Origin of the sequence: Wenzhouxiangella sp. 15190 (genome assembly GCF_003417465.1) — a bacterium.
GTDB lineage: Bacteria > Pseudomonadota > Gammaproteobacteria > Xanthomonadales > Wenzhouxiangellaceae > Wenzhouxiangella.
In genome coordinates this window covers 12,501-69,306 of the sequence record NZ_QVMV01000012.1, presented here as the reverse complement: position 1 = coordinate 69,306, position 56,806 = coordinate 12,501, and the positions used below count along the sequence as shown (strand labels likewise).

Annotated in this window: 52 protein-coding genes, 1 tRNA gene and 2 rRNA genes (2 of these 55 only partly in view); 25 read left to right on the top strand and 30 right to left on the bottom strand. The window is 62.9% G+C overall.

From position 1 onward, the window contains the following. Positions 1 to 235, top strand: the 3' end of a protein-coding gene (locus DZK26_RS03775; protein WP_147306685.1) for a hypothetical protein. 1,079 nt of this gene lie to the left of the window's left edge; only the last 235 of its 1,314 coding nucleotides appear in the window; its start codon lies off the left edge, out of view; it ends in the stop codon at positions 233 to 235. Positions 236 to 285: 50 nt separating this feature from the next. On the opposite strand, the gene DZK26_RS03770 is transcribed toward DZK26_RS03775, so the two are convergent. The 3 genes from DZK26_RS03770 to DZK26_RS03760 are packed head-to-tail and all read right to left on the bottom strand — an operon-like array spanning position 286 to position 4,756. Next, entirely contained in the window at positions 286 to 1,947 is a 1,662-nt protein-coding gene (locus DZK26_RS03770; RefSeq protein WP_116898673.1) for an acetolactate synthase large subunit, read from the bottom strand. A gap of 16 nt (positions 1,948 to 1,963) precedes the next feature. Further along, positions 1,964 to 3,127: an L-lactate dehydrogenase gene (locus DZK26_RS03765; RefSeq protein ID WP_116898672.1), complete on the bottom strand. Its 1,164-nt coding sequence runs from the start codon at positions 3,125 to 3,127 to the stop codon at positions 1,964 to 1,966. A gap of 15 nt (positions 3,128 to 3,142) precedes the next feature. After that, complete coding sequence (locus DZK26_RS03760; RefSeq protein ID WP_116898671.1) at positions 3,143 to 4,756, bottom strand: FAD-dependent oxidoreductase; 1,614 nt, start codon at positions 4,754 to 4,756, stop codon at positions 3,143 to 3,145. Between the two features lie 188 nt (positions 4,757 to 4,944). Between DZK26_RS03760 and DZK26_RS03755 the strand changes: the two genes are divergently transcribed. The 3 genes from DZK26_RS03755 (at position 4,945) to DZK26_RS03745 (ending at position 8,310) form a co-directional block, all read left to right on the top strand. Further along, entirely contained in the window at positions 4,945 to 6,828 is a 1,884-nt protein-coding gene (locus tag DZK26_RS03755) for a S9 family peptidase (RefSeq protein WP_181918429.1), read from the top strand. Between the two features lie 107 nt (positions 6,829 to 6,935). Further along, complete coding sequence (locus tag DZK26_RS03750) at positions 6,936 to 7,418, top strand: two-component regulator propeller domain-containing protein (protein WP_116898669.1); 483 nt, start codon at positions 6,936 to 6,938, stop codon at positions 7,416 to 7,418. 103 nt (positions 7,419 to 7,521) lie between these two features. Further along, positions 7,522 to 8,310, top strand: a complete 789-nt coding sequence (locus DZK26_RS03745; RefSeq protein WP_116898668.1) for a triple tyrosine motif-containing protein — start codon at positions 7,522 to 7,524, stop codon at positions 8,308 to 8,310. A gap of 54 nt (positions 8,311 to 8,364) precedes the next feature. On the opposite strand, the gene DZK26_RS03740 is transcribed toward DZK26_RS03745, so the two are convergent. After that, positions 8,365 to 8,616 (bottom strand): GlsB/YeaQ/YmgE family stress response membrane protein, encoded by a 252-nt coding sequence (locus DZK26_RS03740; RefSeq protein ID WP_116898667.1) that lies wholly within the window; start codon positions 8,614 to 8,616, stop codon positions 8,365 to 8,367. Between the two features lie 186 nt (positions 8,617 to 8,802). Here DZK26_RS03740 and DZK26_RS03735 point away from each other — a divergent pair, with 186 nt between their 5' ends. Next, positions 8,803 to 9,672, top strand: coding sequence for a PA4780 family RIO1-like protein kinase (locus DZK26_RS03735; protein ID WP_116898666.1), 870 nt, complete (start codon positions 8,803 to 8,805; stop codon positions 9,670 to 9,672). Positions 9,673 to 9,771: 99 nt separating this feature from the next. Further along, a complete protein-coding gene (locus DZK26_RS03730; protein WP_116898665.1) occupies positions 9,772 to 10,764 on the top strand; it encodes an aldo/keto reductase in 993 nt (330 codons plus the stop codon). Between the two features lie 25 nt (positions 10,765 to 10,789). On the opposite strand, the gene DZK26_RS03725 is transcribed toward DZK26_RS03730, so the two are convergent. Next, positions 10,790 to 11,608, bottom strand: coding sequence for an EcsC family protein (locus DZK26_RS03725; protein WP_116898664.1), 819 nt, complete (start codon positions 11,606 to 11,608; stop codon positions 10,790 to 10,792). A 74-nt stretch (positions 11,609 to 11,682) separates the two neighbouring features. Between DZK26_RS03725 and DZK26_RS03720 the strand changes: the two genes are divergently transcribed. The 4 genes from DZK26_RS03720 (at position 11,683) to DZK26_RS03705 (ending at position 17,727) form a co-directional block, all read left to right on the top strand. Continuing rightward, complete coding sequence (locus DZK26_RS03720) at positions 11,683 to 12,558, top strand: alpha/beta fold hydrolase (protein WP_116898663.1); 876 nt, start codon at positions 11,683 to 11,685, stop codon at positions 12,556 to 12,558. Between the two features lie 121 nt (positions 12,559 to 12,679). Next, positions 12,680 to 14,755: a bifunctional UDP-sugar hydrolase/5'-nucleotidase gene (locus DZK26_RS03715; RefSeq protein WP_116898662.1), complete on the top strand. Its 2,076-nt coding sequence runs from the start codon at positions 12,680 to 12,682 to the stop codon at positions 14,753 to 14,755. A gap of 205 nt (positions 14,756 to 14,960) precedes the next feature. Beyond that, positions 14,961 to 16,817 (top strand): copper resistance system multicopper oxidase, encoded by a 1,857-nt coding sequence (locus DZK26_RS03710; protein WP_116898661.1) that lies wholly within the window; start codon positions 14,961 to 14,963, stop codon positions 16,815 to 16,817. Further along, complete coding sequence (locus tag DZK26_RS03705; protein WP_181918428.1) at positions 16,804 to 17,727, top strand: copper resistance protein B; 924 nt, start codon at positions 16,804 to 16,806, stop codon at positions 17,725 to 17,727. The genes DZK26_RS03710 and DZK26_RS03705 overlap by 14 nt, the downstream gene beginning before the upstream one ends. Here the strand turns inward: DZK26_RS03705 and DZK26_RS03700 are convergent. The 4 genes from DZK26_RS03700 to DZK26_RS03685 form a co-directional block, all read right to left on the bottom strand. Continuing rightward, a complete protein-coding gene (locus tag DZK26_RS03700; RefSeq protein ID WP_117238628.1) occupies positions 17,724 to 19,298 on the bottom strand; it encodes a hypothetical protein in 1,575 nt (524 codons plus the stop codon). The genes DZK26_RS03705 and DZK26_RS03700 overlap by 4 nt on opposite strands. A gap of 269 nt (positions 19,299 to 19,567) precedes the next feature. Then, complete coding sequence (locus tag DZK26_RS03695) at positions 19,568 to 19,954, bottom strand: DUF302 domain-containing protein (protein WP_116898658.1); 387 nt, start codon at positions 19,952 to 19,954, stop codon at positions 19,568 to 19,570. 139 nt (positions 19,955 to 20,093) lie between these two features. Further along, entirely contained in the window at positions 20,094 to 20,843 is a 750-nt protein-coding gene (locus tag DZK26_RS03690) for a glycerophosphodiester phosphodiesterase family protein (RefSeq protein ID WP_116898657.1), read from the bottom strand. Continuing rightward, complete coding sequence (locus DZK26_RS03685) at positions 20,840 to 21,796, bottom strand: hypothetical protein (protein WP_181918427.1); 957 nt, start codon at positions 21,794 to 21,796, stop codon at positions 20,840 to 20,842. Before DZK26_RS03685 ends, DZK26_RS03690 begins: the two co-directional genes overlap by 4 nt. 214 nt (positions 21,797 to 22,010) lie before the next feature. Here DZK26_RS03685 and DZK26_RS03680 point away from each other — a divergent pair, with 214 nt between their 5' ends. Beyond that, the gene (locus tag DZK26_RS03680; RefSeq protein ID WP_116898655.1) at positions 22,011 to 22,481 is read left to right on the top strand and encodes a cytochrome c; all 471 of its coding nucleotides are present in this window, start codon (positions 22,011 to 22,013) and stop codon (positions 22,479 to 22,481) included. 66 nt (positions 22,482 to 22,547) lie between these two features. After that, positions 22,548 to 23,099 carry a menaquinone-dependent protoporphyrinogen IX dehydrogenase gene (gene hemG, locus DZK26_RS03675; protein ID WP_116898654.1) on the top strand — a complete coding sequence of 184 codons (552 nt, stop codon included), beginning with the start codon at positions 22,548 to 22,550 and terminating at the stop codon, positions 23,097 to 23,099. A 79-nt stretch (positions 23,100 to 23,178) separates the two neighbouring features. Here hemG and DZK26_RS03670 read toward each other — a convergent pair whose 3' ends face one another. Beyond that, positions 23,179 to 23,715 carry a hypothetical protein gene (locus DZK26_RS03670; RefSeq protein WP_116898653.1) on the bottom strand — a complete coding sequence of 179 codons (537 nt, stop codon included), beginning with the start codon at positions 23,713 to 23,715 and terminating at the stop codon, positions 23,179 to 23,181. A gap of 110 nt (positions 23,716 to 23,825) precedes the next feature. On the opposite strand from DZK26_RS03670, the gene DZK26_RS03665 reads away from it, so the two are divergent. Next, complete coding sequence (locus DZK26_RS03665) at positions 23,826 to 24,458, top strand: DNA-3-methyladenine glycosylase (protein WP_220337209.1); 633 nt, start codon at positions 23,826 to 23,828, stop codon at positions 24,456 to 24,458. A 102-nt stretch (positions 24,459 to 24,560) separates the two neighbouring features. Here DZK26_RS03665 and DZK26_RS03660 read toward each other — a convergent pair whose 3' ends face one another. The 5 genes from DZK26_RS03660 to tkt all read right to left on the bottom strand — a co-directional run bounded on the left by DZK26_RS03660 (position 24,561) and on the right by tkt (position 30,693). Continuing rightward, the gene (locus tag DZK26_RS03660) at positions 24,561 to 25,436 is read right to left on the bottom strand and encodes a DUF5694 domain-containing protein (protein WP_116898652.1); all 876 of its coding nucleotides are present in this window, start codon (positions 25,434 to 25,436) and stop codon (positions 24,561 to 24,563) included. Positions 25,437 to 25,737: 301 nt separating this feature from the next. Continuing rightward, positions 25,738 to 25,959, bottom strand: a complete 222-nt coding sequence (locus tag DZK26_RS03655) for a hypothetical protein (RefSeq protein ID WP_147306683.1) — start codon at positions 25,957 to 25,959, stop codon at positions 25,738 to 25,740. Positions 25,960 to 26,134: 175 nt separating this feature from the next. Beyond that, positions 26,135 to 27,295, bottom strand: coding sequence for a phosphoglycerate kinase (locus tag DZK26_RS03650; RefSeq protein ID WP_116898650.1), 1,161 nt, complete (start codon positions 27,293 to 27,295; stop codon positions 26,135 to 26,137). Between the two features lie 159 nt (positions 27,296 to 27,454). After that, a complete protein-coding gene (gene gap, locus DZK26_RS03645) occupies positions 27,455 to 28,459 on the bottom strand; it encodes a type I glyceraldehyde-3-phosphate dehydrogenase (RefSeq protein ID WP_116898649.1) in 1,005 nt (334 codons plus the stop codon). A 224-nt stretch (positions 28,460 to 28,683) separates the two neighbouring features. Continuing rightward, a complete protein-coding gene (tkt, locus tag DZK26_RS03640; RefSeq protein WP_116898648.1) occupies positions 28,684 to 30,693 on the bottom strand; it encodes a transketolase in 2,010 nt (669 codons plus the stop codon). A 276-nt stretch (positions 30,694 to 30,969) separates the two neighbouring features. Between tkt and DZK26_RS03635 the strand changes: the two genes are divergently transcribed. Beyond that, entirely contained in the window at positions 30,970 to 32,004 is a 1,035-nt protein-coding gene (locus DZK26_RS03635) for a hypothetical protein (RefSeq protein WP_116898647.1), read from the top strand. Positions 32,005 to 32,215: 211 nt separating this feature from the next. Further along, entirely contained in the window at positions 32,216 to 32,740 is a 525-nt protein-coding gene (locus DZK26_RS03630) for a hypothetical protein (RefSeq protein ID WP_116898646.1), read from the top strand. A gap of 25 nt (positions 32,741 to 32,765) precedes the next feature. Here DZK26_RS03630 and DZK26_RS03625 read toward each other — a convergent pair whose 3' ends face one another. The 5 genes from DZK26_RS03625 to DZK26_RS03605 all read right to left on the bottom strand — a co-directional run bounded on the left by DZK26_RS03625 (position 32,766) and on the right by DZK26_RS03605 (position 37,553). Then, positions 32,766 to 33,095 (bottom strand): zinc ribbon domain-containing protein, encoded by a 330-nt coding sequence (locus tag DZK26_RS03625; protein ID WP_116898645.1) that lies wholly within the window; start codon positions 33,093 to 33,095, stop codon positions 32,766 to 32,768. Positions 33,096 to 33,188: 93 nt separating this feature from the next. Continuing rightward, positions 33,189 to 34,472, bottom strand: coding sequence for a HAMP domain-containing sensor histidine kinase (locus DZK26_RS03620; RefSeq protein ID WP_116898644.1), 1,284 nt, complete (start codon positions 34,470 to 34,472; stop codon positions 33,189 to 33,191). Next, entirely contained in the window at positions 34,450 to 35,142 is a 693-nt protein-coding gene (locus DZK26_RS03615; RefSeq protein WP_116898721.1) for a response regulator transcription factor, read from the bottom strand. The genes DZK26_RS03620 and DZK26_RS03615 overlap by 23 nt, the downstream gene beginning before the upstream one ends. 214 nt (positions 35,143 to 35,356) lie before the next feature. Further along, positions 35,357 to 36,484 carry a PilT/PilU family type 4a pilus ATPase gene (locus DZK26_RS03610; protein ID WP_116898643.1) on the bottom strand — a complete coding sequence of 376 codons (1,128 nt, stop codon included), beginning with the start codon at positions 36,482 to 36,484 and terminating at the stop codon, positions 35,357 to 35,359. Positions 36,485 to 36,515: 31 nt separating this feature from the next. After that, positions 36,516 to 37,553 (bottom strand): type IV pilus twitching motility protein PilT, encoded by a 1,038-nt coding sequence (locus tag DZK26_RS03605; protein WP_116898720.1) that lies wholly within the window; start codon positions 37,551 to 37,553, stop codon positions 36,516 to 36,518. A gap of 96 nt (positions 37,554 to 37,649) precedes the next feature. Here DZK26_RS03605 and DZK26_RS03600 point away from each other — a divergent pair, with 96 nt between their 5' ends. The 4 genes from DZK26_RS03600 to DZK26_RS03585 all read left to right on the top strand — a co-directional run bounded on the left by DZK26_RS03600 (position 37,650) and on the right by DZK26_RS03585 (position 40,643). After that, a complete protein-coding gene (locus tag DZK26_RS03600) occupies positions 37,650 to 38,348 on the top strand; it encodes a YggS family pyridoxal phosphate-dependent enzyme (protein WP_116898642.1) in 699 nt (232 codons plus the stop codon). 178 nt (positions 38,349 to 38,526) lie between these two features. Then, complete coding sequence (gene proC / locus DZK26_RS03595) at positions 38,527 to 39,339, top strand: pyrroline-5-carboxylate reductase (protein WP_116898641.1); 813 nt, start codon at positions 38,527 to 38,529, stop codon at positions 39,337 to 39,339. Continuing rightward, the gene (locus tag DZK26_RS03590; RefSeq protein WP_116898640.1) at positions 39,339 to 39,878 is read left to right on the top strand and encodes a YggT family protein; all 540 of its coding nucleotides are present in this window, start codon (positions 39,339 to 39,341) and stop codon (positions 39,876 to 39,878) included. The genes proC and DZK26_RS03590 overlap by 1 nt, the downstream gene beginning before the upstream one ends. 306 nt (positions 39,879 to 40,184) lie before the next feature. Continuing rightward, complete coding sequence (locus DZK26_RS03585; RefSeq protein ID WP_181918426.1) at positions 40,185 to 40,643, top strand: DUF4426 domain-containing protein; 459 nt, start codon at positions 40,185 to 40,187, stop codon at positions 40,641 to 40,643. On the opposite strand, the gene DZK26_RS03580 is transcribed toward DZK26_RS03585, so the two are convergent. After that, the gene (locus tag DZK26_RS03580) at positions 40,633 to 41,094 is read right to left on the bottom strand and encodes a TerB family tellurite resistance protein (protein ID WP_181918425.1); all 462 of its coding nucleotides are present in this window, start codon (positions 41,092 to 41,094) and stop codon (positions 40,633 to 40,635) included. The two genes, DZK26_RS03585 and DZK26_RS03580, sit on opposite strands and share 11 nt — an antisense overlap. A gap of 29 nt (positions 41,095 to 41,123) precedes the next feature. Here DZK26_RS03580 and trmH point away from each other — a divergent pair, with 29 nt between their 5' ends. After that, the gene (gene trmH, locus DZK26_RS03575) at positions 41,124 to 41,765 is read left to right on the top strand and encodes a tRNA (guanosine(18)-2'-O)-methyltransferase TrmH (RefSeq protein ID WP_116898637.1); all 642 of its coding nucleotides are present in this window, start codon (positions 41,124 to 41,126) and stop codon (positions 41,763 to 41,765) included. 149 nt (positions 41,766 to 41,914) lie between these two features. On the opposite strand, the gene pdxH is transcribed toward trmH, so the two are convergent. The 3 genes from pdxH to xrtH are packed head-to-tail and all read right to left on the bottom strand — an operon-like array spanning position 41,915 to position 43,841. Further along, positions 41,915 to 42,511, bottom strand: coding sequence for a pyridoxamine 5'-phosphate oxidase (pdxH, locus tag DZK26_RS03570; RefSeq protein WP_258870881.1), 597 nt, complete (start codon positions 42,509 to 42,511; stop codon positions 41,915 to 41,917). After that, a complete protein-coding gene (locus DZK26_RS03565) occupies positions 42,508 to 43,314 on the bottom strand; it encodes an SDR family oxidoreductase (protein ID WP_116898636.1) in 807 nt (268 codons plus the stop codon). Before DZK26_RS03565 ends, pdxH begins: the two co-directional genes overlap by 4 nt. Continuing rightward, complete coding sequence (gene xrtH, locus DZK26_RS03560) at positions 43,311 to 43,841, bottom strand: exosortase H (protein ID WP_116898635.1); 531 nt, start codon at positions 43,839 to 43,841, stop codon at positions 43,311 to 43,313. Before xrtH ends, DZK26_RS03565 begins: the two co-directional genes overlap by 4 nt. Positions 43,842 to 44,039: 198 nt before the next feature. Between xrtH and aroK the strand changes: the two genes are divergently transcribed. The 4 genes from aroK to DZK26_RS03540 are packed head-to-tail and all read left to right on the top strand — an operon-like array spanning position 44,040 to position 47,393. Beyond that, complete coding sequence (gene aroK, locus DZK26_RS03555) at positions 44,040 to 44,597, top strand: shikimate kinase AroK (RefSeq protein ID WP_116898634.1); 558 nt, start codon at positions 44,040 to 44,042, stop codon at positions 44,595 to 44,597. Beyond that, positions 44,594 to 45,664, top strand: a complete 1,071-nt coding sequence (gene aroB, locus DZK26_RS03550) for a 3-dehydroquinate synthase (RefSeq protein WP_116898633.1) — start codon at positions 44,594 to 44,596, stop codon at positions 45,662 to 45,664. The genes aroK and aroB overlap by 4 nt, the downstream gene beginning before the upstream one ends. Beyond that, positions 45,661 to 46,713, top strand: coding sequence for a uroporphyrinogen decarboxylase (gene hemE / locus DZK26_RS03545; protein ID WP_116898632.1), 1,053 nt, complete (start codon positions 45,661 to 45,663; stop codon positions 46,711 to 46,713). The genes aroB and hemE overlap by 4 nt, the downstream gene beginning before the upstream one ends. After that, on the top strand, positions 46,713 to 47,393 hold the full coding sequence (locus tag DZK26_RS03540) for a hypothetical protein (protein WP_147306682.1): 681 nt from the start codon (positions 46,713 to 46,715) through the stop codon (positions 47,391 to 47,393). Before hemE ends, DZK26_RS03540 begins: the two co-directional genes overlap by 1 nt. A 219-nt stretch (positions 47,394 to 47,612) precedes the next feature. On the opposite strand, the gene DZK26_RS03535 is transcribed toward DZK26_RS03540, so the two are convergent. Next, on the bottom strand, positions 47,613 to 49,313 hold the full coding sequence (locus DZK26_RS03535) for a glutamine--tRNA ligase/YqeY domain fusion protein (RefSeq protein ID WP_116898630.1): 1,701 nt from the start codon (positions 49,311 to 49,313) through the stop codon (positions 47,613 to 47,615). Positions 49,314 to 49,612: 299 nt separating this feature from the next. Here DZK26_RS03535 and DZK26_RS03530 point away from each other — a divergent pair, with 299 nt between their 5' ends. Then, complete coding sequence (locus DZK26_RS03530) at positions 49,613 to 50,920, top strand: dicarboxylate/amino acid:cation symporter (RefSeq protein ID WP_116898629.1); 1,308 nt, start codon at positions 49,613 to 49,615, stop codon at positions 50,918 to 50,920. A 70-nt stretch (positions 50,921 to 50,990) separates the two neighbouring features. Here DZK26_RS03530 and DZK26_RS03525 read toward each other — a convergent pair whose 3' ends face one another. From DZK26_RS03525 to DZK26_RS03505, 5 genes are all read right to left on the bottom strand, one after another. After that, complete coding sequence (locus DZK26_RS03525) at positions 50,991 to 51,515, bottom strand: TlpA disulfide reductase family protein (RefSeq protein ID WP_116898628.1); 525 nt, start codon at positions 51,513 to 51,515, stop codon at positions 50,991 to 50,993. A gap of 118 nt (positions 51,516 to 51,633) precedes the next feature. Continuing rightward, a complete protein-coding gene (locus DZK26_RS03520; RefSeq protein ID WP_116898627.1) occupies positions 51,634 to 52,854 on the bottom strand; it encodes a multidrug effflux MFS transporter in 1,221 nt (406 codons plus the stop codon). Between the two features lie 539 nt (positions 52,855 to 53,393). After that, positions 53,394 to 53,508 (bottom strand): 5S ribosomal RNA (rrf, locus tag DZK26_RS03515). Between the two features lie 196 nt (positions 53,509 to 53,704). Further along, a 23S ribosomal RNA gene (locus DZK26_RS03510) occupies positions 53,705 to 56,598 on the bottom strand. A gap of 171 nt (positions 56,599 to 56,769) precedes the next feature. Further along, positions 56,770 to 56,806 (bottom strand) — tRNA-Ala (locus DZK26_RS03505) (it continues 39 nt past the right edge of the window).

The following is a 56,806-nucleotide window of genomic DNA, read 5'->3' as shown; positions in this document are numbered from 1 at the left end:
GGACCATGGCGCCAAACTGCGCGTACTCGGCAGCCTGGCCTGGATGCGTCGCCACGCCGACGACGGACGTTCGCCTTCCGAACTGCTTGCTGCCCGGCCCGACGACCTCAAGAGCCCGGCGCGCGATATCGGCTTTGGTCCGGAAGGACGGACGCTCCGTGTACCGCTGTACGACACGACGCGCGGCGAGTACTGGTCGATCCCGCTGCCGCCCGCGCTTCACGCTGAATCATGACACCCGTCGGAATCGTGGGGCCCGGTTCCTGAACTGACACTCCCCCCGCGCTACGGCGCCAGTTTACGCTTGAGTGCCCGGGCCATCGATTTCGGCATGTGCGGCAGAGAGCGCAACAGCCAGGGCAGGACACGGCGCTTGGTCCGGTTGAGCGACTCGGGAATCACCGCCTCGATCAGGTGCGGGCCCGGTTGCCCGAAGGCGTATTCCATCGCCTGACAGAAATCCTCGGCCGTGTCGGCACGCACCGCGTGCACGCCCATGCCTTGGGCCATGCGCGCGAAGTCGAGCTTCGGGCCGGTCAGGTCGAGCTGGGCACGCGCCTTCTCGCCGCCACGGTCGCGGGCGCCGACTCGCTCGAGTTCGACGTTGAGAATCGAATAGGCGGCGTTGGCCAAAACCACTACCGTGATATCGAGGTTCTCGCGGGCCATGGTCCACAGGGCCTGGTTGGTGTACATGGCCGAGCCGTCCCCGACCAGCGCCAGTACCGGCCGGTCCGGGCAGGCGATGGCCGCGCCGATCGCGTTGGGCAGGCTCTGGCCGATGGCCCCGCCGGTCAGCGTGAGCAAATCGTGGGCGGGGGCACCGGCGGTCATCACCGGCAGCATCAGCCCCGAGGTGTTGGCCTCGTCGACGATGATGGCACGCTCCGGCAACAGATGACCCACCGCCTTGCATACTTTCTCGGCACTCAGGCGCCCACGCGGGCGATCGGGCCGGCCGGCCTGTTGAAGCTCGGGTTCGGCCTGGTCGGCGCCGAGCGCGGTGGCCAGTCTTTCCAGGCTGGCCTTGCTGTCCTGCGCCGGGTCGCAGAGGGTATGAACCTTGCAGCTGTCCGGCACCAGTTCGCTGGGCTTGCCGGGATAGGCGAAGAAGGACACCGGTTCCTTGGCGTCGACGAGCACCAGGTGGTCGTACGCCGACAACTGCAGGGTGGCCAGTTCGGCCAGGTAGGCGATACGCTCGACCGGCGGGCGACCGGCGCCCCGCTCCAGCCGGGTCGGAAAGACCTCGGAGAAGATCTTCACGCCGCTGTGGGCGGCGATTCGGGCGGCTTCCCGCAGGGCGCCTTCCCGCAGGGCACGGCCACCGAGCAGCAACGCCGTTTTGCCGCCGCTTCGGATCGCCTCGGCAACGGCGTTGACCGCCTTCTCGTCGGCCGATTCGGGATCAGGCGCAGTCGGCGGCGATGCAGGCTGCCCGCCCTCGCCCCAGGACACATCGGCCGGCAGGATCAGGGTCGCGACCTGCCCCGGTGGGCCGACAGCCGCGGCGATGGCGTCGACCGCGTCTCGGCAAAGGTCTTCGGTCCGTCGCGAGCTGCGTACGAAGTTGGGTGAAACATTGCGCGCGACGGTCTCGATGTCGGACTGCAACTGGGCGTCCAGCGGCTGATGGTAGGTGGCGTGGTCGCCGACGATATTGACCACCGGAACCTTGCCCTTGCGCGCGTTGTGCAGGTTGGCCAGGCCGTTGCCCAACCCGCAGCCCAAGTGCAGCAGTGAGGCGGCCGGCTTGTCGGCCATGCGCGCGTAGCCGTCGGCGGCGCCCGTGGCAACGCCCTCGAACAGCGCCAGCACCGCGCGCATGCGCGGCTCGTCGTCGAGGGCGGCGACGAAATGCATCTCGCTGGTGCCGGGATTGGTGAAGCACACCTCGATGCCGGCATCGGCCAGGGTCTGCATCAGGGCTTGGGCGCCGTTGGGCATAGTCGATCTCCTTGTTTCAGGTTTCCGGCGGGCCCGGGTCGAGACAGTGCGGGCCGATCTCCTCGAGCCGGGTCACGCCAGTCAGTGCCATGGCCAGGCGCAGTTCCTCTTGGATACCGGCCAGCAGCTGCTGCAATCCGGGCTGGCCGGCCGCGGCCAGGGCCCACACCCATGCGCGGCCGATCAATACACCGTCGGCCCCCAGGGCGAGGGCGCGGTAGACGTCGATCCCGCCGCAGATGCCGCCGTCGACCAGCACCTCGATCCGGTCATCCACGACGCGAACGATTTCCGGCAACTTGGTAGCGGTCGAGGCAACGCCATCGAGCTGGCGACCGCCGTGGTTTGAGACGACGATGCCGTCGGCGCCGATCGCCATCGCGCGTTCGGCGTCGGCCGCGTCGAGAATGCCCTTGAGGATCAGGCGGCCCTTCCATTTCTGGCGCAGCCACTCGATATCGGCCCAAATGACGCTGCGGTCGAACTGGGTGTCGATCCATTTCCGGAACGAGTCGGGGTCGCTGGCGGCATGAACATACGGGCTCATGCTCCCCAGGCTCATCGGCCGGCCGCGCAGGGCCACGTTCCAGATCCAGCCGGGACGCGCGAGCACCTGCCCGATCTTCAACAGCTTGGGGCGCAGGCCCGGAACGGCCATGCCGTTGCGGGTATCGCGATGGCGCGGACCGGGCATGGGCAGATCCACGGTAAAGACCAGGGTCCGGCAGCCAGCCGCCCAGGCCCGGTCGATGACCGCCTCGACGATCCCCCGGTCGCGGATCATGTAAAGCTGGAACCAGAACGGCCGGCTCGCGGCCCCGGTAAGCTCGTCGATGCCGCAAATACCCACCGTCGAGAGGGTGAACGGCACCCGGTTGGCCTCGGCCACTCGAAGCGCCTGCACCTCGCCGCGGCGCGCCGCCATGCCACCCAGGCCGATCGGCGCTAAAACCAGGGGCATGGCGCAGTCCTCGCCGGCCAGCGTCGTGCCGGTATCGATCTGTTCGACGTCGACGAGCACGCGTTGTCTGAGCTTCACCGAGTCCCAGTCGTGGGCATTGGCCGCCAGGGTTCGTTCCCGGCCGGCGCCGCCGGCGTAGTAGTCGTAGAGGAAGCGCGGCAGTCGCCGTCGTGCCAGTCTGCGGAAGTCCTCGATCGTGGCCGGAAGCTGTCGAATCATGGCGTCGCCTCCAGTTCAGCCGCCGGAACGGATCGAACGCGCCGCGGCCTGCGCGGTGAGAATGCATCCGGGCAGAAAGGTGCCTTCGAGCGAGCGCTTGCCGTTGGCTCCGCCGCCGCCGAAACCGGCCGCCTCGCCCACGCAGTAAAGCCCCGGAATCGCCTCGCCCGAAGCGTCGAGCACCCTGCTTTCCAGGTCGGTGCGAAGCCCACCCAGGCTCTTGCGGGTGACCAGCTGCATGCGCACCGCGATGAACGGGCCCGCCCCTTTCTTTTTCAGCGGCGCGGGCCGGCAGGTGCGGAGCCGGTCCGGGCCCCACTGACGGGCGTGCAGGATGCGGCGGATCTGATCGTCGTTTTGCAGGGCATCGCGATGGGCGAAGTTGGCGTCGAAGTCGTCGACCGTCGCTTCCAGCAATGCCGGGTCGATATCGTGCGATCGCGTGAGCTGGTTCATCTTCCCGGCGAGCCCGCCCAGCGTGTCATCGACCAGGAACTCATCGCATTCACGCTGCATCTGCTCGTACAGGCGCTTGTTGCCGAGCAGCAGTTCTGCGAGGAACGCGGGAAAACGCTTTTCGCGGATGGAGTGATTGTGCTCTGCCCCGGAAATGGCGAACTCCTTCAGGGCGATCCGCCGATTGAGCAGGTGCCAGGTCCAGGGTTTTTCCTGCTCGGCCACGCGGCGGCACAGCCAGTGCGTGTCGAAGCCGGTCACCAGCGGCTCGGGGCCGATGCGGCGGCCGCGGTGGTCCAGCCACAGCGCCGACTTGCAGGGAACGGCCGACAGGCCGTGGCCTTCGAAATGCGGAAAGGGATGCGAAAAACCAGCGGCGTAGTTCCACATCTCCCCGGCATTGACGATGCGACCGTCGAGCTCGTTGGCCACGAAGCGCTGCAGGCGGCCATCGGCAAAGGGATGGGCGCCGTTGAGCATGGTCTTCGGCCGCGGGCGATGTCGGGGCCAGTTGGCGCGCGCCTGGTCGTGGCTGCCGTTGAGGCCGCCGGTGGCCAGTACCACGTTCGCCGCCTCGAGGTGCGTTTCGCGACTGTCGCGCTCATTGACGGCCAGCGCGCCGGAAACCCGGCCGGCGCTGTGCAGCAGTGCCGTGACGCGATGCTCGTGCAGCAGGGTCAGGCGGCCACCGGAATCGGATTCGTGCAAAAGCTGGATCATGCGCCGGGCGAGTTCGCGCGCGGTGCCCCACACGATGTGGTAGCGCGGCACGGAATTGCCCTCGCCGAAGCGGCCACGTTCGACCCAGTTGACTGCCGGCAGGAACTTCAACCCTTCATCCAGCAGCCAATCGTGGACATCGGCCCGCGACCGCTCCACGTAATGACGGGCCCAGGCCAGCGACCAGTGGTCACGCGGATCGAGCTCGCCGAAACGCAACCAGTCGCGGTACGCGATCTCGGGGTTATCGGGAATCTTCTTTCTGGCCTGCAGCGGCGTACCGACCAGAGCCATCCCGCCGAAGGCCCACAGCGCCAGACCGCCGAAACGCTCGGGCCGATCGCGATCGACCAGCGTGACCGACTGCCCGTTGCGCAAGCACTCCAGCGCGGTGACGATCCCGGCTAGCCCGCCGCCAATGACCAGCACATCCGATGTGGCCGGAGCACTCATACCCGAGTACCCGAATCAGCTGCCAAGGGCAATAAACCGCAGGGACTGGAACGCAACATGCAACCAAGTGTACAACGGGACGCGGTGCAGCTTGTTTGAAGATACCGCCGCCGATCGCGGTGTTTCCTGTCCCGAGTGGTACCCTGCAAACTCGACTTTTTTATATGTCGTATTTGGAGCCCATCGAAATGTCCCTGATTCTTGTCCGCCCGCACATCCTTCCATTGCTGTGCCTTGTGGCTGTTTTCATCCCGACGACGGGGAGTACCGGAGAGGAAGCGCTTTCCTGGGAAAACATCTGCCGCACTGATGTCTGTCGTGCCACCGGGCATGACGGTGTGATGGAGGCGCGCATATCGCCGGATGGAGCTCATGTCGCCGCAGTGCTGGAGACCCCGGACAAGCAGGGCATCTATCTGCTGTCGCACGATACGGAAAACCTCTCGAAATGGGTGACGGGCACATCGCCGAGGTGGTTCGCGGACGGTGAACGAATCGTCTATGTCGGTGACAGCGATCTGTGGGTTGTCGATGTTGATTCACAAAACCCCGTGCGTCTTACGAATGATGGTAATGACGTACGAGCCCCAAAACCTTCTCCGGATGGCCATAGGATCGCTTTCTACAGCACGCGGTCCGGGCATCAGGATATTTGGCTGGTCAACACCAACGATTCGGGTAAGCCAAAGCAACTGACCCGAGAGTCCATGACGGTGGAAGAAGCCCGTTTGGGACACGCCTGGTCTCCGGACGGAAAGAAAATCGCCTATTTCTCCAACAAGGCCGATTACTGGGATGACGACCTCTGGCTGGTGGATGTCGAGTCCGGGAATGAACGCAAGCTGTCCGGTACCGTGATGGGACGTGCGGCGCCGGCCTGGTCGCCCGACGGCAGAAGGATCGCCGTTTTCGCAACCGCCAAGGACGAATTCTGGTACGGGGATTTGTCGGACCTGTACGTGATCGATGCTGCCTCCGGTGACGAACGCCGAATCGAGATGCAGGTCCACGCGATGGCCATGAATCAGCCGCAGTGGTCCCGGGACGGATCGGAGTTGTTTTTTCCGAATCATTTACGCGGCGAGCTGGACCTGTGGCGCGTGCCGGCCTCCGGCGGCGTCGCCACACAAGTAAGCAACATGGGGGGACTGATCCACGGATTTGATGCGACCGAAGGCGCCGGAGAATTCATCTTCATCCGTTCCACGCCGACGCGCGGCCGCGAGGTCGACCGGCTACCGAAAGCAGGCGGCCGCACCGATCAACTGACGGCGGTATCAACCGACTGGCAGGGAGTGAAAGCACCCGACGTGATTAGCTATCGCAGCCTGGGCGGTCACTACATCCAGGCTTTCCTGTTTACGCCGCCGGATTTTTCGCCCGCCACAAAGTATCCGGCACTGGTGCAGGTCCACGGCGGAGGCACCAACTCCTACTACAATGGACTGAATCTCGTGGAACAGCGTCTGGCGCATCAAGGATATGTCGTCCTGGCCATTAACTACCGAGGGGGCTCCGGTTTCGGCCAAGCCTTCCAGGACATGGCTGTCCACCACTGGGCCGACGATCAGGCACACGATGCTGCGGCAGCTGCCAACTTCATCCGTGAGCAGCCCTGGTCCAGTGGCAAGGTTGGCATCTACGGCTACAGCTATGGCGGCATCATGAGCCTGGCTGCGGTCACCCGGGCCCCTGAGGCCTTCGATGCCGCCGTGCCGATGGCCGGGATTTACGACTGGGCAGATGCTTACAAGTCGGCGGACCGTCTGGGTCGGCTGTTCACCTCCGAGGGGCACGGCGGGCCGCCGGAGGACCGCCCCGAAGTCTATGCACGCAGCAATTCCGTTACGCGGATTGCCCAGGTGGAAACTCCGATTTTGCTCATGCATGGCGAGGCGGACGCCCGCGCGCCCTTCAACCAGTTCGAAATGGCGGTCGACGCCCTGCAACGTCAAGACAAGGTGTTCGAAAGCCACAGTTACCCAGGAGAGCCACATCGGTTCCGCAGTCCGCAAAACCGTGTCGATCTTTACTCTCGACTCGAGGACTGGATGGATCGCTGGTTGAAATAACATGAAATAGTGGGTGGTGAGATGACTGCGTAAGTTTGTGATTGGCTCTTGAGCGCCATTAGACGGTAAACTTTACGGAATGCACCCCCCGCCGCCCCGAATTTGGCTTGCATTTTCAAATAGATAGCAGACGACCCATACGTTTTGCCTGCTTAGTCGCTCTTGGTCCTCGTCTCCTGCTGACTGCGGCCCTGCTCGCGCTGACCGGCATCATTGTTGCAGCCGATGACGCCACCGAACTTCCGCCGGAGCGAACCCTGGCAGTCGAGTCCTACGGGCTGGATGAGGGGCTGGCGCAGTCGAGCGTGATCAGTCTGGCTGAGGATTCCAACGGGTTGTTGTGGTTCGGCACCCAGGAAGGACTGCACCGTTTCGATGGACACTACTTCGACGTGCTGCGACGGGAACCGGGAGATCCCGAAAGCCTTGTCAGTTCCACGATGGACGTGCTGACTGTCGACCAGCATAAGCGGCTCTGGATGGGTAGCAATGATGCCGGCGTCGAGGTGATCGATCTGGCCGACCGGAGCGTCAGCAACCTGATTTCCCGGGATGGCCTGATCGGGCTGGTCAGATTCGACGGCCGTTAATGGGTAGTGGCGGACCGGCGTTGCCGGGGTCGATTCGGTCAAGAGCTCGGCCTTCTCATTCGACAGCCCGGCGGCGCAGCCGGTCGTCGATGGACTCACCGTCATGCACCGCGAGATCGGCTTGCTGGAACCGTTCGCCGGCCTGGATGCATCCCTGCCATATGCCCGTGAACTCCGCCTGGACCATCGTCAGCGCATCTTCGCGCTGCGCATGGTGGCGCTGGATTTCAATGCACCCAGCGCCGCCCGGCTGCGTTACCGGGTGGAGGGATTGCATGACGACTGGGTTCAAGTCAACGGCGCTCAGGCGGAATTCTCGGTCAACTACCTGGCGCCGGGCAGCTACCGGCTTCGCATCGAAGCAGCCGGCCGGGATGGCCGTTTCGGCAACCAGAGCGAGTTAACCATGGTGTTGACGCCGCCGCTGTGGCTTCATCCGGTGGCCTACGCGCTTTACGGGGTGCTCCTGGTGATGCTGCTCGCCTTGATCGTCTGGCGGGTGCGCCGGAACATGCATTACAAGCGCCGCCAGGTCGAGATTCTGCATCGGCAGGTCGCCAAGCGCACGGCGGAACTCGAAATTCTCAACGAAAAGCTGCATCACAGCAACCGAAGACTGGACCGGTTCTGCAGGCAGCAGGACATCCTGGTTCGCTGGGGCGGGGAAGAGTTCCTGCTGGTAGCCAACGGTGTCGAGCCCGCGATGGGTGCCGGTCTGGCCGACCGCGCCCTGTATGCCGCCAAGGCCGCGGGCAAGAACGGCTGGTATGGCCTGCTCCCCGGCCCGCGTGCCCGTAGCGACAGTCTCGATCAGCTTTCTCCGGGCAAGCCACTCTCCGACCTGATCAAGCGTGACATCCTGGAGGCCGTGTCGTCCTCGACTATGCCCTGATCAACGTCCACGCGACCGGGATCGTGGTTGTCCCGGTTTCCCGGCTCGGGAATCTCAGGTTTTGCCGCGGATCACCCCGACGATCAGCAGCAGGATCACCGCGCCGACGACGGCCGTGACGATGGCGTTGAGTATGCCCGTTCCGACAGCGATGCCGAGCTCGCCGAACAGCCAGCCGCCAAGGATCGCGCCGATGATGCCGACCACGATATTGATCAGGATGCCCTGACCACCACCCTTGACGATGAGGCCTGCCAGCCAGCCGGCGATGCCGCCGACGATGAGCCAAATCAGAATGCCTTCCATACCAACCTCCCGCGTTGCGAATGAATATGCAGGTCAAGCACCTGCAACCCCTTCGTGTACCGTACTCCGATGGCCGCGGCGGCGCAAACCGGCGGCACGATAGTGAAAATCCCGGGTATCCGCATTGCGGCCGCACCAGGGTCCGACGCCGGTGACAGGCAACAATGGGTGTCATAATTGTTCCCGATGAAAATTCCCGCCCGCTTGAAACCCCTGGCCGAAGACGGCTTGATCGACGAAGTGCTGCGCCCGCTCAAGAGCGGCAAGGAAGCCGATGTCTTCGTCGTGCGCTGCGGTGACGAAAAACGCTGTGCCAAGGTGTTCAAGGAGGCCAATGTGCGCAGCTTCAAGCAGGCCGCGCAGTACCAGGAAGGCCGCAACGTGCGCAACAGCCGGCGCGCCCGTGCGATGAACAAGCGCACCCGCTACGGCCAGAAGGAGCAGGAAAAGGAGTGGCTGAACGCCGAGGTGGATGCACTCTATCGCCTGTCGGCCGCCGGTGTGCGCGTGCCCCGTCCGCATGGCTTCGTCGACGGCGTGCTGCTGATGGAGTTGATCATCGATTCCGGGGGCAACGTGGCGCCGCGGCTCGACGCCATGAAGCTGAGTGCCGAACAGGCACGTGAATACCACAGTCGCATCATTGCCGAAATCGTGCGTATGCTGGCCGCCGGTCTGATCCACGGCGACCTTTCGGAATTCAACGTGCTGGTTGACAATGCCGGCCCGGTTATCATCGACCTGCCGCAGGCGGTCAATGCCGCGGCCAACAACAGCGCGGCGATGATGCTCGTGCGCGATGTCGATCGAATGAAGCATTACTTCGGCCGGTTCGCGCCGGAACTGCTGAAGACCGAATACGGCAAGGAAATGTGGTCGCGCTACGCTTCGGGTAATCTCGATACCGAGCGTCCGTTGACCGGCGCCTACCAACCCTCATCACAGGATGTGAACCTCGACGAATTGATGGGCATCATCGATGCCGCCCGGGAAGAAGAGAAGGAACGACTGGAGCGAATTAGCGAAGAGGCCTCGGGTGAGCCGGGTGACTACTGAGGAGAGAAGCATCTGTACACCCACAGCGTAGAACGATCGACACAACCGCGGATGGTAGGCTGAAACCAGCCAAAAGCAATTCAAAAGGGAGCGATTACGATGCAGACGATCCGAATTCCCGGAACCGATCTCGAAGTCTCGAGGATTGCGCTGGGCACCTGGGCCATTGGCGGCTGGATGTGGGGTGGTACCGAGGAGCGGCGTTCCATCGACACCATTCACGCGGCAATCGACAAGGGCGTCACGCTGATCGATACCGCACCGGTCTACGGTTTCGGTACGTCGGAAAAGATCGTCGGCAAGGCGCTGGCCGAGCATGATGACGGTGATGAAGTTCATGTATCGACCAAGGTCGGCCTTGAATGGGATGACGATGGCGGTGTGTTTCGAAACGGCTCGTCCGGCCGCATCGAGCGCGAGATCGACGATTCGCTCGAGCGCCTGGGCCGGGACCACATCGATATCTACCATGTCCACTGGCCGGATCCGACACGGCCCGTGGAGGAAACGGCCCGCGCGATGCGCCGCCTGCTCGATCAGGGACTGGTCGGCAACGTCGGTGTGAGCAACTTCACCTGCGACCAGATGGAGCGGTTCCGGGCAGAGTGCCCGATCCACGTCTGCCAACCGCCGTATAACATCTTCGAGCGCGGCATCGAGTCTTCGATCAAGCCTTACTGCGAGCGAAAGCCGATCGTGCTGATGACCTACGGCGCGCTGTGCCGCGGCCTGCTGACCGGCAAGATGACTGTCGACGCCTCCTTCGAGGGTGACGACCTGCGCAACAACGACCCCAAGTTCGCCCAACCCCGCTATGGCCAGTATCTTCGCGCCGTCGAACGGCTACAGCAGTACGCCGAGGAACAGTTCGGCCGCTCTCTGCTCGACTTCAGTATTCGCTGGGTGCTCGAAATGGGTGTGCCGATCGCGATCTGGGGCGGCCGCCGGCCCGAGCAGATGGATCCGCTGGATCGGCTCTTCGACTGGTCGCTGGACGGTGCCGCCCTGGCTGCAGTCGATTCCATCCTGGCCGAGGCCGTCCGGGATCCGGTCGGACCGGAGTTCATGGCGCCACCGACAGGGCTCGTTTGACTGCCGGAGGCAGTACCGACATGGCTCAGGGCAACAGCTCGGGTTCGGATTCGTCTCCCGAGAGTTCAGCGTACATCCGGCGCACTTTTTCGGTGCCATGGCTGCGCTCCAGCCTGCGGACAATGAAATGTCCACGCGCCATGTCCTGGAAGTGATCGATGAAGATCGTGTTGATTGCCGCACCACCGAATGCGCCGATCAGGGGCACCGCCTGCGCCGCGGCCTTCTCGGAAACGACGATGGAAAAGCGCGATGCGACCTGCGAGATCAAACGCGCGATGGCCGGCGCGGACTGCTCGGCCAGACCCTTGCGCGCAATGTGCGAAGCCGCCTCGGAAACCGCACGACTCATGGCTGCACGAGCGGCGAAATAACCGATTTCGGCCGCATCATCCTTGCGCGAGGGTCCACCGAGCGCCAGCACCTGCAGGCACTGCATGCGCACCTCGGGGTCATCAAGAGCCTCTCCTTCGCTTCGGGCAATATCGGCAATCGACCGCAACATGATTGCGGTCGATATAGGCAATTCTATGGCCAACGCGGCCAGGCCGAACGCGCCGCCGGTCGCGCCCGTCGCTGTCGCCGCCGCCTTGTGCCACCAGTTCGAGGGGGTGCCCCGGTGGCTGCCATCCATGGTGCCGACCGCGATATGCAGCGTGGATTCGATCGCCTTCCTGGTGGCCGCATTGACCACCTCGCTCCAGCGCTCGGGCAACAGTTCGAAACCCTGTTCTACAGGCGTGCCCACCATGTGGCTGATCCGGGCGGCCAGGCTCGGATTCTCGAGCAGGTCGCAGGCCAGTCGCAGTCGCTCGATTTCAGATTCGCTCAGTGCCGTGCTCATGACGGATCCCGGCTGAAAACATAACCATACCTCGCAACGATCCGGTCAAACGCACGACCGATAGAATACTTCCCATGAAACGAATTCAAGGCGAACAGGGGCTGAGCTGGCATCGCGCCGGCGAGGCCGCTTCGGACCGGGCCCTGGTGCTGTTTCACGGCCTGGCCAGCAATGGCACGCGCTGGAAAGAGTTCGCGCGCGGAGTCAGCCAGCGGCAGGAATTGGCGGACTGGAAGTTCATCGCCCCCGATCTGCGCGGTCACGGCGGTTCGCCGCGGCGCGGCCGGATCGACAGTGAAACATGGATTGCAGACTTCCATACCATGATGCATCAAGAGCGGGTCACGACCTGCATCGTCGGCGGCCACTGCATGGGCGCCAATCTGGCGCTGAGAATCGCCGCGGCCGCACCGGAAAGTCTTGCCGGCCTGGTTCTGATCGAACCCATGGTGCCCGAGGCCCGGGCCGGACTCGCAGCGCGCCTCGCACCCTTGCGCTTCCTTCTGCCGCCGCTGGCCATGCTGGCGCGCATGCTCAATCGGCTTGGAATCGGCCGCAAGCGCTTTCCCGAACTGGATCTTGAAAAAAGCGACATCGAGGCTCGACGCGACCAAATGGCCGCCGACGGACAGTTCAATGCCGACTACGCCACGCCCGGGCGCGACCTGCGTTACCTGCCCACTGCCAGCTACCTGTCCGCGCTCTACGAGACGTTGCGGCCGCTGCCCGAACCGGAAACGATCACCTGTCCCACGCTGGCCCTGCTGTCGTCCGGGGGGCTGTTTGGTGATCCGGCCAGAACCCGCGCGTGGCTCGAAAGAATCGACCGGATCGAGATCGCCGAACTTGATGCCGAACACTGGATCCCGACCGAACAGCCCGACGAGATGCGCGAGCAAATCCTCCGATTCGCAACCGGAATCGACGCCGATTCGAGCGCCCGGGATTGACTCGACACCCGGTCCTGGACCGACCCAGGGACCATCCGCCCTCGCAGGCGCCTGATTGCTTCTTGCAATCCGGGGTTCGTTACCAAAAAATGGCACGCTGAATTGCTTGCCCGAGGTTTATATGCTGCCTGCCCTGCGTGATTCTTGTCGCGCCCTGATCGCGGTTGTACTTGCTGCCGGGCTGCTCGCCTGCAGCCAGCCGGAACCCAGGCCTGAACCGGTTGCCGGTGATGAGCGGGTCGAGGGGCTGGAACTGCAACTGCTACATTTTGCCGATATTGACGGCGGCGGCACGGGGGCACTGGAGCATGTGGCGGAATTCTCCGCCCTCGTGGCTTCCTTTCGGGCCAAGATGCCGGAGCGCACGCTTTTGATCAGCTCCGGTGACAACTATGTCCCCGGCCCGGTCTACCAGGCCAGTAACGACCCGGCCATGGCCGAAGTCACCGGCGCACCGGGCGTGGGCCGCGGTGAAATCGCATTCCTCAACGCCATGGACGTCGATGTCAGCGCCGTCGGCAACCACGACCTCGACGGCGGCCCCGAGGAATTCGCCGCCATCATCCAGCCCAACGATGGCTGGCCGGGCTCGCGCTTCCCCTGGTTGTCGACCAACCTGGATTTTGCCGGCGATCCGCAGCTGGCCGATCTGGTCAGCGCGGACGGATTGCACGCCGAAGAGATCGACGGTCGTCTGGCCGGCTCGGCGGTGCTGGAAGTCGACGGCCGTCGCATCGGCGTGGTCGGGGCGTCAACGCCCACCCTGGATCAGATCACTTCCACCGGCGATATCGGCGTCCGCCCGGCCGACGCCGACGACATCGAAGCGCTGGCCGGCATCATCCAGGACGCCGTGGATGAACTGGCGGCCGACGGGGTGGACATCATCATCCTGGCCGCGCACATGCAGCAGCTGCATGTCGAGCGGGCACTGGCCGAGCGACTCGAGCACGTGGATGTGGTCATCGGCGGCGGCTCCAATACCATCCTGGCGGATTCCGATAGCCGGCTGCATCCCGGTGACGCGGCCGTGGACGACTATCCGGTGGTCTATCGATCACCACTGGAAGAACCCGTGCTGCTGGTCAACACCGACGGCGACTATCGCTACCTGGGGCGCTTGTTGCTGCCCTTCGACGCCGAGGGCGTCATCGAGCTCGAACGCCTCGATGCCGGCCGCGCGGGTGTCTGGCCGAGCAACGCCTCGATGGTCGAAGAACGCGACGCCGAACCCATTCCCGAAGTGGTGGCCATCCGCGACGCGTTCTGGCGCACGCTGGAGGCCAAGGAAGGTCACGTACTCGGCTACACCGATCGGTTCCTGGACGGGCGCCGGACCATGGTGCGAACGCGCGAGACCAACCTGGGCCGCCTGTGGGCCAAGGCCACCCTCTGGCTGGGCCGCAAGCAAGAACCCGAGGCGGTGGTCGCCTTCCGAAACGGCGGCGGCATTCGGGGCCCGATCGGCGAGATGCGCGTACCGCCGGGCAGCCGGGACGCCAGCACGGTCCGGCTGGGGCCGCCGGCCGGCAATCGCTTCCGCCCCGAAGGCAGCATCTCGCGCCTGGACCTGGAAACCGCCCTGGCCTTCAACGGCGAACTGGTGGCCCTGACGGTGACGGCCGGCGAACTCTACGACATCATGGAATATGCCGTTTCCGGCATCGCGCCCGGCGCCACGCCGGGCTGGTTCCCGCAATTTGCCGGCCTGCGGCTGAGCTACGACGCCTCGCGCCCGGCCCGGCGGCCGCTGGAGACAGGCCAGGGTGATATCAACCAGGGGGCCAACAGTAACGGTGAGCGGGTACGCGAACTGGCCGTGGTCGCGCCCGACGGAACGACCACGCAACTGATCAGCGAAGGCAAATGGATGGGCGATCCCGAGCAGCGCTTTCGCGTGATTTCGCTGGCCTTCCTCGCCCAGTGCGTACCGCTGCCGAACGGTCAGGATCAAGAACTTTCACCCTGCGGCGACGGCTATCCTCTGCGCGGGCTCAGCGACCCCCAGCGCCGCAACCTCGTCGGACTCGACTATCCCGAAGTGGCCATCGATTTTGTCACCCCCGGCACGGAACAATATGCCCTGACGGCCTATCTGGCCGCATTTCACGGCACGCCGGAGCGGGCCATACAGCTGCCTCCGCAACCGAAGGGCAAGCAGGCCTGGTTGACTGAGCTATCCGGTCGGCACGACTAGCCGTTGGCAGAATCAGGACACGCTCGGGCCAGATCGGATCTTTTTTCAGCACTCGGATTTGTGGTTGTCCCGGTGCTTGCATGCCCGTGCATTGGCAACCGGAAGAGTGCCGGGAGTGATACAGTGGCATAGCTGCCCCTTGAAGTCAGCGCCGATCGCACGATTTGATCAAGGCGTCATGCGATCTCACCCGAAAGGTGACTCGATGAAAGACGACAGGAAGGGTTTCTCGAAAAAGTCCTTGTCACGTCGGGACTTCCTCTACACCACGTGTCTGGTCTCCACGGGCGCTTTCCTGCCGTCGTTTACTCCTTTATGGGCAGGCCGGCAAGCCACGGAAAACGCTGGAGAATTTGGCGAACTCAACGCGACCGATGCGGGCGGCATCGACCTGTACCTGGAACGTAAGAATTTGCTGATTGGCGGCAGGCCAGGGCGAGCGATTGCGATCAATGGCTCCATTCCCGGACCGGTCATCCGGATGCAGGAAGGCAAGGAGGCGTTGATCCGCGTCCACAACCGGCTGGAAGAATCAACCTCGATTCATTGGCACGGCATATTGCTGCCTTTCGACATGGACGGTGTCCCGGGCATCAGCTTCCCGGGCATTCCAGCCGGCGAGACCTTCACCTACCGCTACCCCATCCGGCAGAACGGCACGTATTGGTATCACAGCCACACCGGCCTGCAAGAGCAGCTCGGGCATTACGGCCAGCTCATCGTCGAACCGGCCGAACCGGACCCGGTGGACTACGACGTGGAGCATTCGATCGTCCTGTCCGACTGGACGTTCGAGGAGCCGCATCGGGTACTGAGAAAGCTCAAGACCCTGGAGGGCTACTACAACTTCCAGCGCCCGACGCTGGCCAATATCGACGATCAGATGAAGGCGACAGGCATGTCGCTGAGCGAGGTGCTGGAAAAACGACTGGCGTGGGACCGGATGCGGATGGACCCGACCGACATCGCCGACATTACCGGCGCGACCTATACCTTCCTGATGAACGGGAAGGCGGCCCACGAGAACCCGACGTTCATTGCCAGGCCCGGCCAGCGGGTGCGCCTGCGCCTCGTCAACGCCTCGACCATGACTTTCTACGATATCCGCATCCCGGGCCTGCCGATGACCGTCGTGCAGGCCGATGGCCAGAACATCAGGCCGGTTGAAACCGACGAGCTTCGCATCGCGGTGGCCGAAACCTATGACGTGATCGTGACGCTGCCGGACGAGCGGGCCTATACCCTGTTCGCGGAGACCATGGACCGCAGCGGGTATGCGCGCGGCACGCTGGCCCCGAGACAGGGCATGTCGGCAGCCGTGCCCGAACAGCGTCGCCGGCCCATGCTCACCATGGCCGATATGGGCATGATGATGCATGGCGACATGGACGGCATGAACGGCATGAAGGATGAGAGCCATGAGGCCATGGGACACGACATGCCGAATCATGCATCCGGCAACGGCCATGGAAAGGAATTGCCGACGACCAACCTGATCCAGAGTATCGAACACGGCCCCGACAAGCACGGCCCGGCCAGCATCACCATGGGTCAAATGGCGTATCGCCGGCTCGACTATCCCGGGGCAGGACTCGGCGACGACGACTGGCGCGTACTGACCTACAGCCAGCTGCGCGCGCTGGAAAAACCTTATGATCGGCGGCCGCCCACGCGTCAATTCGACCTGCATCTGACCGGCAACATGCACAAGTACGTCTGGGGTTTCGACGGCAAGAAGTGGTCCGAGTCGGACATGATCCGCTTTCAGTACGGCGAGCGGCTTCGGATCAACATGATCAACGACACCATGATGAGCCATCCCATCCACCTGCACGGCATGTGGATGGATCTCTATGCCGGGGCCGAGAACTACGGCGACAACCCCCGCAAGCACACGGTGATTGTCCAGCCGTCGGAGTTGCTCACGGTGGACATCAGCGTCGATGCGCCGGGGCAATGGGCATTCCATTGCCACCTGCTTTATCACATGGAGGCCGGCATGTTCCGCACGGTCGCCGTGGTGCGCTCGCTGGATGGAGGCCCGATCGATGTCAAGGCCTAATCACCGCCCTCCGGTCGCGGTCGTGTTCGCGGGGCTGTTGGCGTTTTCCGCCGCGGCATGGGCCCAGGAAGAGTCCAGCAAACCCAATACGGCGGATCGCCAGTCTCATGGCGAATCGGCCGAGCAGCATGACGAATCCGCGCCCGAGGCTCCGGAGTTCGAACCGGCGGTCCCGGCGGGGATGACGCTGGAGGATGTCTTCGAGTATTCCGAGTCACCGCCACCGGACGAATTCCCTGAACCAGTGCCCGATGACCGGATCTACGCGTTCACGATGTTTGAGCAGTTCGAGTATCGCGTCGGGACCAACGACGACACCGCTGATCATCTCGGCTGGGAGGCTCAGGGCTGGATCGGCGGCGACATCAACAAATTCTGGTGGAAGAACGAGGGCGAGGCGGTCTTCGACGGTCCAGACGAGAGAGAAACGGAAACCGACCTGCTCTACTCGCGCCTGATCACACCGTTCTGGGATTTCCAGGTCGGTGTTCAATACGCCAACGAGTGGCACGACGGCAACTACGAAGATCGCTGGTCGGGTGTGATCGCGCTACAGGGCCTGGCCCCCTACAAGTTCGAACTCGATAACTCTCTATACATTTCCGAGCATGGTGATGCAACGCTGGCAGTCGAAGCCGAGTACGACCTCCGAATCACCCAGCGCCTCGTGCTTCAGCCACGAGCCGGGGTCGGATTTGCGTTTCAGGACGTTGAGGAGCGCAGCCTTGGCGCGGGCATGACCGACGCAACGCTTGACCTGCGCCTTCGTTATGAGATCAAGCGCGAGTTCGCGCCCTATTTCGGCATTCGCTCCACGTTCCTTGTAGGAGAAACCGAAAACATCGCAGAAGCCCGTGGCGAGGATTCCGACAAGTTCTTTTTCATGGCAGGCCTTCGTTTTGCCTTTTAATTCGGAAAATCGCCGGTGAAGATCACTTCTCCGTCCCGGCGGATTTCGATGCGCTCGCCACGCGGGTCGAAGTCCAGTGTCTGTTCGTTGAACGCAGGCGGCTCACCGAACCTGATCACGCCATGCGAGCCCCTTGGCGCAGACGCGACCTCAATCACACCTTGCTCAGTCCCACCCACGAAGAGCTCGTATGTGCCGTCCGGGACGTTTGCAACCCGGACGCGGAAAATCTCGCGCATCGGGTGCTGTTCGTAGTACGCCTCGGCCGTTCCCGCGGGATGAACGCCGGCATTGTCGAGTTCGATGCCGATTTCGGCGAACGTCACTCCGGAGTCCATTCCGTGACCCATTCCCGGGCCCATTCCGGAACCCATGCCCATACCGAACCCGCCATCCGTTCCGGAATCGGGAAACTCGGCCGAGAATAGCCGGGTCGCACCTTCCATGATCTCGATTATCGAGCCTCTCGGGTCAAAGTCGAAGTGCATCATTCCGGCAGCGTCCGGGAACCGGAATTCGAGCTCGCCGCGCGTCTGTCCGGCACCGATTTCGTTCACTTCAACCTGCCCGCGTTCGACGCCCATGACAAGCACCGGATAGCTGCCGGACGGTATGTTCCGGACCTCGATATCGAACTCCATCGCCGGTTGGCCCCGGGTCGAATGACCGAGCATCTCCAGCCGGGCCGTTGCCGAACCGTCCGGATACACGCCGTCGCTGGCCAGTTGTATTTCGGTCTCGAACCGGCCGTCATCGGGCCCCTGAAACGGCGCCGGACCGCGGCCCATGAAATTACCCTGCTCTGGTGCTAGCGCGGCCAGCACCAGCTCGCCGTTGGCGACAACTTCGATCATCCGGTCGCGGGGGTCGAAATCCAGCAGCCCGGTGCCCGGCACGGCCGGCGAACGGAAGCCGATACGACCGGCGGTGCCGTCGTCACTGGCGAAGACCTCGATTGCACCGCGCGGCTCGCCGCCGATGCGCAATTCATACTCCCCTTCGGGAAGATGACCAACCTGAACGCCGAACTCGGCGCGACCGGGCCGCATCTTGAATTCGATCTCGCCGCGGGCATCTGGAAACGCATCGGTCGGCTCGAGTGCGGCGACGAACTCGCGCGGCATGTGATCAGGGCGGAAATCGTCCGAAATACCGCCACTGCAAGCCACCCCCGGCTGATCGGTCAGCCGACCTATCGGAAATTCACCGGCCCCGACCGTATCGGTGTCAAACATGACCCGACCGTTGAGGCAATCGGTGAACTGAACATCCATCGTCCCGACCACCTCGCCAAAATCGCCCGCCGGGCTGTGTTGCTGCATGAAGGAAATGCCGTCAAACTCGTAGACTTGCGCTCTGATTCGATCGCCTTCGATCTCACCCTGGCCGACCATCCAGGTGGGTTCGCCGCCATCATCAAAATGGGCCCAGTAGACTGCGGCGATTTTCTTGCCCGAAGGCAGCCGCGAAATCGTGATGATTGCACCGTGGTTCTGCTGCTCCGGCTGGTCCCACCAACCGCTGAAACTACCGGTGACCTCCAGTGCGCTTGCCGGCAGGGATAGCGCCAATGCCAAACAGGCTCCCGCAGCGTGGAAGAGATGCTTCGTGGGAATCCTTGTGCGATTGATTGACATGACCTGCCTCCATGAGTGCTTGCGAGAACTTTCCGTCGCCCGTCACCAGATTCGGGCGATCTCGTCAACGTACGCTAATGGGTAAGCGGATCGGTTGATCCAGCGCAAGTTCCACCGGGGATTGCCATGGAGTTCCGCTTGACGCGCTCTGGCCGGTTGTACGGCGCCAGTGCGATGGCGCCAGCAACCGACCCGATAACGACTCAGAGCGCGTCGATGACTCGCTGCAGCCCAGCTCTGACTTCGCCGGCAATTTCGGCGAGGTCCGGGTTTTCCACCGCCTGCATGGAAGCTTGCGGATCCACCGCGGACACTTCAACTTTGCCGTCTTCGAGTTCGCGCACGATGACGTTGCACGGCAGCATCGTTCCGATCTTCGGTTCCCGATCCAGCGCTTCCCAGGCCATCTCGGGATTGCACGCGCCCAGAATCGTGTAGTAGCGCATGTCGCGATCGAGCTTCTTCTTCATGGTCGCCTGAACGTCGATCTCGGTCAGCACACCGAAGCCCTCGGCGGACAGGGCTTCCATGGCACGTTCACGCGCCTGGGTCGGCGTCGTTTCCAGCGTCTTGTTGATTTCGTAGCTCATTGGTGCACCTCATATATATTAGATTGCTCTAAAGTGTAACGCAGACCGTGTGAAAGCGTGGCGTTACCCGTGAATTCTGCCCCCGCGTCGGTCAGCAGGGACAACGGAGCAAGGGTCATGGCCCTGCGCGCTTGCCGGCTTACGACGCGCTCAACGCCTCGAGCATCGGCGGAAACCGGTCGGTCTCGATCAAGTCGGCGCCGCGACGGCGAAGCATGCGGGCCGAATCGGGGTCGTCCACGACGTACACCGCCCATTGCCACTCGCCCGGCCACAGCGACCGGCTTCCTTTCGGAACGCGCCCGGCCTGGATGAACAGGTAGTCGGGCGCCAGGCGCTCGGCCGCGCGCCTGGATTCGTCGTTCCAGGGCTTGATGACCAGGCCGATGGCTTCGGCGCCGTATTCGCGCGCCCTGGCCAGCGCGGCGGCATCGAAGGAGATCGGCACACAACGGCTGGAAGCCTGCCGCAGCACGCGGCATACCGCCTCGACCACCGGGGCCCGGCCGAACCGCTTCAGGCTCTGCCGCTTGATCTCGACGAAGGCGGTCACGGCCGGATAGCGATCCACCAGGGCGAGCATGTCCGCCAGACGCGGAACATGTTGCTGCGCGAATTCGGAGTCGAACCGGCCGGCTTCGCCAATGCTGCGCTGCGACGCCGTTTCCCAGTCCAGCGTGGCGATCTCTTCGTCGCTGTCGCCGACGCGGCTCAGCGACTCGTCGTGGATCACCACCGGCACGCCGTCGCGGGTCAACTGAATGTCGAATTCCACCAAGCGCGCGCCGGCGGCCAGTGCGGCTTCGACGCCGGCGAGCGAATTTTCGGGGTACGCGTGCGGATAGCCGCGATGGGCGATCAGCCAGCCGGCCGCCCCGGGCCGGTTCATGACGCCGTCATGCCCGCGAAGCGACGCCGAATCCAGCCGTCGAGGCGTCGTTCGGCATCGGTCGGTGTCTCCAGCAGCTCCGCCACGAATTGCAGCAGGGGATAGTCGGCAATCTCGACCAGGCCGTGGCGGCGGATCTGTGTAATGGCATGAACGCCTTCACTGCGCACGTTACCGTCGGTGTCGACCTCGGATTCGAGTTCGTCACGAGCAATCGCCTGCCCGATACCCCGATGATGCGAGTCCGCGCTGGTCGCGGTGGTCACCAGGTCCCCCAGCCCGGCCAGGCCGTAGGCGGTGCCCGGATGGCCGCCCAGGTGCTCGACGATGGCCGCCAGTTCGCCCAGCGCCTCGGCGATCAGGAAGCCACGCATGTTGTCTCCCAGATCCAGTTCATCGGCCATGCCGACCAGCGGCACATAGATATTCTTCAGGATCGCCGCCCAGGCCGCGCCGTGCGGGTCGTCGTGCGGCCTGAGGTAAAGCGGACCGCCGCCGACCAAGTCCCTTGCGCGCTCTGCAATCGCCGCCCGGTTGGCCGCAACCAGCGCGAAACCGGCTCGCCCGCGGTCGAGATCGTCGGCAATCATCGGCCCGTAGATCACCGCCCAGGCGGGCCCGGGGTCCGGCGTGTCGCCGAAATGGCGGGCGAAGATATCGGCCGGGGTGCGGCCATCCTCATCCAGCCCCTTGGCGATGGTCAGGCACAACGTCTCGGCGCCCACGCAAGCGGTCAGTCGCCCGGCCAGTTCGTCGTGGGGCGTGGCGGGCACCGCCAGGATCACCGCATCACTGTCGGCCGCCAACGTTTCCAGCGGGCCGGTTTCGCGGCCGGTCTCCAGGTCTCGATCCCAGGTGGTCACGTGGGCAGTCTTCTGCAGCAGGGCCTCGAACATGCTGCCCATGGCCCCTCGCCCGAGAATCAGAACTTGCGGGCGGGCATCGTTCGACATCTGGGTCTCCTTGGCTATTCCTGGATTCAGGGTCGAGTTCACTCGGCGACAGCGCATACAGGGAGAACGGCACCGAGCACTCGAAGTATAGGCGCCCTTTTCCCCGACTTCCAAGACCAGCTTCTTCAGCGCAAGATGGTGAGAACACTTGTCCCTGACGTGAAGTCGCGGCAATGCTAATATGCAAACATGCACATGAAATGAGGCAATTAGAATGAAAGCGATCACCGGAAAATTTCTGGGAGCCTTGTTACTAAGCCTGGCGGTGTCAACCGGTTCGATGGCGGGAGAACCCGTCACCCCGAAGCTCACGGATAAACTGCGCCAACTGCTTCAGGAGGAGATGAGGGCTGTGCAGGGCGCCATGACATCCATTCATTCCGCCATGGTCATGGGGCAACATGCGGCTGTTGCCGAAAACGCCCAGCAAATTCATGACAGCTTCATATTGCAACAATCGCTGACCAAACAGGATCGCGAAGACCTAATGTCGGCGGTGCCAGAAGGCTTTATCAAGCTGGATAAAGAGTTCCACCAGCTTGCTGCATCGCTCGCAGAGGCCGGTCGAAATAAAGACACGCAGGAACAGCAAGATCTCTTCAGCACCATGACGCGCAATTGTGTCGAATGTCACAGTAAATACGTTTCCAACCGCTTTCCCGATGTAAACGCCGGCAATAACTGATCGGGTTTGGGGGACAATCAGGGCGTCCACGATCTTTCTGAGTTTCAAGAGCCCAAGGAATGAGCGATGAGCACGATCCTGATTGTCTACGCCACCACCGATGGCCACACCCGCCTCATCTGCGAGCGCATGAGCGAGCGCATACGTGCGGCCGGTCACGGGGTGACCCTCCAAGCCGTGAGCGACGCCGGGTCGTTCGACCCGTCCACCCACGATGCCGTTATCGCCGGCGCCAGCATTCGCTATGGCAAGCACGATCCGTCGATGCGCGAGTTCCTCAATGGCAATGCCGATCGATTCGGAGATTGTCCGGTCGCCTTCTTTTCGGTCAACCTGGTGGCTCGAAAACCCGAAAAACGCACGGTGGAAGGCAACCAATACGTGCGCAAGTTTCTCGAATCCCTGACCTTTGAGCCCGCCCCGATCGAGATCTTCGCCGGCAAGCTCGATTACCCCCGCTATAAATTCTTCGACCGATTCATGATCCGCCTGATCATGAAAATGACCGGCGGACCGACCGATCCGTCGACCGTGGTCGACTACACCGACTGGGAGCGCGTCGACCGCTTCGCCGACACGGTAATGGAACGGCTCGCGAACGGCGGGACTGTCCGCTGACTGCTCAGCGAACGCCTACACGTCATCATTTGCGGCGGCCAGCATCCAGGCTGCCCTGGTTCTCCCCCCTTTTTCTGGACTATTGCCAACGCCAGCGGTGACGCTGCCACCAATCAAGGGCAATGGCGCGGTTCTCGTCGTTGTAGCGCGGATCGAGCACGGTGCCCAGCTTGACGTAATCGCCGCCGGTGGCGTCCATCAGCGCCGGGTCCTGCGAGGCCAGCATAAGTGCATAGAGCACCAGCATCAGTTCGTATTCATCCGAGGTGTCGAGCCGTGAGGCCAGCGCGGGAATGGCCGGCTCACCGATCTGCCCCAACCGTTCCGCCGCGATGTACCAGGGCCGCGGATGCTCCTCCCCGCCGTAGGTGTCGACGAAATCGCGATCCGACAATCGGCTGATGTAATAGTCGACTTTGTCCGCCACGCTGTCGAACTGCGGTGGTTCTCCCTCGCGGTCCTGCCCGGAGGTGGTGGTCGACACCGGCTCCGCAGGCTCGTCTTCCGGTAGCTCCGGAACGGTTTCCCGGGGCTGTTCAGGTGCGCCACCGGCGCAGCCTGAAAGCAAGGCGGCGACCAGCGCAATCCGCAACAATGATGAAGCCCACGGCGACATTCCCGAATCTCCTGCTGCTGGTTCAGCTTTCAGCATAGCGCGCCCCAGACCTCCGCTGTCGCCCTCGAGGATAGAATCATGGGTGTGGCACCTAATAATGAGTGCTTGAATTGGAATTTCAGTTAACCGCTAGCCATCTCGAAAGCGCGCTGGACGAAATCGCCCGGCGAGACAAGCATATTGCCGCGGCGCTGGAGAAAGTGGGTTATCCCGCCGAGCGCCGCATGGGCGAGCCCAGCTTCGAGCACTTTTTGAGAATCATCGTCGGCCAGCAGCTGTCGACAAAAGCGGCCACCACCATCTTTGGTCGGGTCGAAGCCGCACTGGAAGGCGACTTCCGGCCGGAGCGGGTGCTGGCCATGAGCGACGACGACCTGCGCGCGCTCGGCCTGTCGCGGCAGAAAATCGGCTATGCAAAGGGTTTGTCGCAGGCCGTCCAGGAGGGCTCGCTGGTGCCGGCGGCCCTCGCGCAGCTTCCGGACGACGCCGTGATGGAGCAGATCACCCGACTGAAGGGCTTCGGGCGCTGGAGCGCGGAAATGTTCCTGCTGTTCTCACTGGGCCGGCCCGACGTCTGGCCCGCCGACGACCTCGCCATTCAGGCCGGTTTGCACCGGATCAAGAACATGCGCAAGCGGCCGGACCGCAAGAGAACCGACGCCGTCGCCAAACCCTGGCGACCCTACCGCGGCGCGGTGGCGATCTTCGTCTGGCACTACTACTCGAACGCACCGATGGCCTGACGACGGGCTGGGCGCACCCAGACAAAGACAAATCGTGGTTCCCCAATTTCGCGCGGCCCGGACAGAGGTCGAATACACCGAGTGGGTGTGGCACGTCCTCGATTATAGGTTACCGAACGGCACACGCTCGAACTCCGGCGAGCTGTCGACGAGCCGCTTGAGGATTTGAACATGACCGGATCCAAACAGCGTGAGGATGCGTTCATACCCCTGTTTGTCGAGTTGCTGGATGTTGCGGAAGATGCGCAGATTGCGGTTGTACCAGTGGAGTGCCAGCGCATCGGCGCCGCCATGGTCACCCAGCTTGAAGTCGCCCACCAGGTAGGCACCGTAACCCCTGTCGAGGACATCTTCCCGGTTCGTGTAAAGCAACCCTTCCAGTAGCGTAGCGTCCTTTGCGACCCGGTCCTTGTAGTCGTACCAACGCTTGTAACGTCGGCTCATCTCGTCGTCGGACTTAAAATCGTACGCCTCCGGGACGGCCTCCATCGCCTTGAGCTTGTCCATGTGATCGGTGGCAAATGATTCGGCATCGACGCAGTGGATCTCGTCCAGCCCCATGCGCCTGGCCAGGCGAAAACCGATCTGGTAGCGTTCGTCACGCTTATCCTCCAGTTCGCCTGAGCGAAACTGCCGATAGGATTCGGCAAAATCCGAGTCCTTATCGCACTCCAGGGCGATCGCGTCCGGCTCAAAGCGGGCCAGGTAGTCGAGCAGCTTCACCATTTCAGCCTGGCGCAGGTCGGAGAGCACATCCACGCGCTTGTCTTCTTCGGCGACGTGGGCGTCCAGCCCGGGATAGGCAAAGTGCCAGGTGCCGACAAGCAGCACTTCCGTACCGGCTTCTCCGTCCGGGTTCAGGAAATGGGCGGGCGGCAGGTACTCGCCGTCCTGCTTCAGAGGAGCTTCCTCTTGCGAGGCTGCCACGGCCAGAACGGGCAACAGGATGATTGCCAGGATTCCAGTCAGTCGTCTCATGTTTCCTCCTTTTGTGATCGGCTATGACGGTACCAGTCCGCGACTTCAAGCGCGAACAAACGGGAGGCGTCCACATACACAGGAATCGGGAGACCCACGATCTTTAGTCAATAGGCCGAGATAATCGTGAGTGTCCTGATTTCTCTGATTTCTCCAACACCGCCCGAAGGACTCGGGAGCATCGCAAGCCGCCCGCGTGAATGAATGCAACGCGTTCAGGAAACCGAAAACCGCTACTACCCGGCGATTGGCTTGGCGGTCAAATCTCCGGTCGGGTAGGGTAGACCGCCGCTCGTCAGGTCTAATCGGGCCAGCGGATGGCTTCCGCGGTTACTCGTATGACCCGGTCGTCTATGTTCTGAGAGTCGACGACCACGACAGCGTGAGCACCCAGCTCAGCACCGGCCTCCTGCAGTTTCTCCACGGCATCATAGACAGTGGGCTTCGAAAAGCCCGGCTTGTAACGCTTGACGTCCACCGCGCCGATCTTGTTGTGTTCCTCGTGAGGGAATGAGTAGAACACCTCTACCTCGCCAGGCAGCGTTGGCGAATAGTGCTCGCCATAGGGGCGTACTTGCGTCCCTCCACACGCCGTTAGTGTAGCGATCAGAATGACTGCCAGGCATCTGTACATGTGTTGAGTTCCTCTTACAAAGAAAGACTCGCCATCAGGGCGAGTCGGCTCGACCTGTAGCGGCCTATTGGGAGAGTGCCTTGATGGCCGGCAATTCTTTCCCCTCGACATACTCGAGGAAGGCGCCGCCCGCCGTCGAGATGTAGTCAATCCGATCGGCCACATGAAACTTCTCAATTGCCGCGATGGTGTCGCCACCGCCGGCCAGGGTGAATCCCTTACACCCTGCCACAGCATGCGCAATCGCTTGCGTGCCGGAATGGAACGCCTCGAACTCGAACACGCCCACCGGTCCGTTCCAGACGACCGTACCGGCCTGGCGGACGATGGCTGCGAGGTTGCCGGCGGTTTCGGGGCCAATGTCGAGGATCATTTCGTCCTTTCGCACGCGTCCGACAGACCTCAGCGTGGCGTGGGCATCTTCGTGGAATCGCTCGGCGGTGAGCACGTCAGTGGGCAGCGGGATGGCCGCGCCCTTTTCCTCGGCGCGCTTGATCAGGTCTTTCGCGGTGTCGACCAGCTCCTTCTCGTAGAGCGAGCCGCCCACGTCGTAGCCGGCGGCGACCAGGAAGGTGTTGGCGATGCCACCGCCGACGATGAGCTGGTCGACCTTTTCGATCAGGGCCTCGAGCACCTGGAGCTTGCCGGAAACCTTGGCGCCGCCGACGATGGCGACCATGGGCCGCTCGGGCCTGGCCAGAGCCTTTTCCAGGGACTCGATTTCGCGCGCCAGGAGCGGGCCGGCGCAGGCTACTTGTGAGTGCCGGATCACGCCTTCGGTGGAGGCCTGGGCGCGGTGGGCGGTGGCGAAGGCTTCGAAGACCAGGACGTCGGCCAGGGCAGCCATTTTCTTCGCCAGCGCGTCGTCGTTTGCCTTTTCGCCTTTCAGGAAGCGCACATTCTCGAGCAGGACGACCTGGCCGGGCTCGACGTCCACGCCGTCGACCCAGTCGCGCTCGAGTTCGACTTTCTTGCCCAGCATCCCGCTTAAGCTTTCGGCCACGGGGGCCAGGGTGAATTCCTCGTCGAAGCTGCCCTCTTCCGGGCGGCCGAGGTGGGACATGACCATCACGGCCGCACCGGCGTCGACCGCCTGTCGGATGGTGGGCAGGACCGCTTCGATCCGCGCGGCCGAGGTGACCTGGCCGTTGCGGACCGGGACATTGAGATCGGCGCGGATCAGAACGCGTTTGTTCTGGATATCGACCTGGTCGAGGGTTTTCATTTTCCGGTTTCCTGGTTGGCTTGTTGGGGGCTCGTTTATGGCGCCAGTTTAGAGAGGGGTGGGGTGTTGCTCAAGGGTTGGCGGCCATAAAAAAGCCCGGCGGTTTGCCGGGCCTCTTTTAGGAGGTCCCGGCTCGGGGGCCGGGACGACATTGGTCGCTTACTTCTTCGACAGTTCCAGCGCGGTGTCGAGCATGCGGTTGGAGAAACCCCACTCGTTGTCGTACCACGAGAAGACCTTGACCAGGCGGCCGGAGGTCTTGGTGAGCGTGGCGTCGAAGATGGACGAGCGCGGGTCGTGGTTGAAGTCGCTCGAGACCAGGGGCTCGGTGTTGTAGCCGAGGATGCCCTTGAGCTCACCATCACTGGCCTTCTTGACCGCGTCGTTGATCTCGTCGGCCGAGGTGTCACGGCTGGCGATGAAGCTCAGGTCCACGACCGAGACGTTGATGGTCGGCACGCGGATGGAGTAGCCGTCGAGCTTGCCGTCGAGTTCGGGCATGACCAGGCCAACGGCTGCGGCGGCCCCGGTCTTGGTCGGGATCTGGTTCATGGCGGCGGCGCGGGCGCGACGCGGATCCTTGTGATAGACGTCGGTCAGCACCTGGTCGTTGGTGTAGGAATGGATCGTGGTCATCAGGCCCTGTTCGATGCCCACGGCTTCGTGGATCGGCTTGACCAGCGGGGCCAGGCAGTTGGTGGTGCACGAGGCGTTGGAGGCGATGTCGTCGTCGGCCGTCAGGATGTCGTGGTTGACGCCGTAGACGATGGTGGGCAGGTCCTTGCCGGCCGGGGCGGAGATCAGCACCTTGCGGGCACCGCCGGTGAGGTGGGCCGAGGCCTTTTCCTTGCTGGCGAACAGCCCGGTGCACTCGAGCACCACGTCGACGCCCATCTCGCCCCAGGGCAGCTTGGCCGGGTCGCGCTCGGCGAGCACACGGATCTTGTCACCGTTGACGATCATGTGGTCGCCATCGACCGAGACGTCGCCCGGGAACCTGCCGTGCGCGGTGTCGCGCTGGGTCAGCAGGGCGTTGGTTTCGGCGTCGGCCAAGTCGTTGATGGCGACGATCTGGATCTCATTGCTGCGTGCACCTTCGTAGAGCGCGCGCAGCACATTACGGCCAATGCGGCCGTAGCCGTTGATGGCAACCTTTATAGGCATCTGACTCTCCAAATTCGTTGGTTTTCAGGGATGTGAAGATTGTACTGCGAGTGGGCTGCGCGAACCACCGTGGGTGATGCAAATTCGAAATCCGAAGCACCAAATCCGAAACAAATTCGAAAACCCAAATACGAAACACGGAGGACTGATGGGTTTCGTTTCGCATTTCGTGCTTCGTGCTTGTTTCGGATTTCGATCTTCGAATTTCGAATTTTCCTTTGTTACTAGAGCACTTCGCGGACCGCAGCCACGACGCGTTCGGTCGTGAACCCGAACTCTTCGAACAGGTCTTCCGCGGGCGCTGATGCGCCGAAGGTGGTCATACCGATGACCTTGCCGTGCGCGCCCACGAAGGGCCACCAGAACCAGGGGATGCCGGCTTCGACCGCCACGCGGGCCTTGATTTCGCTCGGCAGCACCGACTCGCGGTAACCCTCGTCCTGTTCCAGGAAACGGCCGGGGTTGGGCATGGAGACGACGCGGACCTTCGTGCCGTCGCCGGCCAGTTCTTCGGCGGCGGACATGGCCAGGCCGACTTCCGAGCCGGTGGCGATGATGATGGCTTCCGGCTCACCGCCTTCGGCGTCCTTGAGCACGTAGCCGCCCTTCGCGATGGCCTTGATCTGCTGCTCGTCCTTTTCCAGGTGCGGCAGCCCCTGGCGGGTGAGGACCAGCGCGCTGGGGGCCTTGCGGCGCTTGAGCGCCTCGGCCCAGGCGGCGGCGGTTTCGACCTTGTCGGCCGGGCGCCAGACGTCCAGGTTGGGGATCATGCGCAGGCTCGAGACATGCTCCACCGGCTGGTGGGTGGGGCCGTCCTCGCCCAGACCGATCGAGTCGTGCGTGTAGACGTGGATGGCGCCGGTGGGGATCAGGGCGGACATGCGCACGGCGTTGCGCGCGTAGTCGGAGAACACCAGGAAGGTGCCCGCGTAGGGAATGAAACCGCCGTGTAAGTGGATGCCGTTGACGATGGCGGTCATGCCGAACTCGCGCACGCCGTAGTAGATGTAGTTGCCGCCGGCCGCGTCCTCGAGCACGTCGACGCTGCCCGACCACTTGGTGTTGTTGGACCCGGTCAGGTCGGCCGAGCCGCCGATCAGTTCGGGCAGCTGCGGGCCATACTCTTCCAGGCTGGCGCCCGAGGCCTTGCGGGTGGCGACCTTCTTGTCGTCGCCCTGCATCTTCTCGAGGATGCCGTCGACCAGGTCGTCGAAGTTCTCGGGCAGGTCGCCCTTCATGCGCCGCTCGAATTCGGCGGCCTTGTCCGGATAAGCCTTTTGGTAGGCGTCCCAGTGTTCGCACCATTCCTGCTCGGCGGCCGCGCCCGTCTCGCGCGCATCCCAGCCGGCACGGATGTCGTCGGGAATCTCGAACGGCGCGTATTCCCAGCCCAACTGTTCGCGGGCGGCCTTGACCTCGTCCTCGCCCAATGCGGCGCCATGCACGCCGGCCGTACCGGCCTTGTTGGGCGCGCCGAAGCCGATGACGGTCTTGCAGCAGATCAGCGTTGGCTTGTCGTGCACGGTCACGGCGCGGTCGATGGCGGCCGAGATGGCGTCGGCGCTGTGGCCGTCGACATCTTCGACCACGTGCCAGCCGTAAGCCTTGAAGCGAGTAGGGGTGTCGTCGTTGAACCAGCCGTCGGTGTCGCCGTCGATGGAGATGTTGTTGTCGTCGTAGAAGACGACCAGCTTGCCCAGGCCCAGGGTGCCCGCCAGGGAACAGGCCTCGTGCGAGACGCCTTCCATCAGGCAGCCGTCGCCGGCGAACACCCAGGTGTGGTGGTCGACGATCCGGTGCTCGTCGGTGTTGAAGCGCGCCGCCAGCAGTTTTTCGGCCAGCGCCATGCCGACGCCGTTGGCCAGGCCCTGTCCCAGCGGGCCGGTGGTGGTCTCCACGCCCGGCGCCTCGCCGAATTCCGGGTGGCCCGGCGTGGGCGAATGCAGCTGGCGGAAATTCCGGAGATCGTCGATCGACACGTCGTAGCCGGTCAGGTGCAGCACGCTGTAGAGCAGCATCGAGCCGTGGCCGTTGGAAACGACGAAACGGTCACGGTCCCACCAGTTCGGGTTGGCGGGGTTGTGCTTATGGTGGTCGTTGAAGAGCACCTCGGCGATGTCGGCCATGCCCATGGGCATGCCCGGGTGGCCGCTGTTGGCGCGCTCGACGGCGTCCATGGCCAGCGCCCGAATGGCGTTGGCGAGTTGTCGACGGTCCTGGTTCGGCTGGGTCATGAAACTTCTGCTGCCTGCTTGTAATGTGGACGGGAAAGCCGCACATTTTACCGTCCCCTGGCTGGTGCAGGGCAAGGCTCGGTCACCGCGTCGCCGCCGGAACGTCGCGAGGCGCGATGGAACCCCGGACAATTGCGGGAATTCCGGGAACTTGCACTATTTTTTGCGAGTGCATCCTGTGCCGGGCTTTGGTAGACTACAAATTAGCGAAAACTTTATTGGGCCAGCGACGTCAAAACGGGGGCAATCTGGTCGTTTTCATCGGGTACGAGGGAAATGAGTCGCCTCAAGCAAATCGTCATCGTTACAGCGCTGCTCGCAGCCGGGGCGCAGGCCCAGACGGCTGGCGATGTGCCGTGGTCGATCGTGCCCGACCAGAACGCTGAGAATTCGGCCGCGACCGACGCGCCCGTCATCCAGGTCATTGCCGACCGCTCGCCGCTCGGACTGCCTGGCGATCGCCCGCGCCTGTCGATGGCCATGCCGCTGTCGAACCGCCCCAGTCTCGCCATGGCTGACGATGACGGTGAAGGCAGTGCCTTCTCCTGGTCGCTGAAGGCCTGGCAGATGAATACCGCCAGCCTGGCCCACATCCAGTGCAGCCAGGGCACCATGACCATGAATTCCTACCTGGCGCAGGACTGCCGCTTCGTCGACCAACCCCTGCCCAGCAATTCGATGAACCTGTTGCAGGTCTCCGGCGACTGGATGGCCGCCCCCGGTCTTCAGCTGGGCATGAGCGCCTTCCGCGGAGACGATGCCGCCGACAATACCGAGCCGGCTTTCGCCTACGATCTCGCGCCCGAACTGCTTGCTCGCCAGCAAGCCGCCGGCACCCCCGACGGCGCCGTCGAGGGCCTGGACGTCAACGTCAGCTTCGGCATCCAGACCGAGCGCGTCGGCGAGTTCCTGCTGGGGCTGCAATTGGCACGCTATCGCCAACGCATGAGCCTGGCCGAGCTGGGCATGGCCGCCCAGCCGCGCGAACTGCGCAATGACATGCAATACAGCAACAGTGCGCAGCTACTGCTGGGCTGGCGCCGGGGCCGCTTCAGCGGCGAGATGCTCGGCCATCATCGCGAACTGCCGCTGTGGCTGGGCGCAGACCAGGCACCGTCGACCCTGAACTCCTTCGACCTGGAGTTCTCCTGGCACGCACAACGCAACGCCTCGCTGTCGATCGGCGTGAGCAACGTCATGGACGCGGCCCCGCAGGCCGACGAGCCCAGCGCCGACGCCGCCGCACTTGAAGATCCGCTCGAAAGCGTCTACGGTCGCATTCCCTACGTGCGCTACAAGCAGGACTTGTAAGTACTAGCACCGTCACCGATCGTGACCCATTCTGCTCGCCTCTCGACGTCCGTGGACTGCGTTGCCGGCGCTTGATGTAGCGCCCAACTACACCTGCGCACCGCCGCCTTGCCACGAACGACGAGAGACAAGCAGAATGGGACAGCATCGATGACGGTGCTAGTATTCGCGCGACACCTGAAACATGAGTGAAATTCGGAGAGCTAGGATTATGCCCATTGCCGTCATTCGTCTCAGCATCGCGCTGATTGCGCTTGCCTTCTGCGCTGCCTCGCCGGCGCAGGACACCTTCTCGACGCTGGAGGAGCGCATGACCGGCGAGGAGTACATGGAGACCGGTCTGCACAAGCTCAACGAAGAGGAGCTGGCCGCGCTCAACGAGTGGATTCGCGAGCGCTCGCTGACCGAAGAAGAGGCCCGCGAACTCAATCAACGCCGCGCTGCCGGCGGCGACGACGCGAGCGCCGCCGCGACGGATCGCCGCGGCCTGCCCGACAGCGACGACGATGACGAGCGCCCGATCAAGAGCCGCATCGTCGGCACCTACGAAGGTTGGGACGGCGACACGGTCTTTGAACTTGAAAACGGCATGGTCTGGGAGCAGGCCGAGAGTGGCACGTACCATGTGGCGCCGAAGGAGTCGCCGGCCGTCGAGATCCGACCGGGCATGTTTGGTAGCTGGCAGATGATCGTGGAAGGCCAGAACCGCCGGCTGAAGGTCGAGCGCATCAAGTGACGCCTTAAACCGATCCCGCTCGATACTACGGGCGGTTGCGCTTCAATCTGAGCCAGAACAGCCATCCGCGGCTCACCAGATAGCCGAGAAACCCGAGCGCGATCAGAAACACGGCTCCTTGCGGGACCGGGGACCTCCAACCCGCCATCCACCACCATATCGCGCCGACGATGACCAAAGTCATGCCCAGGTAAGTCAGGTTCTTGGCCAGGTAAACGCGCTTGCTCCAGCGCCTTTGACGGATGCGGGCCAGATTTTCCTCAGTCAACTCCCCCAGCACCGCATCGCAATGCGGGCAGACGTTGACCTGGTCGGAAATTCGCTTCTTGCAGTCAGGACAGGTAGTAATGGCCATGGGCGGTATTGTAGTGGGATGTGGGTGAAGCATGCTAGGGGATGGAGACTGTGGTCTGCCAACGGACTACCGACAACTGGCCACAGGTTTTCCTCACCCCTGGTCAGGGAAGAACCGCAGCGTGACAGCCAACCCGCCTTCCTCGCGGTTGGCGAACTCGATGCGCCAGCCGTAGAGATCGCACAGGCGCTTGACGATGGAAAGCCCCAGGCCCGATCCCTTGGTGCCGCCGGCCTGGCGGCCGCGGAAGTGGCGATCGAAGACGTGCGGCAGTTCTTCCTCGGCAATGCCGGGTCCGGTGTCGAGAATGCTGACCTGCCCGGCCTCGATCAACACCCGCACCTCGCCTTCGGTGGTGTAGCGGATGGCGTTGCCGATGAGGTTGCCCAGGGTGACGGCGATCACCGCTTCGGGTGCGATCACGTTGACCGCCTCGCGCTCGTCGACGATGAGTTCGAGTTCACGGTCGCCGATCAGCGGTTCGTAGTTGCCGATGACCTGGCGCGCGATCTGGCCGACGTCGTGGGCCCGGCCCTCGCCGTCGGCGTCGCGCTCGGTGCGCACCAGGTGCAGCAACGCGGTGGTGATGTCGGTCGACTGTCGCGCGGCCCGGGCGATGCGCAACAGGCGCTCTCTCGTGCGCTCGTCCTGTTCCGGCTGGGCCAGCATCAGCTCGGTGGCGCCGGAGATCACCGCCAGCGGCGTGCGCAATTCGTGCGAAACATCGGCGTTGAAGGCCTTGTCGCGCTCGACCAGGTCCTTGAGGCGATGAGCGTAGTCGTCGAGCGCCGCGGCAAGCTGGCCGACCTCATCGTCGGGAAAATGCCGTGCCAGGTCGCCGGGCGGCGAGTGCTCGTCCATGGCCTCGATGCGACGGGCCAACTCGGTCACCGGTGCCATGACGCGGCTTGACGACCAGATGCCCAGCGCCAGCGAAAACAACACGAACAAGACCACGGCGGCCCCCAGGGCAATCTGCAGCCGGCGCGCCAGTTCCTGGTTCTCGGAGACGTCGTAAGTCAAGAACACCCAGAAGTCGTCGGCCTTGCGCACCGCCGCCTTGTATTGCGCGTCGTCGGTGGTGACGTCGTGCACACCGCTTGGGAGTTTGCGGAAGGGTTCGGGCACGATATCCGCGCGTCCGGGGCGGGTGACATAGCCCTCGATGCGGGTATAGAAGGGCTCGACCAGGGTCGGGTCTTCGCGCAAGTCGGCGATGTACTGGTCGATCTCGTCGGCCAGGGTGCGCGAGATGAGCGCGTCGACCAGCCAGCTCTGTACCAGCAACACGGCCACGGCGAACAGCACGCTCAAAAGCGTGCCGAATACCAGAAACGAGAAGATCAGTCGGCTTCTAAGTCGACGCCGATACTTCATCCGGTGCAACCAGGCAATAGCCGATGCCGTGACGGGTCTGGATCATCGCTTGATCGAAGGGCTTGTCGATGGCCGCCCGCAGGCTATGAATGTGAACGCGAAGGCTGTCGCTGTCGGGCAGCTCTTCGCCCCAGACGTGGTGCTCGAGCTCACGCCGGGTGACCACCGCCGGCGAGGCGGTCATGAGCTTCTCGAGCAACTTGAGCCCGATGGGGTTGAGATCAATGGACTTGCCGGCGCGCTTGACCGTGAGCGTTTCGAGGTTGAATTCGAGATCGCCCACCTGGAGTTCACGCGGCTTGACGCGCTGGCCCCGCCGCGCGAGCACCTGGAGCCTCGCCTCGACTTCACGCAGCTCGAAGGGCTTGACCAGGTAATCGTCGGCACCGGATTCGAATCCGGTGAGCTTGTCCTCGAGCTGGTCGCGCGCGGTGAGCATCAAAACCGGCGTGTCCTTGCGGCCGTCTTCCCGGAGCTTGCGGCAGACTTCGAGCCCATCCATGCCGGGCAGGGCCAGGTCGAGCACGATGGCGTCGAATTCGTTGACCACGGCCAGATGAAGGCCGGTAACGCCGTCGTAGGCGTAGTCGACCTCATGCTCGTGGTCGGACAGGAAATCGCCCAGATTGGCGGCGATATCGCGATTGTCTTCGATGATCAGAATCCGCATCGGCCGATTCATCCCTTGTCGAAAATGCGGTTAAAAAAAGCCCGGACAGAGGGGTCGACTCCGCCCGGGCCCACATTGCCCCGTAACCGTCGGTGCTGAAACCTGGCTCGCGCTTTGCACCAACAGCCTGAATGATACGCCCCGTATGGTTAACCCCACGTTAAAGCCGCCAAAAAATGCCGTTACGGCAAGCAGTTATATGTTAATCAGGCACCTAGCGGTCGCTGTCGACGAGATTCATGTCCTGCAGATTGCCCGAAAGCGAGTCGGCGTCGCCACCCTCGCTGAGCTTGACGGCCAGGCGCAGGTCGTTGGGTGAATCGGCGTGTCGCAGCGCTTCCTCGTAAGAAATCAGGCCTTCCTGGTAGATCTCGAGCAGGCTCTGGTCGAAGGTCACCATGCCGTGATGGCGGGAGTCCTTCATGATCTCCTTGAGCTCCTCGATGGCGCCCTTGCGAATCTTTTCCTGAATCAACGGCGTATTGAGCAGGATCTCCAGCGCCACATGGCGACGGCTGCCGTCGATCGAGGGCACCAGCTGCTGGGCGACCACGCCCTTGAGGTTGAAACTCAGGTCGAGCAGGATCTGTGGGTGCCGGTCCTCGGGGAAGAAGTGGAGGATGCGATCCATCGCCTGGTTGGCGTTGTTGGCGTGCAGGGTAGTCAGGCACAGATGGCCTGTCTCGGCGAAGGTGATGGCATGCTCCATCGACTCGCGCGTGCGGATCTCGCCGATGAGAATCACGTCCGGCGCCTGACGCAGCGTGTTCTTCAGCGCTACCTCGAAGGAGTCCGTATCGATGCCGACCTCGCGCTGGGTGACCAGGCTCTTGCGGTGCTTGTGCACGAACTCGATCGGGTCCTCGATGGTGATGATGTGGCCCGAAGCGTTGATATTGCGGTAGCCGAGCATGGCCGCCAGCGTGGTGGACTTGCCGGTACCGGTCGCACCCACGAGGATGATGATGCCGCGCTTGACCATCGCCAGCTCCGAAAGCGATTCGGGCAGGTCGAGTTCCTCGAAGCTGGGGATCTTGGTTTCGATGCGACGACAGACAATGCCGACGCTGTTGCGCTGGTGAAAGGCCGACACACGGAATCGGGCCACGCTCTCCAGGGAGACGGCGAACTGGCATTCCTTCGTGGTTTGGAATTCCTCGCGCTGGTTGGGGGTCATGATCGACTCAATGATGTCGTGCACCATCTCGTGGGTCAGCGCCTCGCGCGTGAGCGGCTTGATCCTGCCGTGTACCTTGATGCACGGCGGCGCGCCCACGGTCACGAACAGGTCGGAACCCTTGGCCTCGTTGAGCTTGTGCAGCCAGTCCTGAATGTTATTCATGCCGTCTCCTTGACTTTGGTTCGCCGCCGGGTCAGGCCAGCGCCGACTTGTTCTGGGCCTTGCGCACGGCTTCCTGCTTGTTGACCGCCCCACGGCGCACCAACGCGATCAGCGACTGGTCCAGGGTGGTCATGCCGGCATTCTGACCGGTCTGGATGGCCGAATACATCTGCGCGACCTTGTCTTCGCGGATGAGGTTCTTGATGGCCGAGGTGGCCACCATGATCTCGTGCGCGGCCACCCGCCCGCCGCCGACCTTCTTGAGCAGCGTCTGCGAGATGACGGCCCGGAGCGACTCGGACAGCATTGAGCGCACCACCGGCTTTTCGTCGCCGGGAAAGACGTCGATGATTCGGTCGATGGTCTTCGGCGCCGAGGATGTATGCAACGTGGCGAACACCACGTGGCCGGTCTCGGCGGCGGTCAGGGCCAGGCGCACGGTTTCCATGTCGCGCAGCTCGCCCACGAGGATGATGTCGGGGTCTTCGCGCAACGCCGATCTAAGGGCCTGGTTGAAGCCGTGGGTATCGCGGTGGACCTCGCGCTGGTTGATCAGGCAGCGCTGTGAGGTGTGGACGAATTCGATCGGGTCTTCGATGGTGAGGATGTGGCCGGGCACGGTCTTGTTGAGATAATCCATCATCGCCGCCAGCGTGGTCGATTTGCCCGAACCGGTCGGCCCGGTGACCAGAATCAGGCCGCGCGGCACTTCCACGATATCCTTGAAGATGGCCGGCGCGTCAAGGTCCTCCAGCGACCAGATATCGTTGGGAATGACGCGGAAGACCGCGCCCATGCCACGGTGATGGTGAAAGGCATTGACACGGAAACGTGCCAGACCAGGTACGTTGTAGGAAAAGTCGACCTCCAGGTTGGCCTCGTAGTCGCGGCGCTGGTGGTCGTTCATGGTCGAGTAGATGAGCTCGGCCATTTCCTTGTTCTCGACTGCCGGGGTATTGATACGATGCATGTCGCCGTCGACGCGGATCATGGGCGGCAGGCCGGCCGAAATATGCAGGTCGGATGCCTTGTTCTTGACGGTAAATGCGAGCAGCTCGGTAATATCCATGAAAAACTCCCTGCCAATGGCCTCGGCCCTGCCGGTTCCGATTGCGATCGCAACCGGGCTTTCAAGCACACCCAACGATCTTAGCGTAACTCGGCCATGAATCAAATCGCCCCGAAGAGTCCCCGGGAACGCCTCGAGCGGACCGTGAAACGCATCGAAGCCGCCTGCCGGGACGCCAGCCGCCCCACCGATTCGGTCCTACTGCTGGCGGTGAGCAAGCGCCATCCCGTCGAGGCGATTCGCGAACTGCACGGGCTGGGCCAGCATGCCTTCGGCGAGAACTACGTCGACGAGGGCGTGGCCAAGATCCGGGAACTGGCCGACCTGGATCTCGAGTGGCATTACATCGGGCCGATCCAGTCGAACAAGACGAAACTGATCGCCGCCTACTTCGACTGGGTGGAATCGATCGACCGCGCCAAGATCGTGCGGCGGCTCGACGACCAACGCCCCGACGAGGCCGGGCCGCTGAACGTTCTCATCCAGGTCAATCTCGACGACGAATCACAGAAGGCCGGCTGCAAACCCGGCGACATCGAGGCGCTGGCCGCGCAGATCGACGAAAGCGAACGCCTGACGCTACGCGGCCTGATGGCCATTCCCGCCCCGCGCGAGGCGTATGAAGACCAGCGAAAAGTCTTTGCCCGCCTGCACACCCTGTTCGAAGCCCTCAAGAAGCAATACCCGGAGATCGACACGATCTCTGCCGGCATGACAGCCGACCTGGAGGCCGCCATTGCCGAGGGCTCGACCCTGGTCCGGGTGGGCACCGCGCTGTTCGGGCCGCGGGAGTAGGTTGCGGTAACATCCGCGACGGACGACGTATATTCAACCACCACGCGGCACTCATGCGTGTCCCGTGTCGAGAACACGAACACGCGTAGCAGACCACGGGGGAGGCCGGAACCTCGTCCGTCGGGGACGTGGCCCCGACCTACGGTGCCGGGGTTTGAACGTCGTTACAATAGAGACCATGGACAACATAACGATTTCCTTCATCGGCGGCGGCAACATGGGCCGTGCACTTATCGGCGGCCTGGTGGCCGGCGGCACCCGGGCCGAAGCCATTCACGTGGCCGACCCCAGCGAGGAGCAGCGCCGGTCGCTGGCCGACGACCTGGGCGTGACGGTCCACGCCGACAATGCCGAGGCCGCGCGGGCGGCCGATGTGCTGGTCGTAGCGGTCAAACCACAGGTCATGGACGATGTGCTGGACTCGGTGGCCGAGGCCATCGACGCCGACACCCTGGTGATTTCCGTGGCCGCCGGCATGACCATCGACCGCATCAGCAAGGGACTCGGCGGACACGACCGCGTCGTGCGCGCCATGCCCAACACGCCGGCGCTCTACCAGGCCGGAATGACCGGGCTGGCCGCGGGCGAAGGCGTTACCGACACCGACCGCAAGCGCGCCGGCCAGGTGCTCGAGGCCGCCGGCCAAGTCGCCTGGGTCGACGACGAGGCGCAGATGGATGTCGTGACCGCCGTCTCCGGTTCGGGACCGGCGTATTTCTTCTCGCTGGTCGAGCAACTCACCGCCGCCGGCACGCGCGCCGGCCTGCCGGAAGAAACGGCGGCGAAGCTCGCCCGCCAGACGGCCTTCGGGGCCGGCACGATGCTGGCGAAATCCGACGTGGCGGCCGGTGAACTGCGCCGACGCGTCACCTCGCCCGGCGGCACCACCGCCGCCGCGCTGGAGAGCCTGGCCGACAACGATTTCGAGCGGATTGTCGATGAGGCCGTTCGGGCCGCGGTCAAGCGCGGCCGCGAACTGGGAGAAGGCTGATGGGCTCGGCCAGCCAGGCGTTCGCCTTCCTGATCGAAACGGTCTTCCAGCTCTACCTGGCCGCGCTGATGCTGCGCGTGCTGCTGGAAGCCCTGCGCGCCGACTACTACAACCCCGTCTGCCAGGCCCTGATCCGGATCACCGACCCGCTGGTCAAGCCGCTGTCAAAGATCATCCCGCGCGTGGGCCCGCTCAGCCTGGCCGGCATCGTCTGGCTCTATATCCTGGAGCTGTTGCTGCTGGTGATTCTCGCGGCCCTCGGCGGCTGGAACCTGGACTGGCCGGTGCTGCTGCTCCTGGGGGTTCTGCGCCTGGTGCGCATGCTGCTGGTGCTCTACCTGGTGCTGATCATCGTCGGCGTGATTCTCTCCTGGGTTGGCCAGGGCTTTCGCCATCCCATCGTGCCGTTGGTCTACCAGCTGACCGAACCGGTACTGGCCCCCATCCGCCGCATACTGCCGCCGCTGGGCGGCTTCGACCTCTCGCCGCTTGTGGCCATCATCGTCATCCAGTTTTTGATCATCCTGCTGGGCGTCTAGTCGGGACGCCCTGCCTGGTCAGGGAAGCGCTGCAGCCGGAAGTCGGCGAAGGCTCTGATTGATCGAAATTTCCAAGCACCAAGCACCAAATCCGAAACAAATTCGAAAACCCAAAATTCGAAACACGGCGGTCCGAGAGGATTCGTTTCGAACTTCCGTGCTTCGTGCTTGTTTCGGATTTCGGTATTCGTATTTCGGATTTCCCGCCGCGCTCGGCACCAGGGGCCGGGATTCTGCCTCCCGTCTTGCCGACGCGGCGGTGGCGGGAGTAGCATCGAAGGCAGTCCAATGACGACGGCGCCAACGATGAGACGAGAGCTTGCAGCCCTTTGCATTAGCGCATTCGCCCTGCTATTGGCGCCCGCCATGGCGCCGGCCCAGCAGGCCGAGGATATCGGCAACTACCGCGTTCACTACAACGCGCTCAATACCAACGCCCTGCCTCCCGAAGTGGCCGGCGCCTACGGCATCCAGCGCTCCGGCAGCCGCGCCATGCTCAACATCGCCGTGCTGCGCAAGGCCGAGAGCACCGACAGCATGGACACGCCGACGCACGCCGAGATCAGCGCACGCGCAATCAACCTGACCGGCCAGAGGCGCGAGATCGAGTTGCAGGAACTCGAAGACGACGAAGCCGTCTACTACATCGGCACCTTCCGCATCCACGACGAGGAAACGCTGACCTTCACCATCAGCGTCCAGCCGGAAGGCAGTCAGCAACCACCGCAGGAATTCAGCTTCCAGCAGCAGTTCTTTACGGAGTGATCCCGGCCGCCTCGGCGGCGATGTGCTTGCGCCGGATGAACTCGCCGTGCGGCACGGCCAGCAGGTCGGCCAACCGGCGCAGCAGTTGCTCTTCGTAGCGGTCGACACGCCCGTCCGCCCAGGCCACGTGCCACAGCCACTCGACCAGTTGCGCACGCTCGTCGCGGTCCAGGTGGGCCTTGAGATCGCGGGTGAAGTCGTGCAGCGACACCGAGTCGCGCCGCAGTTTCTCAGCGTCACGCAGGAATTCGCCCAACTGCGAGTCATCGATCTCGAAGGCATCCTGCATGGCGCGGTGAATCACGGCCAACTCGTCGTCGTCGCGATGCTCATCGGTAGCAGCCATCTCCAGCAGGATGACGGCCGCCGCGCGGGCAATGAGCTCGAGGTCGACGGGTTCGTCACTGCTCGGCGCGACCCAGGATCGGAGTTGTTCAAACCAGTCTGTCATGGCGAAGGATTGTGCCATAACATGTCGTCATGACACCTGAACGCAAGGCCCGCATCGAGCAGGTGGCCGCCAGCAGGCAGCCGGACCTGACCGTCTTTCTCGAGCGGGTCCACAAGGCCCACAACGTGGCCGCCATCCTGCGCACCTGCGATGCCGTCGGCGTGATGGAAGCGCATGCCGTCCCGCCCACCGGCGGCATTCCACCGCTCAACCATACCGCCCAGGGCGCGCAGCGCTGGGTCCGGCTGCATCGCCACCACGACGCCGTGGAGGGCCTCAGGGGTTTGAAAGAGAAGGGCTTCAGCCTTTACGCAGCCCACTTTTCAGACAAGGCGATGGATTTTCGCCAGCCCGACTACACGCAGCCGACGGCGATCGTGCTCGGTACCGAAAAGTTCGGCGTCAGCGAAGAGGCGCTGGCCGAATGCGACGGCGAAATCCTCATCCCCATGAGCGGCATGACCCAGAGCCTCAATGTCTCGGTCGCCACCGCCCTGATCCTCTACGAAGCCCAGCGCCAGCGCCAGGCAGCGGGCATGTACGAACCGCACTCGCTCGAGGAAGAACCGTGGAAATCACTTTGTGAACAGTGGATCGAAAGGGAGGTGATGAGGAGGAAGAAGGGGAGAGGTGACGGGTCATCAGTTGCCACTACAGTCGATGATGGCTGATCCACTGAAATTCGAAATCCGAATATCGAAATCCGAAACAAGCACGAAGCACGAAATTCGAAACGAGCACTGACTCAGCGTGTTTCGGTCATTCGAATTTCGAATTTGTTTCGGATTTGGTGCTTCGGATTTCGGATTTGCTTTTCCCCTTAGGGGTAAAGCAACGACTCCTGCCACACCCCGTCGACGAGATCGAAGCACACCCGCTCGTGCAGCCGGTACTCCCGCCCGTACCAGAACTCCACGCGGCGGGGTCTGACGCGAAAGCCCGACCAGTGTTCGGGGCGCGGAACGTCCTGGCCTTCGAACTTCTTTTCGTAGTCCGCGATGCGTTCGAGGAATTCCTCGCGGCTTTCCATCGGACGCGACTGCTGCGAGGCCCAGGCGCCGATCTGGCTGCCGCGGGGGCGGCTGGCGAAGTAGGTGTCGGCTTCCGCGTCGCTGACCGGCTCGGCATGACCGTCAATGAGTACCTGCTCGGCGGTTTCGCGCCACCAGAACACCAGTGAGACATCGGCATTCGTCTGGAGGTGCCGGCCCTTGCGCGAACCCAGATTGGTGTAGAAGACGAAGCCGCGCTCGTCCATGTCCTTGAGCAGTAACGTGCGCGCACTCGGGCGGCCGTGCTCGTCGACGGTGGCCACGGTCATGGCCGTGGGTTCGGGAATGCCGGTTTCAACGGCCTGGTCGAAGCCCTTCCGGAATCGTTCGACCATGGCGCCGGTCATGTCGATGAATTGGGTCATGGCAGCAACTCCTGGTAACCGGAGCGGTAGTCGGGATGAATCAGCCGATAGCCGGAGGCCAGCAGGCGAGCATTGGCCACGCGCTTGCCCTGCCCGCCATCACTCGTCTCGCGCGCCGGCGGTGTTGCGCCGAGCCGCTCGGCCAGCCAGTCCAGCACTTCGCAGCGCGTTGCCGGGTGGCTGTCGCTGGCGCAGTAAAGCGGCGCGGGTCGATCGAGGGTGAGCAGGTGGGCGAGCACGCCGGCACAGTCGTCGGCGTGGATGCGGTTGGTCCACTGCGGCGGATTGTCGCGACAGCGCGCATCACCGGCGGCCGCCTTCCGCACGAGATAGTCGCGACCGGGTCCGTAGATGCCCGAAAATCGCACCACCACGGATTCCGGCGCCGAATCGGCGGCAAGCGCTTCGGCCTCGAGCAGGACGCGTCCGTTGAAGCGGGGCGGCCGGGTCTCGCTGGTCTCGTCCACCCATTCGCCCGCGTCCTGGCCGTAAACGGCCGTACTGGAGACGAAGATCAGGCGCCGGGCGCTGACCCGCTCGAACAGATTGGCGAGACCCTGAAAGTAGGCGGCTCGATAGCCCGTTTCGTCATACTGGTCCGGGGTGGCCTGGTAGACGACGGCATCCCATTCGCCGGCAACGCGGGCGAGGCTGTCGGGATCGGCAAGGTCGGCGGGTTCGGCCACGATAGGGCCGGGCAACGCCTGGGTATGTCGGCGCAGACCGTGCACCTGCCAGTCGTCGTCGAGGCGACCGGCGAGGCGAATGCCGAGGTCGCCGCAGCCGGCGATCAGGAGTTTCACGGGGTAGCGGGCTCCGGCGTCGGCCCGTCATCGTCTCCACCGTCGACATCGCGCGGCGGCAGCTTGCGCAGCCAGATCAGCCAGACCACCAGGGCGTCGAGAATGATCAGCGCCTGCCACAGGTAAAGATGGAACCACTCGAACCAGGTCATGTTCCACTGGCCGAGATAGAACAGGCTGATGATGCGCACCAGGTTGAGCGCCTGGATGGCGAAGAAACCGATCGTGAACCCGACCAGTTTGTGCTTGAACGGTGCGGGAAACGCGAAGATGGCGGCGAACAGGATGATCAATGCTTCGACACCGTTGCAGCCCGGCTCGATACTGACGGCAAAGCCGCTGGAAATGTCCTGGATCACCTTGCCGGAGGAGGTGACGCCACTGTCGAACAGTTCGATCAGAAAGACGCTGACATTGGCGATACCGGCCGTGAACGGCAATACGACATGCTGCTGTACGGGCTGCAACACCTCCACGGTGAACAGGCCCAGCAGCAGGACAATGAAGAGAATCGAAAAGCGCAGCATGATCCGGTATGACCCGTCCGAGGCGTGGATAGTTCATGGTATCAAACCGCCGCGTCGAGGGTACCGGCCGAGGGGCCGGAATAGCGCCGCCGTGATAGCATTGAACCCCGGTTGATCCTGGCGTTTGCCTCTTTGCATGTACAGTCGACTCCACGACCCGCTCAACGCCGCACGGCGGCCGGCAATTCCGCAACCGGCATGACGGACAAGGCCGCGCAGGGAACACCCGATCGAATCTTCCTGGTCGGACCGATGGGTTCGGGCAAGACGACCGTGGGCCGGCGACTCGCCCGACGCCTGGGCATGGCGTTTGTCGATCTGGATCTGGAGTTGCAGGCGCGCTGCGGCGTGGAAGTGGCCGTCATCTTCGACATCGAGGGCGAGTCCGGATTTCGCGAGCGCGAGTCCGCCCTGCTCGACGAATTGAGCCGGCGCGACGGACTGGTACTGGCCACCGGCGGCGGCAGCGTCCTGAACGAAGACAACCGACAAATGCTGACCGAACGGGGCCTGGTCGTTTACCTGAAGACGAGCGTCGACCAGCAGCTCAGGCGCCTCGAGCGCGACAAGCAGAGACCACTGCTCCAGGCACCCGACCGCCGGCGCCGGCTGACGGAACTGGCCGAGCAGCGAAACCCCGTTTACGAATCCTGCGCCGACCTGATCATCCGCTCGGCGGATATTTCACCCGCGGCCATGGCTGCCGATGTGGCGCGGCGCGTACAGGATCATCATCGACGGGCCAGGGCCTCATGAAGGTCACCCAGGTTCACACGGCAGGGGGCAGCTATCCCGTCTACGTGGGGCAGGGCCTGCTGGCCATGGCCAGCATCTGGCAACGCCACCTCGAAGGGCGCGTACTGGTGGTCAGCGACGAAACCGTGGCCGGGCTCTACCTCGATCGCGTCGGCCGGATCCTCGACGAGGATCGACGCTGGCGTTCGCTGGTGTTGCCTGCCGGCGAAGCGGCCAAGACCGTGGCCCACTGGCAGCAGGTGCTCGACGAACTGGTCGACATGGGCGCACAGCGCGACGCCACGGTGCTGGCACTCGGCGGCGGGGTGATCGGCGACCTGGCCGGATTCGCTGCAGCCAGCTACATGCGCGGCATCCGAATCGTGCAGATGCCAACCACCCTGCTCGCACAGGTGGACGCCGCCGTGGGCGGCAAGACCGGCGTCAATCACGCCAGTGGCAAGAACCTGATCGGCGCCTTCCACCAGCCGGCGGCCGTTGTGGCCGACATCGACACACTGATCAGCCTGGAAGACCGGGACTATCGCGCCGGACTGGCCGAGGTGGTCAAATACGGCGCGATCCGCGACGAGCGGTTTTTCTCCTGGCTGGAAAGCCGTGCCGAACCACTCAATGCCCGCATGCCCGACGCCCTGCTCGAGGCCGTGCACGCCTCGGTCACGCACAAGGCCGAGGTGGTGGCCGCCGACGAACGCGAAGCCGGCGAACGCGCACTGCTGAATTTCGGCCACACATTCGGTCACGCGCTGGAGACCGCCACCGGCTACGCGCGTTATCGCCACGGCGAGGCAGTCGCGATCGGCATGGTGCTGGGCGCGCGACTGAGCGAGTTGCTGGGTAAGCTGCGCCTGGGCACATCCGAACGGCTGGTGCACCTGCTCGAGCACCTCGGATTGCCGACGACGCTTCCGGAGGATATCAACCGCGATCGCCTGCTGGCCCTGATGCGACTGGACAAGAAAAACCGTGCCGACCGGATTCGCGTGGTGCTGCTCGAGGAAGTCGGGCGTGCCGTCGTGGAAACCTGTCCGGCCGACGACATCCGCGAAGTACTGGAACGTTCATGACCCCAAGATCCGATTCTCTTCTCATGCGCGCGCTACGGCGCGAATCCGTCGAGCGCACCCCGATCTGGCTGATGCGCCAGGCCGGCCGCTACCTGCCCGAATATCTCGCCACCCGCGAGAAGGCGGGCAGTTTCCTCAAGCTCGCCGGCACACCCGAACTGGCCTGCGAGGTCACGCTGCAGCCAATCGAGCGCTACGGCTTCGATGCCGCCATCCTGTTTTCCGACATCCTGATCCTGCCGCACGTGATGGGCCGCGGCCTGGGCTTCAGGCCCGGCGAGGGGCCGTACTTCGAGCATCCGGTTCGCACGGTGGCCGACATCGACGCGCTTCCCATGCCCGACCCGGAAGACGACACCGGCTACGTCATGGACGCGGTGCGGATGATCCGCGAATCGCTGCCCGCGAACACACCGCTGATCGGTTTCGCCGGCAGCCCCTGGACCGTGGCCACCTACATGATCGAGGGCAAGGGCAGCAAGGACTTCGCCCGCGCCAAGAAAATGCTGCTGGCCGAGCCCGAAGCGGCCGGGCGGCTGATGAACCACCTGGCCGACGCCACCGCCGATTACCTGGCTGCCCAGGTGACCGCCGGGGCCGACGCGCTGATGGTGTTCGACTCCTGGGGCGGCGCGCTCTCGCCGCGGCTCTACGAGAAGTTCTCGCTCGCCTCGCAGCAGCGTATCGTCGAGAAACTCAAGGCGTCCTGCCCGGACACGCCGGTGATCCTGTTCGGCAAGGGCTGCGGCCAGCATCTCGAAAAACTGGCCGAGACCGGCTGCACCGGGCTGGGCGTGGACTGGACGCTGGATCTGTCCGAGGCGCGCGTACGCGTGGGTGACCGGGTTGCCCTGCAGGGCAACCTCGACCCGGCGGTATTGCTGACCAACCCCGAAGTCATCGCCGAAGAAGCGAAACGTGTGCTCGACAGCTTCGGCAGCGGCCCGGGCCACATCTTCAACCTGGGCCACGGCATCACGCCCGACGTCCCGCCCGAGCACGTGTCGGTGCTGGTCGAAACCGTGCGCGAGTACAGCCGCAAGAAGTGATGGCGCGAGGGCTTATCGCGTTGACGCTGGCGGTCATCGTGGCCGCCTGCGCCACGCGACCGGCCGACATCATTACCGTGCACATCTTTTCCAATCAGCCCGATCACCCCGAGGTGAGAGCGCTCGGTGAGCAACTCGAGGCCGCCGGCTACCGCCACCGAATCACCTACGCCGAAACGCCCGGCGGGCTGGAAGTGGCCGAAACGGTGATCGTCCACGGCGACAGCGCTTCCGCCTTCAACCGTGCGCAGGAACTCGAAGCCCTGCTGGCCGCACCCGGTGAGTCGATCCGCATCGAACCCGAGGACTACGGCAACCACCATTTCACCGCCGGCAACCTGGGCATCTACATCCATCTGCCCGCACCGGAGCACAAACCGAAGCTGAAGGTGCATGCGCACCTGGCCGGCACCTGCAATGCCCGGCTCCTCAAGCTGTTCCTGCGGGTCGACCGCAGCTATCGGCTGGAGCGGCAGCAATGGGAAGACGACTACACGCCGGTCGATGCCGGCAGCGAGTACGGTGATTGGGTGCCGAGCGGTGCGGGCTACGGCATGACGACTGCCGGCGGCGCCGATTGGTCACTGGAACCACCCCTGGACACCGACCCCGCCGTCAACGTGTATTTCGTTCGCGGCCATCCCGACTTCGATGGCTGTCGGTTGGCGGAACCGCTATAGGGATGGCAGTGGGGAATCCGGAGTTCGCCCTCGTTTGGGAGCATGACCGTGCTCGGAAAACCCCAAATTCCAAGTACCAAGTACCAAACAAATTCGAATGACCGAAATTCGAATGATCCAAACGAACCGGCTGCTACGCATCCGAATCGGCGGAACCCTCCGGCACTGACCGGGGCAACTCCCCCGCCGCCGGCGACCGAGGCTTAGGCCCGCCCGAACCTAGGTATTGGGCTTTTGCGAACGCAGCTGCTTTTCGAGCTTGGCCCAGGTATCGCGCAGGGTCACGGCGCGATTGAGAACCGGCTTGTCCGGCGCCGTGTCGGGATCGGGCACGAAATAGCCCAGGCGTTCGAACTGGAAGAATTCGCCCGGCCTTGCAGCTTCGATACCCGGTTCGAGACGCGCGTTCTCGAGCACTTCGAGCGATTCGGGATTGAGGTGCTCGACGAAGTCTTGCTCCTTGTCGCCACCGGGATGGGGCACGTTGAACAGGCGATCGTAGAGGCGCACTTCTGACTTGACGGCGTGCTCGGCCGAAACCCAGTGGATGGTGCCCTTGACCTTGCGGTCGGCGCCGGGCTGGCCCGACCGCGTTTCGGGATCGAAGCTGCAACGCAGTTCGACCACGTTGCCGGCCTCGTCCTTGAGTACTTCATCGCACTGGATGATGAAGGCGTTGCGCAGGCGGACCTCGCCGCCGGGCTTGAGCCGGAAGAACTTCTTCGGCGCCTCTTCCATGAAATCATCTTGCTCGATGTAGAGCTCACGCGTAAGCGGAACCTTGCGCGTGCCCATGTCCGGGTCCTGCGGATGGTTGGCAGCTTCGACCCACTCGGTCTCGCCCTCGGGGAAATTGGTCAGTACGAGCTTGAGCGGGCGTAGGACCGCCATGCGGCGCGGCGCACGCATGTTGAGATCATCCCTGAGGTTTCGCTCGAGTGCACCGAATGGAATGATGCTCTCGGACTTGGTCACGCCGATCTCGTTGCAGAAATGGCGAATGGATGCGGGCGTGAAACCACGGCGGCGAATGCCGGCAATGGTCGGCATGCGGGGGTCGTCCCAGCCGTCGACATGGCCCTCGTCGACCAGGCGGGTCAGCTTACGCTTGGACAGAACGGTAAAGTCCAGATTGAGGCGCGAGAACTCGATCTGATAGGGGCGCGATGGCACCGGCAAGTGCTCGATCAGCCAGTCGTAGAGCGGGCGATGGTCCTCGAACTCGAGCGTGCACAGCGAGTGGGTGATGTGCTCGATGGCATCGGACTGGCCGTGGGCGAAGTCGTAGCTGGGGTAGATGCACCATTTATCGCCGGTGCGGGGATGGGTCTTGTGCCGAATACGGTAGATGACCGGGTCGCGCAGGTTGATGTTGGCCGCTGCCATATCGATCTTCGCGCGCAGCACGTAGGCACCGTCCTCGAACTCACCCGCGCGCATGCGTTCGAACAGCTCCCGGCTCTCGGCCGGGTCGCGGTCGCGGTCGGGGCTGGGCGTGCCCGGCTCGGTCAGCGTGCCGCGCTGCTCCCTGATGGCGTCGGCGTCCTGGCCATCAATATAGGCCAGGCCGTTGTCGATCAGATGGAGTGCATACCCGTAAAGCGTCTCGAAGTAGTCGGACGCGTAGCACTCGTTCTTCCACTCGAAGCCCAGCCAGGCGACGTCTTCCTTGATGGCATCGGCATAGCGCTGCTCTTCCTTGGCGGGGTTGGTGTCGTCGAAGCGCAGGTTGGTGTAGCCGCCGAACTCCTCGGCCAGGCTGAAGTTGAGCACGATGGACTTGGCGTGACCCAGGTGCAGATAGCCGTTGGGCTCCGGCGGGAAGCGGGTGACGATTTCATCGTACTGACCCGCGTCCAGTTCCTTGCGAATCCGGTTGCGGATGAAGTTGGTCGGCGGGGCTGGGCTATCGCTGGTCATGGGATCGGCACAATTGATCTGAGCCACGCATTATACCGGTCAAGCGGCTCGGCCCATATCCTCTTGAGCTTGGAACAGTGCCTCGAACCAACGCGAAGCGTCGTCCCGGACCACGATCCGGGACCCCGCACATAAACGCCGGCACGGCCCGACGCACTGGCACCTGCACCATGCGAGGCCCCGGACAATCGCTGCGCAATTTCCGGGACGACAATCTTGCCCCGAACCCAGAAGCACGGTAGACCACCCCGGTCCGGTACGCTACAGTCTGCGCATCCCGAACAACCGGAATCGATTCCATGACCCAGGAATATCGCTTCGATCATCACAAGCTGAGCACGCAAATTCTCCTTGCCCTGGTTCTGGGCCTGATCACGGGCCTGGTGATCAATCTCTTCCTCGGCGAGGTGGGCTGGATTCAGAAATGGCTGGTTGACGGCTTGTTCGAAGTCGTTGGTGAGATGTTCGTGCGTTTTCTCAGCATGTTGATCGTGCCCATCGTGTTCGTTTCGCTCATATCCGGCGTCGCGTCCCTGGCGGACCCGAAAAGCCTGGGCCGGGTCAGTTCGAAGGCGATCGGGCTGTATTTGATCACCACCTGCATCGCCATCGTGCTCGCGCTGCTGGCCGGCATGGTCTTCCAGACCGGGGTCGGCGCGAGTCCCGTGGGCATGGAAACACCGGAAATCTCCGAGGCACCATCCTTTGCACAGGTGCTGATCGACCTGGTGCCAAGCAACCCGGTGGAGGCGATGGCCGAAGGCAACATGCTGCCGATCATCATCTTCTCCATCCTGCTGGGCCTGGCCATGTCCTTCGCTGGCGAGTCCGGCAGGCGGATCGGTGAGTTCTTCACCGACTTCATGGAGGTGGTCATGAAGCTCGTCGGCATCGTCATGCTGATTGCCCCCTACGGGGTGTTCGCGTTGATCGCCGGCATGGCGGCGACCACGGGCTGGGGTACTTTCGCGGGTGTACTCAAATACGTGTTCCTGGTGATGGGGATGCTGATCGTTCACGCGGCCGTGGTCTATCCGCTGCTACTCAAGACATTCACCGGGCTGAGCCCAATCACCTTCTATCGCCAGTTCCGCGACGTGATGGCCTTCGCCTTCTCGACCGCCTCGTCGGGCGCAACGATCCCCGTCACCCTCAGGGCGGTGCAGGAGCGCCTGGGCGCCAGTAACCGAATCAGCTCGTTCACCGTCCCGCTGGGCGCGACCATCAACATGGACGGCACGGCCATCATGCAGGGCATCGCCGTGGGCTTCATCGCCCAGTACTACGGTGTGGATCTGTCGCTGACGCAGTACTTGATGGTGATCTTCATGGTCGTCATGGCCTCGATCGGCGCGGCCGGCGTACCGGGCGTGGGTCTCATCCTGCTGGCCGGGGTACTTGGCCAGGTCGGCCTGCCCACCGAAGGGATCGCCCTGATCCTGGGCGTCGATCGCCTGCTGGACATGACACGAACCGCGGTCAACGTCACTGGCGACGCCACCGTCACCTGCATCGTGGCCAACAGCGAAGGCGAACTCGATCGCGATCGTTTCAATTCGCTCGAGATTCAGCCGTCCGTAACCGAGCCCGGCGAGCAGAAAACGTAAGCAAAGGGTGAACGGCATATGTCCATGGATCTTTAGTTTCCATCCGGACGCCGAACGCATCTAGAAACCATTAATCGGAGTCGGTGAGCGAATCGAGCGCTTCGCGGATTCGCGCCGCCCAGAACGGTGCACGTCGCGCGGCTTTCTGGGCGTGGCCGAGGTCCTCGTATCCGGGGGGATCTTCCGTGACGACGTCGTACAGGTTGAACCGGACGCCCCCGGACTCGTCAATGATGAACAGGCCGGGCGTTCCATGGACGCCCCAGTCGTCGGCCACCTCGTCGGCATCCGGAAAGACGATGAAGTCGAAACCGTTTTCCTCGATCAAGTGTGACGGATCCTTCTCGTCACGGAAGTTGAGGGCGTAGATGGTAACGCGTTCACCGTATTCGTCCCGCAGGCTCTGGATATGCGGCATCAGGGCCTGGCAATACGGGCACCAGCTGGCCCAGAAGAGGTAGATGCCGATGCCTTCCTGCTCATCGGGCAGGTTGTGGCTCCTGCCCTCGAGGTCGTCCAGCGTAAAGGACGAAGGCGCCTCGGCATGAGCCAGGGTGCCGAGTAGAAGCGCGATTGCTGCAACGGTGACTCCCATGGGCTTGCCCGGTGATGTGCTCAGATGACAGCTTAGCGGATCGGCCCGGCAGGCTGTCCATCAGGGGGAGTACGTAGTTGGCGACTGGACATCGTGAATATGGCGCGGCGTGATTGTTTTACATGCGACCGATGGTCTCGCGCGCTGTTGCTTGCATGTCCAGGGCATTGCGCATGGCTTGCGGTGCGCCGAGCGCGAAGCCCAGCGCGGAAAGCGTGCAGGCGGCCATCACGAGCGCAACCGGCAGGGGCGTGGCGCCCACGAGTACGGTCGACAGGGCGCTGATCAGTCCACCCAGCGCAAACTGTGTAGCACCGAGCAGTGCGCTGGCCGTGCCGCCGAGGTTCGGAAAGAACTCCAGGGCGTTGGCAATATTGTTCGGAATGATGACCCCCAGGCAACCGCCGGTCACGACCAGGCAAAGCGCAACGGACAGAAGCCCGCCCCCATTCGCCAGCACTGCCAGCAGGCTCAGCACGGCCACGGCCTGGATGACGCAGCCCGCACGCAGGATCTGTGTCGAGTGGAAGGACTTGAGCAGCCGGCGGTTGAGCAGATTGGCGGTTACCATCGCGGCGACATTGGCGGCGAACAACAGCGAAAACATCCGGTTCGAAACCCCGAACCAGTCCTGGTAAATGAATGAGGCGTGGGTGATGAAGACCAGCATCACGCTGAAAGCCAGCGTCTGGATGGCAATGAAGCGCATGGTGGTCCCGTGGCCGATGACCTTGATGTAGTTGGTCACCAATGTGTGGACGGGGGTGCGGATCTTTTCGGCTGCGGGAAGATTCTGAAAGAGAAACCGCTGCAGGGTGACCGCAACGACCAGTGAATAAGCGGCCAGGAAAACGAAAATCGCCGGCCAGCTGAACTGGTACAGAAGCGCCGATCCGATGGCCGGGGCGAGCGCCGGCGCCACCAGCATCACGATGCCGATCAGCGAAAAAAGACTGGCCGAGGCCTGGCCGTGGGTTCGGTCCCGAACGATCGCCGGTACGGACACCGCACAACACGCCCCGCCAATCGCCTGCGCCATTCGCCACAACATCATCGCGCCGAGGCTATTGGACAGGGCGACCATCACACTGGCAACGGCAAAGATAGCCAGCCCGCTGAACAGGACCACCCGCCGCCCGTACCGGTCGGACAAGGGCCCGGCCACCAGCTGGGCCAGTCCCAGCGCGAACACGTAGACACTCAACGTCCTCCCCACTGCCGGAAGATCCACGCCCAGGTCCGCGGCGATATCGGGAAATGCAGGCAAATAGGTATCGAGCGCAAAGGGCCCGATAGCCACAGTCATACCCAGAAGTATGGCAAAGCGAAGCGTGGACACGGAATGAAGTGTTGAGAATCAGCAATTAGCTTGCCACATCCACCATCACAAGACAGTGGCGGTGCCCGCTAGAGCAGCTAATGAGTTCAAACAATCGCGCGACCCGAAGGGGCGCGCACAGCATAAATGCCTGGCAGCACAGGCCGGAAGCGCAGTGCGGTTTGCCCGACAGGGCAAGAAGCGCTGCGCTGGAGGCCGCCCGTGCGTGACCGTTGGTCACGGCCTGATCCGCCCCTACGACATCGCTTCATTCGCTTACGCGAAAGCCGCGATGCCGAGATGACGGGGCCTGCCAGGGCGCTGAGGCTGGCATCCAGACAAAAAGAAACCCCGCAACCACAAGTGGCTACGGGGTTCCTAGGGTAAATGCCTGGCAGCGTAGCCCGGCGCGGTAAGGCGGTTTGCGCCGTCAGGCGCAAGGAGCCTTGCCGCAGAGGGCGGCCACGCGTGACCGTAGGCACTGCCAGGCCCATCTAGTGAGTCCCAGGCATAAAAAAACCCCGGCACTCTAATTGAGTAACCGGGGTTTCGGTGTAAATGCCTGGCAGTGACCTACTCTCGCACGGCTAATGCCGCACTACCATCGGCGCTGGCGCGTTTCACTTCCGAGTTCGGGATGGGATCGGGTGGTTCCACGCCGCTATTGCCACCAGGCAAGCTCAACTGTGCACCGGCCAAAGGCCGGGGCCCGTTGATCCCGGACCTGATCCGGGATCTCCCTGCATTAAGCAGAGCGTATCCGGACCAACCGGGACCCCTCTGCAAGCAGCAGAGAGTCGGAATCTGTTCAAAAGCGTCAGTCGTGTCATCGCAAGGAGAGCGTCAACTCTCCAATTGGCTTTGGTGTTATATGACCAAGCCTCACGGGCAATTAGTACTGGTTAGCTTCATGCATTACTGCACTTCCACACCCAGCCTATCAACCTGGTCGTCTTCCAGGGCCCTTCAGGGACCTCAAGGGTCCAGTGAGACCTAATCTTGGAATGGGCTTCCCGCTTAGATGCTTTCAGCGGTTATCCCTGCCGATCGTAGCTACCCGGCAATGCATCTGGCGATACAACCGGAACACCAGCGGATCGTCCACTCCGGTCCTCTCGTACTAGGAGCAGATTTCCTCAAGTCTCAAGCGCCCACGGCAGATAGGGACCGAACTGTCTCACGACGTTCTAAACCCAGCTCGCGTACCACTTTAAATGGCGAACAGCCATACCCTTGGGACCGGCTACAGCCCCAGGATGTGATGAGCCGACATCGAGGTGCCAAACACCGCCGTCGATATGAACTCTTGGGCGGTATCAGCCTGTTATCCCCGGAGTACCTTTTATCCGTTGAGCGATGGCCCTTCCATACAGAACCACCGGATCACTAAGACCTGCTTTCGCACCTGCTCGATCCGTCGATCTCGCAGTCAAGCACCCTTGTGCCTTTGCACTCAGCGCACGATGTCCGACCGTGCTGAGGGTACCTTCGTGCTCCTCCGTTACTCTTTGGGAGGAGACCGCCCCAGTCAAACTACCCACCACACATTGTTCCTGAACCGGATAACGGTTCTAGGTTAGAACTCCAGTTACACCAGGGTGGTATTTCAAGGTTGGCTCCACGCAGACTAGCGTCCACGCTTCAAAGCCTCCCACCTATCCTACACAGGAATAACCGAAGTTCAATGTGAAGCTATAGTAAAGGTTCACGGGGTCTTTCCGTCTTGCCGCGGGTACGCTGCATCTTCACAGCGATTTCAATTTCACTGAGTCTCGGGTGGAGACAGTGTGGCCATCGTTACGCCATTCGTGCAGGTCGGAACTTACCCGACAAGGAATTTCGCTACCTTAGGACCGTTATAGTTACGGCCGCCGTTTACCGGGGCTTCGATCAAGAGCTTCGTCTAAAAGACTAACCCCATCACTTAACCTTCCGGCACCGGGCAGGCGTCACACCCTATACGTCCACTTACGTGTTTGCAGAGTGCTGTGTTTTTAATAAACAGTCGCAGCCACCTGGTCACTGCGGCCTCCAGAAGCTCAGGGAGCAAGTCCCATCACCGCCAGAGGCGTACCTTCTCCCGAAGTTACGGTACCATTTTGCCTAGTTCCTTCACCCGAGTTCTCTCAAGCGCCTTGGGATTCTCACCCTGCCTACCTGTGTCGGTTTACGGTACGGTCAGTTGTTACCTGAAGCTTAGAAGATTTTCCTGGAAGCATGGCATCGATGCCTTCGCCCCATACAAGGGGCTCCCCATCACATCTCGGCATTGATCCCCCGGATTTGCCTAAGGGACCTGCCTACTTGCTTGGACCGGGACAACCATCACCCGGCGCACTTAGCCTTCTCCGTCTCTCCATCGCAGTAACAACTGGTGCAGGAATATTAACCTGCTTCCCATCGACTACGCGTTTCCGCCTCGCCTTAGGGGCCGACTCACCCTGCGCCGATTAACGTTGCGCTAGGAAACCTTGGGCTTTCGGCGAACGGGTTTTTCACCCGTTTTATCGTTACTCATGTCAGCATTCGCACTTCCGATACCTCCAGCAAACCTCTCGGTTCACCTTCGCAGGCGTACGGAACGCTCCTCTACCATGCAGGTAAACCTGCATCCGCAGCTTCGGTACATTGCTTAAGCCCCGTTGAATCTTCCGCGCAGGCCGACTCGACCAGTGAGCTATTACGCTTTCTTTAAAGGGTGGCTGCTTCTAAGCCAACCTCCTGGCTGTCTGGGCCTTCCCACATCGTTTTCCACTTAGCAATGATTTGGGGACCTTAGCTGGCGGTCTGGGTTGTTTCCCTTTCCACGACGGATGTTAGCACCCGCCGTGTGTCTCCCGTGATTGCACTCTCTGGTATTCGGAGTTTGCCATGGTTTGGTAAGTCGGTATGACCCCCTAGCCATAACAGTGCTCTACCCCCAGAGGTGAGACACGAGGCGCTACCTAAATAGCTTTCGAGGAGAACCAGCTATCTCCGAGTTTGTTTAGCCTTTCACTCCAAGCCACAGGTCATCCCCTAACTTTTCAACGTTAGTGGGTTCGGGCCTTCAGCCGGTGTTACCCGGCCTTCACCCTGCCCATGGCTAGATCACTCGGTTTCGGGTCTACTCCCAGAGACTATACGCCCTATTCAGACTCGGTTTCCCTTCGCCTTCCCTAAACGGTTAAGCTTGCCACTGAAAGTAAGTCGCTGACCCATAATACAAAAGGTACGCCATCACCCGGACGAATCCAGGCTCTGACTGCTTGTACGCACACGGTTTCAGGTTCTATTTCACTCCCCTCTCCGGGGTTCTTTTCGCCTTTCCCTCACGGTACTGGTTCACTATCGGTCGGCAGAGAGTATTTAGCCTTGGAGGATGGTCCCCCCATGTTCAGACAAGGTTTCACGTGCCTCGCCTTACTCGATTTCACCTCATGTGCCCTTTCGCATACCGGGCTATCACCGTCTATGGCCGGCCTTTCCAGACCGTTCTGCTAAAACATATGAGGCTTAAGGGCTAATCCCCGTTCGCTCGTCGCTACTGAGGGAATCTCGGTTGATTTCTTTTCCTCCGGGTACTTAGATATTTCAGTTCTCCGGGTTCGCCTCGACACCCTATAGATTCAGGTGCCGATACTCCGCAAGCGGAGTGGGTTTCCCCATTCGGAAATTCACGGATCAAAGCATATTGCCAGCTCCCCGTGACTTATCGCAGGCTGTCACGTCCTTCATCGCCTTCTGCCGCCAAGGCATCCACCGTGTGCGCTTGGTTGCTTGGTCATATAACCCAAAGCCAACTGGCCTCGAGGAATATACACAAACACCCAACCTTTACGCTGACACGACTGAACATCGATCATTGAAATTGAAAATGATCAACGTCCAAGACGCTCTTGAACAGATTCCTGATTGTTAAAGAACTTGTGGATCCCACTACCGGCCCGACCACAATGGTGGAGCCAGGCGGGATCGAACCGCCGACCTCCTG

Coding starts and splice junctions, on each gene's coding strand:
- tkt (WP_116898648.1), bottom strand. CDS start 30,693: ATGACCCAGCCGAACCAGGACCGTCGACAACTCGCCAACGCCATTCGG.
- gap (WP_116898649.1), bottom strand. CDS start 28,459: ATGCCTATAAAGGTTGCCATCAACGGCTACGGCCGCATTGGCCGTAAT.
- DZK26_RS03585 (WP_181918426.1), top strand. CDS start 40,185: ATGAGACGAGAGCTTGCAGCCCTTTGCATTAGCGCATTCGCCCTGCTA.
- DZK26_RS03770 (WP_116898673.1), bottom strand. CDS start 1,947: ATGCCCAACGGCGCCCAAGCCCTGATGCAGACCCTGGCCGATGCCGGC.
- DZK26_RS03690 (WP_116898657.1), bottom strand. CDS start 20,843: ATGAACCGGCCCGGGGCGGCCGGCTGGCTGATCGCCCATCGCGGCTAT.
- DZK26_RS03680 (WP_116898655.1), top strand. CDS start 22,011: ATGAAAGCGATCACCGGAAAATTTCTGGGAGCCTTGTTACTAAGCCTG.
- DZK26_RS03710 (WP_116898661.1), top strand. CDS start 14,961: ATGAAAGACGACAGGAAGGGTTTCTCGAAAAAGTCCTTGTCACGTCGG.
- aroB (WP_116898633.1), top strand. CDS start 44,594: ATGAAGGTCACCCAGGTTCACACGGCAGGGGGCAGCTATCCCGTCTAC.
- DZK26_RS03580 (WP_181918425.1), bottom strand. CDS start 41,094: ATGACAGACTGGTTTGAACAACTCCGATCCTGGGTCGCGCCGAGCAGT.
- DZK26_RS03600 (WP_116898642.1), top strand. CDS start 37,650: ATGAATCAAATCGCCCCGAAGAGTCCCCGGGAACGCCTCGAGCGGACC.
- DZK26_RS03765 (WP_116898672.1), bottom strand. CDS start 3,127: ATGATTCGACAGCTTCCGGCCACGATCGAGGACTTCCGCAGACTGGCA.
- DZK26_RS03755 (WP_181918429.1), top strand. CDS start 4,945: ATGTCCCTGATTCTTGTCCGCCCGCACATCCTTCCATTGCTGTGCCTT.
- DZK26_RS03625 (WP_116898645.1), bottom strand. CDS start 33,095: ATGGCCATTACTACCTGTCCTGACTGCAAGAAGCGAATTTCCGACCAG.
- DZK26_RS03745 (WP_116898668.1), top strand. CDS start 7,522: ATGCACCGCGAGATCGGCTTGCTGGAACCGTTCGCCGGCCTGGATGCA.
- aroK (WP_116898634.1), top strand. CDS start 44,040: ATGACGGACAAGGCCGCGCAGGGAACACCCGATCGAATCTTCCTGGTC.
- DZK26_RS03735 (WP_116898666.1), top strand. CDS start 8,803: ATGAAAATTCCCGCCCGCTTGAAACCCCTGGCCGAAGACGGCTTGATC.
- DZK26_RS03530 (WP_116898629.1), top strand. CDS start 49,613: ATGACCCAGGAATATCGCTTCGATCATCACAAGCTGAGCACGCAAATT.
- trmH (WP_116898637.1), top strand. CDS start 41,124: ATGACACCTGAACGCAAGGCCCGCATCGAGCAGGTGGCCGCCAGCAGG.
- DZK26_RS03685 (WP_181918427.1), bottom strand. CDS start 21,796: ATGTCGAACGATGCCCGCCCGCAAGTTCTGATTCTCGGGCGAGGGGCC.
- DZK26_RS03630 (WP_116898646.1), top strand. CDS start 32,216: ATGCCCATTGCCGTCATTCGTCTCAGCATCGCGCTGATTGCGCTTGCC.
- DZK26_RS03650 (WP_116898650.1), bottom strand. CDS start 27,295: ATGAAAACCCTCGACCAGGTCGATATCCAGAACAAACGCGTTCTGATC.
- DZK26_RS03590 (WP_116898640.1), top strand. CDS start 39,339: ATGGGCTCGGCCAGCCAGGCGTTCGCCTTCCTGATCGAAACGGTCTTC.
- DZK26_RS03760 (WP_116898671.1), bottom strand. CDS start 4,756: ATGAGTGCTCCGGCCACATCGGATGTGCTGGTCATTGGCGGCGGGCTA.
- proC (WP_116898641.1), top strand. CDS start 38,527: ATGGACAACATAACGATTTCCTTCATCGGCGGCGGCAACATGGGCCGT.
- hemG (WP_116898654.1), top strand. CDS start 22,548: ATGAGCACGATCCTGATTGTCTACGCCACCACCGATGGCCACACCCGC.
- DZK26_RS03705 (WP_181918428.1), top strand. CDS start 16,804: ATGTCAAGGCCTAATCACCGCCCTCCGGTCGCGGTCGTGTTCGCGGGG.
- DZK26_RS03610 (WP_116898643.1), bottom strand. CDS start 36,484: ATGAATAACATTCAGGACTGGCTGCACAAGCTCAACGAGGCCAAGGGT.
- DZK26_RS03620 (WP_116898644.1), bottom strand. CDS start 34,472: ATGAAGTATCGGCGTCGACTTAGAAGCCGACTGATCTTCTCGTTTCTG.
- DZK26_RS03695 (WP_116898658.1), bottom strand. CDS start 19,954: ATGAGCTACGAAATCAACAAGACGCTGGAAACGACGCCGACCCAGGCG.
- hemE (WP_116898632.1), top strand. CDS start 45,661: ATGACCCCAAGATCCGATTCTCTTCTCATGCGCGCGCTACGGCGCGAA.
- DZK26_RS03670 (WP_116898653.1), bottom strand. CDS start 23,715: ATGTCGCCGTGGGCTTCATCATTGTTGCGGATTGCGCTGGTCGCCGCC.
- DZK26_RS03740 (WP_116898667.1), bottom strand. CDS start 8,616: ATGGAAGGCATTCTGATTTGGCTCATCGTCGGCGGCATCGCCGGCTGG.
- DZK26_RS03635 (WP_116898647.1), top strand. CDS start 30,970: ATGAGTCGCCTCAAGCAAATCGTCATCGTTACAGCGCTGCTCGCAGCC.
- pdxH (WP_258870881.1), bottom strand. CDS start 42,511: ATGACCCAATTCATCGACATGACCGGCGCCATGGTCGAACGATTCCGG.
- DZK26_RS03715 (WP_116898662.1), top strand. CDS start 12,680: ATGCTGCCTGCCCTGCGTGATTCTTGTCGCGCCCTGATCGCGGTTGTA.
- DZK26_RS03605 (WP_116898720.1), bottom strand. CDS start 37,553: ATGGATATTACCGAGCTGCTCGCATTTACCGTCAAGAACAAGGCATCC.
- DZK26_RS03660 (WP_116898652.1), bottom strand. CDS start 25,436: ATGAGACGACTGACTGGAATCCTGGCAATCATCCTGTTGCCCGTTCTG.
- DZK26_RS03725 (WP_116898664.1), bottom strand. CDS start 11,608: ATGAGCACGGCACTGAGCGAATCTGAAATCGAGCGACTGCGACTGGCC.
- DZK26_RS03730 (WP_116898665.1), top strand. CDS start 9,772: ATGCAGACGATCCGAATTCCCGGAACCGATCTCGAAGTCTCGAGGATT.
- DZK26_RS03535 (WP_116898630.1), bottom strand. CDS start 49,313: ATGACCAGCGATAGCCCAGCCCCGCCGACCAACTTCATCCGCAACCGG.
- DZK26_RS03720 (WP_116898663.1), top strand. CDS start 11,683: ATGAAACGAATTCAAGGCGAACAGGGGCTGAGCTGGCATCGCGCCGGC.
- xrtH (WP_116898635.1), bottom strand. CDS start 43,841: ATGCTGCGCTTTTCGATTCTCTTCATTGTCCTGCTGCTGGGCCTGTTC.
- DZK26_RS03540 (WP_147306682.1), top strand. CDS start 46,713: ATGGCGCGAGGGCTTATCGCGTTGACGCTGGCGGTCATCGTGGCCGCC.
- DZK26_RS03615 (WP_116898721.1), bottom strand. CDS start 35,142: ATGCGGATTCTGATCATCGAAGACAATCGCGATATCGCCGCCAATCTG.
- DZK26_RS03525 (WP_116898628.1), bottom strand. CDS start 51,515: ATGGGAGTCACCGTTGCAGCAATCGCGCTTCTACTCGGCACCCTGGCT.